At 45.1% G+C, this 57,671-nt stretch carries 49 protein-coding genes (2 of these 49 only partly in view); 31 read left to right on the forward strand and 18 right to left on the reverse strand.

The genetic code is table 11. From position 1 onward, the window contains the following. From JFC06_RS02665 to JFC06_RS02680, 4 genes are all read left to right on the forward strand, one after another. Positions 1-1,095, forward strand: partial view of a lytic transglycosylase domain-containing protein gene (locus JFC06_RS02665; protein ID WP_198333877.1) — the 3' portion only. It extends 1,026 nt beyond the left edge of the window; the window shows 1,095 of its 2,121 coding nt (coding positions 1,027-2,121); its start codon lies beyond the left edge, outside the window; its stop codon occupies positions 1,093-1,095. 487 nt (positions 1,096-1,582) lie between these two features. After that, entirely contained in the window at positions 1,583-2,215 is a 633-nt protein-coding gene (locus JFC06_RS02670) for a T2 family ribonuclease (RefSeq protein ID WP_198333878.1), read from the forward strand. A 424-nt stretch (positions 2,216-2,639) separates the two neighbouring features. Continuing rightward, positions 2,640-3,629: a malate dehydrogenase gene (locus JFC06_RS02675; protein WP_193005317.1), complete on the forward strand. Its 990-nt coding sequence runs from the start codon at positions 2,640-2,642 to the stop codon at positions 3,627-3,629. 228 nt (positions 3,630-3,857) lie between these two features. Beyond that, positions 3,858-4,103 (forward strand): DUF2789 domain-containing protein, encoded by a 246-nt coding sequence (locus JFC06_RS02680; RefSeq protein WP_193005318.1) that lies wholly within the window; start codon positions 3,858-3,860, stop codon positions 4,101-4,103. A 76-nt stretch (positions 4,104-4,179) separates the two neighbouring features. Here the strand turns inward: JFC06_RS02680 and ribF are convergent, their stop codons facing one another. Further along, positions 4,180-5,223, reverse strand: a complete 1,044-nt coding sequence (gene ribF / locus JFC06_RS02685) for a riboflavin biosynthesis protein RibF (RefSeq protein ID WP_198333879.1) — start codon at positions 5,221-5,223, stop codon at positions 4,180-4,182. A 259-nt stretch (positions 5,224-5,482) separates the two neighbouring features. Between ribF and JFC06_RS02690 the strand changes: the two genes are divergently transcribed. Beyond that, entirely contained in the window at positions 5,483-6,100 is a 618-nt protein-coding gene (locus JFC06_RS02690) for a GNAT family N-acetyltransferase (protein ID WP_198333880.1), read from the forward strand. On the opposite strand, the gene JFC06_RS02695 is transcribed toward JFC06_RS02690, so the two are convergent. From JFC06_RS02695 to ampD, 3 genes are all read right to left on the reverse strand, one after another. Further along, entirely contained in the window at positions 6,097-6,708 is a 612-nt protein-coding gene (locus JFC06_RS02695; RefSeq protein WP_198333881.1) for a hypothetical protein, read from the reverse strand. The genes JFC06_RS02690 and JFC06_RS02695 overlap by 4 nt on opposite strands. A 121-nt stretch (positions 6,709-6,829) precedes the next feature. Beyond that, a complete protein-coding gene (gene murJ / locus JFC06_RS02700; protein WP_198333882.1) occupies positions 6,830-8,380 on the reverse strand; it encodes a murein biosynthesis integral membrane protein MurJ in 1,551 nt (516 codons plus the stop codon). Between the two features lie 136 nt (positions 8,381-8,516). Continuing rightward, positions 8,517-9,107 carry a 1,6-anhydro-N-acetylmuramyl-L-alanine amidase AmpD gene (ampD, locus tag JFC06_RS02705; RefSeq protein WP_198333883.1) on the reverse strand — a complete coding sequence of 197 codons (591 nt, stop codon included), beginning with the start codon at positions 9,105-9,107 and terminating at the stop codon, positions 8,517-8,519. Between the two features lie 215 nt (positions 9,108-9,322). Here ampD and JFC06_RS02710 point away from each other — a divergent pair, with 215 nt between their 5' ends. From JFC06_RS02710 to lpxC, 13 genes are all read left to right on the forward strand, one after another. Beyond that, positions 9,323-11,491 carry an Lnb N-terminal periplasmic domain-containing protein gene (locus JFC06_RS02710; RefSeq protein ID WP_198333884.1) on the forward strand — a complete coding sequence of 723 codons (2,169 nt, stop codon included), beginning with the start codon at positions 9,323-9,325 and terminating at the stop codon, positions 11,489-11,491. Between the two features lie 41 nt (positions 11,492-11,532). Further along, positions 11,533-12,390, forward strand: a complete 858-nt coding sequence (locus JFC06_RS02715) for an SDR family oxidoreductase (protein WP_198333885.1) — start codon at positions 11,533-11,535, stop codon at positions 12,388-12,390. Positions 12,391-12,423: 33 nt separating this feature from the next. Further along, positions 12,424-13,425, forward strand: a complete 1,002-nt coding sequence (locus JFC06_RS02720) for a hypothetical protein (protein WP_198333886.1) — start codon at positions 12,424-12,426, stop codon at positions 13,423-13,425. A gap of 61 nt (positions 13,426-13,486) precedes the next feature. Then, entirely contained in the window at positions 13,487-14,191 is a 705-nt protein-coding gene (gene pyrE / locus JFC06_RS02725) for an orotate phosphoribosyltransferase (protein WP_198333887.1), read from the forward strand. A 111-nt stretch (positions 14,192-14,302) separates the two neighbouring features. Continuing rightward, positions 14,303-15,274 carry a glutathione synthase gene (gene gshB / locus JFC06_RS02730; protein WP_198333888.1) on the forward strand — a complete coding sequence of 324 codons (972 nt, stop codon included), beginning with the start codon at positions 14,303-14,305 and terminating at the stop codon, positions 15,272-15,274. Positions 15,275-15,604: 330 nt separating this feature from the next. Next, on the forward strand, positions 15,605-16,690 hold the full coding sequence (murG, locus tag JFC06_RS02735; RefSeq protein ID WP_198333889.1) for an undecaprenyldiphospho-muramoylpentapeptide beta-N-acetylglucosaminyltransferase: 1,086 nt from the start codon (positions 15,605-15,607) through the stop codon (positions 16,688-16,690). A 106-nt stretch (positions 16,691-16,796) separates the two neighbouring features. Next, complete coding sequence (murC, locus tag JFC06_RS02740) at positions 16,797-18,236, forward strand: UDP-N-acetylmuramate--L-alanine ligase (RefSeq protein ID WP_193005330.1); 1,440 nt, start codon at positions 16,797-16,799, stop codon at positions 18,234-18,236. Between the two features lie 27 nt (positions 18,237-18,263). Beyond that, the gene (locus JFC06_RS02745) at positions 18,264-19,232 is read left to right on the forward strand and encodes a D-alanine--D-alanine ligase (RefSeq protein WP_198333890.1); all 969 of its coding nucleotides are present in this window, start codon (positions 18,264-18,266) and stop codon (positions 19,230-19,232) included. Positions 19,233-19,858: 626 nt separating this feature from the next. Then, entirely contained in the window at positions 19,859-20,650 is a 792-nt protein-coding gene (locus JFC06_RS02750; protein ID WP_193005332.1) for a cell division protein FtsQ/DivIB, read from the forward strand. Positions 20,651-20,820: 170 nt separating this feature from the next. Beyond that, positions 20,821-22,113 (forward strand): cell division protein FtsA, encoded by a 1,293-nt coding sequence (ftsA, locus tag JFC06_RS02755; RefSeq protein WP_198333891.1) that lies wholly within the window; start codon positions 20,821-20,823, stop codon positions 22,111-22,113. Between the two features lie 287 nt (positions 22,114-22,400). After that, complete coding sequence (gene ftsZ, locus JFC06_RS02760; protein WP_193005334.1) at positions 22,401-23,600, forward strand: cell division protein FtsZ; 1,200 nt, start codon at positions 22,401-22,403, stop codon at positions 23,598-23,600. A 19-nt stretch (positions 23,601-23,619) separates the two neighbouring features. Then, positions 23,620-23,748 (forward strand): hypothetical protein, encoded by a 129-nt coding sequence (locus JFC06_RS12325; RefSeq protein WP_265088170.1) that lies wholly within the window; start codon positions 23,620-23,622, stop codon positions 23,746-23,748. A 198-nt stretch (positions 23,749-23,946) separates the two neighbouring features. Beyond that, the gene (lpxC, locus tag JFC06_RS02765; RefSeq protein ID WP_193004779.1) at positions 23,947-24,864 is read left to right on the forward strand and encodes a UDP-3-O-acyl-N-acetylglucosamine deacetylase; all 918 of its coding nucleotides are present in this window, start codon (positions 23,947-23,949) and stop codon (positions 24,862-24,864) included. Positions 24,865-25,162: 298 nt separating this feature from the next. Here lpxC and JFC06_RS02770 read toward each other — a convergent pair whose 3' ends face one another. Continuing rightward, positions 25,163-25,678, reverse strand: a complete 516-nt coding sequence (locus tag JFC06_RS02770) for a hypothetical protein (RefSeq protein ID WP_198333892.1) — start codon at positions 25,676-25,678, stop codon at positions 25,163-25,165. 249 nt (positions 25,679-25,927) lie between these two features. Here JFC06_RS02770 and JFC06_RS02775 point away from each other — a divergent pair, with 249 nt between their 5' ends. Next, positions 25,928-26,656, forward strand: coding sequence for a CHAP domain-containing protein (locus JFC06_RS02775; protein ID WP_193004777.1), 729 nt, complete (start codon positions 25,928-25,930; stop codon positions 26,654-26,656). A 174-nt stretch (positions 26,657-26,830) separates the two neighbouring features. Here the strand turns inward: JFC06_RS02775 and JFC06_RS02780 are convergent, their stop codons facing one another. Beyond that, positions 26,831-27,538 carry a DOMON domain-containing protein gene (locus tag JFC06_RS02780; protein ID WP_198333893.1) on the reverse strand — a complete coding sequence of 236 codons (708 nt, stop codon included), beginning with the start codon at positions 27,536-27,538 and terminating at the stop codon, positions 26,831-26,833. Positions 27,539-27,741: 203 nt separating this feature from the next. Further along, entirely contained in the window at positions 27,742-28,053 is a 312-nt protein-coding gene (locus JFC06_RS02785) for a YhbY family RNA-binding protein (RefSeq protein ID WP_193004775.1), read from the reverse strand. A gap of 343 nt (positions 28,054-28,396) precedes the next feature. Here JFC06_RS02785 and JFC06_RS02790 point away from each other — a divergent pair, with 343 nt between their 5' ends. The 7 genes from JFC06_RS02790 to JFC06_RS02820 all read left to right on the forward strand — a co-directional run bounded on the left by JFC06_RS02790 (position 28,397) and on the right by JFC06_RS02820 (position 35,975). Next, positions 28,397-29,029, forward strand: a complete 633-nt coding sequence (locus JFC06_RS02790; RefSeq protein WP_198333894.1) for an RlmE family RNA methyltransferase — start codon at positions 28,397-28,399, stop codon at positions 29,027-29,029. Between the two features lie 366 nt (positions 29,030-29,395). After that, positions 29,396-31,291, forward strand: coding sequence for an ATP-dependent zinc metalloprotease FtsH (ftsH, locus tag JFC06_RS02795; RefSeq protein ID WP_286740686.1), 1,896 nt, complete (start codon positions 29,396-29,398; stop codon positions 31,289-31,291). Positions 31,292-31,448: 157 nt separating this feature from the next. Beyond that, positions 31,449-32,345, forward strand: a complete 897-nt coding sequence (gene folP, locus JFC06_RS02800; protein ID WP_198333895.1) for a dihydropteroate synthase — start codon at positions 31,449-31,451, stop codon at positions 32,343-32,345. Positions 32,346-32,485: 140 nt separating this feature from the next. Beyond that, positions 32,486-32,764 (forward strand): FAD assembly factor SdhE, encoded by a 279-nt coding sequence (locus JFC06_RS02805; protein ID WP_193004771.1) that lies wholly within the window; start codon positions 32,486-32,488, stop codon positions 32,762-32,764. 33 nt (positions 32,765-32,797) lie between these two features. Further along, the gene (locus JFC06_RS02810) at positions 32,798-33,256 is read left to right on the forward strand and encodes a hypothetical protein (protein WP_198333896.1); all 459 of its coding nucleotides are present in this window, start codon (positions 32,798-32,800) and stop codon (positions 33,254-33,256) included. A 230-nt stretch (positions 33,257-33,486) separates the two neighbouring features. Then, entirely contained in the window at positions 33,487-34,203 is a 717-nt protein-coding gene (locus JFC06_RS02815) for a YidB family protein (protein WP_193004769.1), read from the forward strand. Positions 34,204-34,517: 314 nt separating this feature from the next. After that, positions 34,518-35,975 carry an anion permease gene (locus tag JFC06_RS02820; RefSeq protein WP_193004768.1) on the forward strand — a complete coding sequence of 486 codons (1,458 nt, stop codon included), beginning with the start codon at positions 34,518-34,520 and terminating at the stop codon, positions 35,973-35,975. A gap of 52 nt (positions 35,976-36,027) precedes the next feature. Here the strand turns inward: JFC06_RS02820 and JFC06_RS02825 are convergent, their stop codons facing one another. The 3 genes from JFC06_RS02825 to trmB all read right to left on the reverse strand — a co-directional run bounded on the left by JFC06_RS02825 (position 36,028) and on the right by trmB (position 40,089). After that, complete coding sequence (locus JFC06_RS02825) at positions 36,028-37,125, reverse strand: regulatory protein RecX (protein ID WP_193004767.1); 1,098 nt, start codon at positions 37,123-37,125, stop codon at positions 36,028-36,030. A gap of 40 nt (positions 37,126-37,165) precedes the next feature. Then, entirely contained in the window at positions 37,166-38,233 is a 1,068-nt protein-coding gene (gene recA / locus JFC06_RS02830) for a recombinase RecA (protein ID WP_193004766.1), read from the reverse strand. Positions 38,234-39,279: 1,046 nt separating this feature from the next. Next, a complete protein-coding gene (gene trmB, locus JFC06_RS02835) occupies positions 39,280-40,089 on the reverse strand; it encodes a tRNA (guanosine(46)-N7)-methyltransferase TrmB (protein ID WP_404814985.1) in 810 nt (269 codons plus the stop codon). A gap of 225 nt (positions 40,090-40,314) precedes the next feature. Here trmB and JFC06_RS02840 point away from each other — a divergent pair, with 225 nt between their 5' ends. After that, positions 40,315-41,250: a DUF2628 domain-containing protein gene (locus JFC06_RS02840; RefSeq protein ID WP_193004782.1), complete on the forward strand. Its 936-nt coding sequence runs from the start codon at positions 40,315-40,317 to the stop codon at positions 41,248-41,250. 3 nt (positions 41,251-41,253) lie between these two features. On the opposite strand, the gene JFC06_RS02845 is transcribed toward JFC06_RS02840, so the two are convergent. The 8 genes from JFC06_RS02845 to gmk form a co-directional block, all read right to left on the reverse strand. Further along, on the reverse strand, positions 41,254-43,146 hold the full coding sequence (locus JFC06_RS02845; RefSeq protein ID WP_193004764.1) for a monovalent cation:proton antiporter-2 (CPA2) family protein: 1,893 nt from the start codon (positions 43,144-43,146) through the stop codon (positions 41,254-41,256). Between the two features lie 76 nt (positions 43,147-43,222). After that, positions 43,223-43,927: a hypothetical protein gene (locus JFC06_RS02850; RefSeq protein ID WP_193004763.1), complete on the reverse strand. Its 705-nt coding sequence runs from the start codon at positions 43,925-43,927 to the stop codon at positions 43,223-43,225. 144 nt (positions 43,928-44,071) lie between these two features. Further along, complete coding sequence (locus JFC06_RS02855; protein ID WP_198333897.1) at positions 44,072-45,235, reverse strand: cation diffusion facilitator family transporter; 1,164 nt, start codon at positions 45,233-45,235, stop codon at positions 44,072-44,074. A gap of 182 nt (positions 45,236-45,417) precedes the next feature. After that, positions 45,418-47,706: a primosomal protein N' gene (locus JFC06_RS02860; protein ID WP_198333898.1), complete on the reverse strand. Its 2,289-nt coding sequence runs from the start codon at positions 47,704-47,706 to the stop codon at positions 45,418-45,420. A gap of 145 nt (positions 47,707-47,851) precedes the next feature. Then, complete coding sequence (locus JFC06_RS02865) at positions 47,852-48,232, reverse strand: RidA family protein (RefSeq protein ID WP_193004760.1); 381 nt, start codon at positions 48,230-48,232, stop codon at positions 47,852-47,854. 200 nt (positions 48,233-48,432) lie between these two features. Then, positions 48,433-50,631, reverse strand: coding sequence for a RelA/SpoT family protein (locus JFC06_RS02870; RefSeq protein WP_198333899.1), 2,199 nt, complete (start codon positions 50,629-50,631; stop codon positions 48,433-48,435). A 394-nt stretch (positions 50,632-51,025) separates the two neighbouring features. Then, positions 51,026-51,286, reverse strand: a complete 261-nt coding sequence (gene rpoZ, locus JFC06_RS02875) for a DNA-directed RNA polymerase subunit omega (RefSeq protein ID WP_193004758.1) — start codon at positions 51,284-51,286, stop codon at positions 51,026-51,028. 173 nt (positions 51,287-51,459) lie between these two features. Next, entirely contained in the window at positions 51,460-52,086 is a 627-nt protein-coding gene (gmk, locus tag JFC06_RS02880; RefSeq protein ID WP_193004757.1) for a guanylate kinase, read from the reverse strand. Between the two features lie 332 nt (positions 52,087-52,418). Here gmk and ispH point away from each other — a divergent pair, with 332 nt between their 5' ends. From ispH to JFC06_RS02900, 4 genes are all read left to right on the forward strand, one after another. After that, positions 52,419-53,375, forward strand: coding sequence for a 4-hydroxy-3-methylbut-2-enyl diphosphate reductase (gene ispH, locus JFC06_RS02885; protein ID WP_193004756.1), 957 nt, complete (start codon positions 52,419-52,421; stop codon positions 53,373-53,375). A gap of 566 nt (positions 53,376-53,941) precedes the next feature. Beyond that, positions 53,942-54,757, forward strand: coding sequence for a thioesterase family protein (locus tag JFC06_RS02890; RefSeq protein WP_193004755.1), 816 nt, complete (start codon positions 53,942-53,944; stop codon positions 54,755-54,757). A gap of 313 nt (positions 54,758-55,070) precedes the next feature. Further along, the gene (gene htpG / locus JFC06_RS02895) at positions 55,071-57,032 is read left to right on the forward strand and encodes a molecular chaperone HtpG (RefSeq protein WP_198333900.1); all 1,962 of its coding nucleotides are present in this window, start codon (positions 55,071-55,073) and stop codon (positions 57,030-57,032) included. 319 nt (positions 57,033-57,351) lie between these two features. Further along, positions 57,352-57,671 carry the 5' end (the start) of a C13 family peptidase gene (locus JFC06_RS02900; protein WP_198333901.1) on the forward strand. The gene runs 1,162 nt beyond the window's last position, so 320 of the gene's 1,482 nt are visible here — the first part of the coding sequence; it begins with the start codon at positions 57,352-57,354; its stop codon lies off the right edge, out of view.

The raw sequence follows: 57,671 nt of genomic DNA on the forward strand, positions 1-57,671 counted from the left end.
TTCAGCGCTGAGGCGGTTGACTGGTTTCGTAACAGTTTAGACGATGACTTTAACTTTGAAGAAGCGGAAGACTATGCCATGGCGGCGATTCGCTTTGGGCGTTGGGACGATGTCGTTGAAGCTATCTCCAAGATGGATAATGAAACCCAAAAAGACAATCAGTGGCAGTATTGGCTGGCACGCGCTTATGAGCAGTCAAGCAATGCCAATAAGCGCAGTATCGCTAAAAAAATGTATCAGAACCTAGCAAAAAGTAACGATTACTATGGACTGATGGCAAAAGATAAAATCGGTCAGCGTTTTGATGCCAGTCGTTTGGGTGGTCATCATTTACCGAATGTCAGTAATGCCGACCGTGCGCGTGTCATGCAAGATGCAAACTTCGCTCGTGCTTTTGCCTTATATAATGCGGATGTCAGCCGTGCCTATGCCAATCGTGAGTGGAACTGGGCGGTGAAACAGGCGCGTGACAATCGTGATGATAATTTAATCGTAGCTGCGGCTCGTCAAGCCTATGATCTCGGCTGGCTCGACCGTGCGATTTATGCCATTGATAATACTGATAGAGTCGATAGTTTGGCCCTGTCGCATCCAATGCCGCATCAAGATGCTGTGGTACGTTATAGTCAATCGGCAGGTATTGATCCTGCATGGGCATATGGCATTATGCGTCAAGAAAGCCGTTTTGTGACCTCGGCGCGCTCAAATGTTGGCGCTAGTGGTCTGATGCAAATCATGCCGGATACTGCAAAATACGTTGCCCGTCATTTGGGCGAGACCTATAGTGCCAGCCGCGCCAACAGTGGCGATACCAATATTCGTTATGGTACTTGGTACATGGGTGATATTTTTAAAAGGTTGAACCAGCAACCTGCGGTAGCAACGGCTGGCTATAACGCTGGACCGAACAATGCCAAGCGCTGGCAGCCCGCTTACGGATCACTAGCAGCTGACCAATATGTTGAGTCGATAGCGTTCCCTGAAACGCGCAACTATGTCAAACATGTGATGGAAAACGCCACTATTTATAGTAGCTTATTAGGCCGTAATCAACCCATTAGTCAGCGTATGGGCACGGTTCCTGCCACGTTCTGATAGCCACAGCTTTGTGCGCCATAGACCACTAACGATTTATCTTTAGTGGTCTATTTGTATGTTCATATTAGACTGTTTCCTGATGATAATGATAATGATAATGTTTACGTTTCTGCTATAGATTAAAAAAAACGTTTTGCTACCATTGCGTTAATTAGTGCCTTTAATTCGTGCTGATCAATCGATACCCATATTTTTTGTTAGCTCTATTCTTATGTTTGTGCGTGTTTAGTCTTGCGCGCTACGATCTAAGTTATAGTCCATGTTCTATCATTGCTAGATGCCTTCAGCCCTTATGATCAAAAAATATTTACGTCTGTTCCTATTATCAAAAGTGAGCCATCTCTCATCTGTTCAGGTGCAAGGACGCTCGCCCGTCAACCTGACCCCACCCCTTAATCAATCGACAATACTTTTCAAAAATAAACCTATCCAGCTCTTAGCGCCAGCACGCGCGGGTTTGATAGGCAAAAAGCCTACTGGCTATATGAATATTACCATGAGTATTGGCACGTTATTAATATTGCAAGGTGTCATGCTGCTGCCAGCACACGCTGCTAGCACTGTCAAAACAGGACAGCGTGTATTAATGGTTGAGATGACGCCGGCATTATGTAGCCTACAGCCAACGCGGGCTCGTATGCGTCAGTGTCTAGAAGGCTATTCATTAACGGTGTCAGGTTTAGACATGGGGTATGGTGAGCGCTGTGGGCGTGGAAGTGAACCGAGGCTGACGCCGTTACAACTAAAAGTCGTCAACCGTGTCATGCCAGACACAACAGTGCGTAGCCAAGCATGGCAGCATTATGGTATCTGTAGCCCGCTTAGTGCCAGTAGTTACTTTCGACAAATTACCAACTATGCTGGTGCGTTAAAACTACCGGCGGAGTTGAACACTGGGAATAGCTATACGGTCTCTAAATCACGCTTTATCAATCAAATGACCCACCTAAATAGGGGCATGTCTTCGGCTAGTATTGACTTGGTTTGTCAGGCAGGCAATCGCCGTCAGCAAACCTTGACTGAAATCCATGTTTGTTATGAGGGCAGCGGATTTGGTACTTGTCATGATGTTGTGGACAACTGTGGCAGTAAATTTGTCATCTCAGGCGGTAAATAATCTTTTTGACGGCTTTTTTTAACGGCTCTTTCATACTTATAGTTGCTTTTAAGGTTGTTTTGGTAGTTGCTTTTACTGTTTATCCTGAGGCTGCTTGGGGTAATTTTAAGTAAAAACGGATCATATCTTCTGCCGACGCTAAGCGTGTTGCCGATCTCCATACGGTTTATACAAGCTGACATTACCCAACTTTTAAGTGTCTCCAGCGCTTTATCTGTATAAACCCTCAATTGTTTTAAAACCCCTCCCGTATAAAATGTAACAATATAATGAGTAGTAGGCGTCTCATTGTCTCTAGACGATTTACCGAACGAAGTGCTACACTAGCTCTCGGTTTATACATGCTGCTATGCGGCAAACAAGTCGATGTCTAAAATGATAATCGTTCATTAGAATTATCTAATAATTAATTAGGGAGTATTCAATGTCAATGAAACAGCCTTTACGTGTTGCCGTCACTGGTGCCGCTGGTAATATCAGCTACGCGATGCTATTTCGTATTGCGTCTGGTGAGATGCTAGGTAAAGATCAGCCAGTTATTTTGCAATTGCTTGAAATCACGCCAGCTCTTGACGCCCTAAAGGGTGTGGTCATGGAATTAGAAGACTGTGCATTCCCATTATTGGCGGGTATCGTCCAAACTGATGATGCTAATGTTGCGTTTAAAGATATCGATTATGCTTTACTGGTTGGCGCACGTCCTCGTGGCCCAGGTATGGAACGTAAAGATTTGCTAGAAGCCAACGCTGCGATTTTCTCAGCGCAAGGTAAAGCATTGAATGACGTCGCAAGTCGTGATGTAAAAGTATTGGTTGTGGGTAACCCTGCCAACACGAATGCACTGATTGCTCAGCGTAACGCACCAGATCTTGATCCACGTAACTTCACGGCGATGACTCGCTTGGATCACAACCGTGCCATGGCACAGTTGGCTGAAAAGACTGACAGCACCGTCAATGACATCAAAAAAATGACGATCTGGGGCAACCACTCATCAACTCAGTATCCAGATTTAACCGCTTGCACTGTAAACGGCAAGCCTGCGCTAGATTTGGTTGATCGCGCGTGGTACGAAAACACTTATATCCCTGAAGTACAACAGCGCGGTGCGGCGATCATTAAAGCTCGCGGTGCTTCTTCTGCGGCTTCTGCGGCCAATGCTGCTATTGCACATATGCGCACGTGGGCACTAGGTACGGATGAGAACGATTGGGTATCAATGGGCGTTTACTCAAACGGCGAATACGGTATCGCGGAAGGCTTAATCTACTCATTCCCTTGCACTTGTAGCAATGGCGACTGGTCTATCGTAGACGGCGTTGATGTGTCATCAGATTTCTCTAAAGAGAAAATGGCTGCGACTGAGCAAGAGCTTAGCGAAGAGCGTGATGCGGTTGCACATTTGCTACCATAAGTCAGTAACCTGCTAAAGTTGTCATATAGAAAAAGCCCTCTTAAATAGGAGGGCTTTTTTGTGTCTAGGGCACTCTGTTTTCCAGCCACCATTTATTTTAGCTGTTAACATAATTGATAACGTTAGATTAACGTTGGCTAACAGCTTTTAGCATAAATACTGCTACAATAAATGTGTTAGTTTAAATAATAAGCACAATTAAACCTACACCATCTAAGGAGAAAGCGTATGTTGGGTGAACCTGAATATAGTATGAATGAGTTATTTGCACAGTTAGGACTGGAGAGTTCTGACGAAGCGATTAATAGCTTTATTGAAAAGAACCAAATGGCAAAAGAAGAGAAGCTCACCGAGTCTCCTATTTGGAATGATAACCAACGTGCTTTTTTGCAAGAAGAGTGGTACAAAGACGCGGCATGGGTCGAAACCATTGATGAGCTCAACGTGCGTATGCATCCCCATGATGACGTTTAAAAGTCAGTAAATCGTTAGCTAAAAACCCACAATCGTGTCTGATGTGGGTTTTTTAGTGATAAGTGAGCGCTAGTGGCTAAATAAATGACTGCTTGGCTCGCCATTCGATTAAATCTAACACATCTTGGTGGATTCCAGCTTTGAGGGCTTCTAAGCCGTCATAGTGTCTTTCACCATGCAAATAGTGTAAAAAGCGTACGTGTAAAGTCAAGCCGTATAAGTCCGCTTGTAACTCTGGAAAGTGTACTTCTAGGCGCCAGTTATGGGTTTTGTCCACAGAGGGTCTCGTACCAATATTAGCGGTACCAAATAAGCTGTCTGGACGTAGTCCTGTTATGCCTGTTTTCCCATCTGCTGCAAGGGGCACTAAGCCGTTAGGGATTATCTTCCCATCTTTATCAAGGCTTACGACATCAACGGCAAAGATACCGTGTAACGCTGGTTTGAGGCGATTTAAGTCAATATTGGCCGTAGGAAAGTCCAGCGTACGCCCAATTTTATCTCCCCCAACGACCACGCCTGTTATGGCATAACCGCGCCCAAGTAGCGCGTTAGCAGCGTCAATGTCCCCTGCCAATAACAGATCACGAATGCGCGTAGAGCTAATACGGGCAGCTTTATTACTGTCATCTGTGACGGTATGGAGGTTGGTCACGTGTAAGCCATAATCCCGCAGGAACTGACTGTCGCCTGTTCGGTCATGGCCGAAGCGAAAGTCATCGCCCAATACTAATGCTTTGACATTTAAGCGCTTGGCTAAAATGTCTGCAAATGCCTGTGCTGATAGCGAGCGAAAATCAGTATCAAACCCTGCGACAATTAAGGTCTCTATCCCGTGTTCTGCTAACAACGCTTGCTTTTCTGCCAGATTGGTTAGGCGGGCAGGGGCAGTGGCGGACGCAAAAAACTCACGGGGTTGTGGCTCAAATATCATGACGGCTGAGCCAAGATTTTGCGTATGGGCAATGTCAAGAACTTGGTCTAACATCGCTTGATGACCGAGATGGACACCATCGAAATTGCCAATAGTAAGCACACAGGGCGCTAACTCTACTTGGCTAGTGCTTGTCGGCAAAGCGCTTGGTGACGCCATCAGTTGCTCAAGAAAATAGGTGTTCATAAATTTTCAGCTATGATAAGACCAGATAAAAAAGAAAAAACACAACCATATTAAAAATCGATGTGTCTAAAACCAGCCATTATAAAGTAAAATGACCATACTAACATCCCATAGTCTGCTCATCGTACAAGTATGACACCATCCGTCTTGCGATCTTCAAATAACGTTGGACTACCTCGTTTGGATGTAATGACTGGGGTTATACAGTGCGGATGGTCAACAAATGATGATAAAGAATGACATTAATTTTGGAGGTTCTATGTCCGAGGTCGCTTTGAACGCCGTACCGTCTGTGTTATCAACAGACAAGCTCAACGATCAGTTTATTGTACAGCGTGCCAATAAAGAGGATTTACCCGAAATCTTGGCTATTTACAACCAAAGTATCGCGGGCAAACAAGCAACCGCCAATCTCGTCCCAGTCACTTGCGAGGAACGGGGTGAGTGGTTTACTGAGCATTTAAACAGTCCAACGCGTCCTATTTACACGGTTCGAGCCAGGGTCACAGGCGCTGAAACTATGGCACCAGTAGCGACATTGCCTATCGTAGCGTGGGGGAGCTTTAGTGATTTATATGCGCGTACGGCTTATCATATCAGTACTGAGATCAGTATTTATCTACATAAAGAATATCATGGCCAAGGGTTAGGTAGCTTATTGACACGCTGGATGCTCGCGCAAGCGCCAAGCCTCGGCATACACAATATCGTCGCACTGGTCTTTGCTCACAACCAGCCAAGCTTAGGTCTATTCCGTAAGCTTGGGTTTGTGCAGTGGGGGTACATGCCAAAAGTTTGTGACATGCAAGGTTTTATCGCTGATGTGGTGATGCTTGGCAAAGCTGTGGAGTCAGATACGGATAGCGAGGCACTTTAGCCTAAAATTTTCCATTGTCCCGCTATCTTTTGTAGCTCGTAAGTCAGCGGTGCAGGCTCACTTTGGCCTTTTAGCATTAGCTCACCTACAATGGTAGCATGGGTCTTATCGTCGTTATATTTGGTATCAGTGATGGTGACGCCATCAACTGTTTGCCTAAAAGCAGATTGAGTTTTGGCAAGCTCTTCTTCGAAGTTTGCCATATCGACTTTGTAGTATTCTGCGGCTTTTTTTGCATCGCCGTAGTATAAGCTGTCTAGGGCTTGCTTAACAGTGTCTTCAGGAGTACCAGACTGGGTCGGATTGGTGACTAGGCTTTTTTGCTCGGTTGAGGAAGCGACTGGGCTTAAGTCATCATTATCAATGATGGCTTCATCTGTCACAGGATCAGCTATTGTCTCATTTTCAACGGTGTTATCCGCACTCACTGTCGGCGCTTGATTGTCGGTGTCGGTATTGTTTGCAGTGACGGCTGCCGTATTTTCAGTATCGACCTCTGGTTCTACCGTATCATTATTGCTACAACCACTTAAAAGTAGACTCGTGCTTAAGACCCCAGTAGCAAGTATGATTGGTAAGCGTGGCAATGAGAGCGGTTTGGTTGTCATATAGAACCTCAATGTTCAGTTATTCATTAGGAGTCAATTATGGCAACTATTGGCCGCGTTAACTATCAATTCTCATACTAAGCTTGTTTTGGTTTCGTAAGCCAATCTCTTATTTGACCTTTTACCCGTGTTTTAAGTGGCGGGGACGGAAACCTGTTGCCAATAACACCGCGCCGTAAACCAGTGCCCCTACCGCACACATGATAAGTAAGGCCACGATGCGTCGCCATTGGGCATCATCGGTTGGGAAGTAGGGCAATATGAGATAAAGAACCCCCACCATCGCACCCGTAGAGACCGCGAACTGGGCAAATAGCTTTTTCCAGTGGCTGCCAAAGCGGAAGATGTCACGCTTGTGTAAGAAATAATATAACAAGCCTGCGTTTACAAATGCGGCCCCAGTAGTTGCCAATGCTAGACCGCCATGCAGGGGTATCTCTAATAAATAAAATATGCCAATAAAAATGACACTAAAAACCATGTTGGCAAAAACGGAAATAATACCGATTTTTACGGGCGTTCTGGTATCTTGACGCGCAAAAAATGCCGGCGCAAATATTTTTATGAGCATAAACCCTAAGATGCCACCAGCCATACTACGCAGCGCCAGCGAGCTCATTTGCGCATCGCGCAAGGTAAACTCACCCCGCAAAAACAATGCTTGCATCAGTACGTCTGCCAGTATAAAAAGGGCGGCCGAGGCAGGAACGCCCACCAAAATAATCAAGCGTGCGGCCCAATCGATGGTCTTTTTGAAGCTGACGTCGTCTTTTTGGGCTTCGCTTTTCGATAGGCTTGGCAAAATAACGGTACCGATTGCGACACCAATCAGTCCTAACGGTAGCTCACTCATACGCTCTGCCGCATACAGCCAAGATACCGAGCCGCCAATCATCAATGAGGCAAAAACAGTATTGAGCAGCAAGTTAATCTGGGTGACAGAGACACCAAAAATAGCAGGTAGCATGAGCTTTAAAATACGGCGAACGCCTTCATGTTGAAAATCCACTTTTGGAGCGACCAGCAGTTTTTGTTGCCATAGCTGAGGCAGTTGTATCAAAAATTGCAGCAGTCCAGCGAACGCGACGGCATAGCCAAGGGCCATGATGGGGGTATCGAACATCGGAGCAAAGATCAGCGCGCCGCCAATCATACATAAATTTAATAGAACCGGAGCAAAGGCGGGAGCGGCAAAACGGCCATAACTTTGCAGGATGCCACTAGCAAAAGCCGTCATGGAAATAAACAGTAAATAAGGGAAGGTTAAGCGCAGCAACTCAGCGGTGATGGCGAACTTATCGGGTTGGTCGGCAAAGCCTGGTGCAAACAAAGTCACGACCCAAGGCGCGATCAAGATGACCACCACGGTGAGCATGGAGAGAACCAGTAACAGCGCCCCTGAGGTGCGACTGACTAAAATCTGTACCTGCTGTAAGCTGTATTTTTCTTTATACTCAGATAATACCGGTACAAAAGCTTGGCTAAATGCGCCTTCTGCAAACAGACGCCGCAAAAAATTGGGTATCTTAAAGGCGACCAAAAAGGCATCCATCAGACCACCAGCGCCAAAGACACCTAACAATACGACATCGCGTACCAGACCTAAGATACGAGACAGCATGGTCATGCTACTGACCACCATGGTTGAACGAAATAACCGACTTTTTGCCATGAGAACCTATTGTGCCAAGTTGTTTACTAATGGTTGTGTACTGATTTACGGGGGTCGAAAAACTGACGAATTATAGCACTTTCATAACAGAGATAAATAAATTGAATGGGGAAACGGTCGGTGCTATTAGTAGGCATTACTTCTCAAGGTTCTTAGCGATCAGCTCACGCAACTTGACCCATTCAAAATAGTCTCCAGGGTCGGTTTTACGACCCGGCGCAATATCACTGTGCCCTGTCAGATGACGACGTGTTTTCGGATAAGCATCGTATATGGCAGTGATAACTTGAGCAAGCGTGTCATACTGTGCGGTGCTAAAGGACACAAAATCTGACCCTTCAAGCTCAATGCCAATGCTATAATCGTTACATTCAGGTCGGCCAAGATAGCTGGATCTACCGGCATGCCACGCCCGTTCGTCAAAGTTGACAAACTGAGTGATGCTCCCATCACGCTCGATAAATAAGTGCGCCGACACTTCTGAGCCTTGAATGGTCTCAAAATAAGGATGGGCATGCCAATCTAACTGATTGGTAAACAAGGCCTTAACATAGTGGACGCCGTCAGTACCGCACACGCCAAACTCATTGGGTGGTAAGCTGATATTATGAATGACGATGGTATCAACGCTTGAGTCTGCTGGTCGCCCATTGCAGTTAGGTGACGCAAGCCATGTCGCTGCTGATAACCGACCAGCATTAATGGTCATTGGTGATGATATGGACATAATCTTCTCTTTTAAAAAGGTGTTAACAAGTACGCAGCTTAAACCTTTATCTAATGATTGCTTATAAAACAGTTGTAAACACGAGCTAAACGCTGAACCAATCTCAGTCGTAGATATTTTGTAGATGGTTTAAATGATGGTACCAGCAGACACTACTCATCAGCCAATAATGACGCTATCGGCGTGTGAACAATAACGTGCGAGGTTTTGCCCCCATGTCTATAAAGCCTATTTCTCTACCTGTCGATTGTACCTTAACGACAATTCGCCAGCGAGCACGTTTACCATTTGCTGTTGCAGGACTACTCCTCTCTGCCCAAACGCAGGCCTTTTTGCCGACGCCGCTATCGCTAGTGACAACAGGGGAATTAGCACCTATGTCAAATAGTGCCGTGGTAGATGAGACTGCTAATACCGCAGCATACCCTCGTGTTCAAACAGAGATTTCAGAGGGGCAAAATGCTCAAGCCAGACAAAAAAGTCAGGCTGAAGAGTTATTGGCCAACTGGCGTGAACAGGTAAAAACAGAAAATCTGGCACAGCATACAACGTGGCGGCGTTTATTGTATTTCTTTGATGACCAAAAAGGCTTCTTGGGTAAAAATAAAGGTGTCAGTGTCGTTGATGACGCCAACTTTTTTTTAAGTAAAAATGGTCAGCAAGATTCAGGCGCAGAGCTTGATGCGATGCTTGTTGCCCTCGCGGACGAGCTGACAATCACGGCGCACAATACGGCTCAAACAGGTGATAGTAGCTCTCTAAACAGTCGCTCTCAAAACAGCAATTCGGTACTGTGCCGTTTTCCAGCGCGCGTACATTGGCTGAGCGAAACGTTGAACATTTCTGAGAGCGATCTGATGGCTGACTGTCCTGAGTTTGATGAATGGATTAAGAAGCTCGCCCCTGAGCAGCTGTCTATTATGTTTGCGCAAGAGTATTTGGACAATCCTACCTCTGCTTTCGCTCATACGTTATTACGTATCGACTCAAAAGCAAGCGCGGCTGATCCGAGTCAAATTCATCATGCTTATGCCCTCAATTACACAGTGGGCGGTGATCCCGCTGATAGCTTTGTAGTGTATGCCATCAAATCTATGATTGGTAGCTATGATAACGCCATCGAAATTGACCCTTATCCAGAAAAACTCGCCAAATACCTACAAGATGACGAGCGTGATGCGTGGACGTATCAATTGGATTTGTCCCCAAGTGAGGGGCAACAAATCATGCGTCATGTTTGGGAAACCAAAGGTCTAGAGATGCCTTATTATTTTGCCACTGATAACTGTGCCTCTGAGATTTTACGCTTAATTGACGTGGTACGCCCGCAGCAACATCTGTTGAGCCAACTGCCTTATGTCGTCATTCCATCAGATGTCGTGCAGTTACTCGATAACGAAGGTCTGCTCGCCCGCACCAACTATACGCCTGCTGATAGCACGTTACGCCAAGCCCAGCTTAATGCAGTTAAACAACAGCGTGAGCAGTTAGGCTATCACAATAGTGCAAAGCAGACTTTTCATGAAATCAAATCGGCGCGGCTTAATCCTATTTCAAGTATGTCAAGCGACAAGCAAACCTTACTGCAGCGCCGTATTGCGGTATCGGACAACAATCCAATCGACAGGCATCCGCTGCAACTTGGTCATGTCGGTATCGGCCAACGTGGCGATAATAATTATATCGATGTTGGGGTGCGGGCAGGCTACCATGATTTTCTCGACCGTCCCGCAGGATTTCCCCAGTTTTTCGATTTAGAAGGCGCCGCTGTCACTGTGCGTCTGTATGACAAAGATGACAATAGCGTCCACAATAGGGATTATCAACCAGACAGTGTGGTCTTGCAGAATCTTACTTTGGTGCGTGGTCGCTCTTTTAACCCCGTTAATTCTGCCAAAAAAGGTAAAACGTGGGGGGCGACTATCGAGGCCACGCGCGTTGATGACGGCTCGCAGCAAGATGGCACCGATCATTTAGTGGGCAGTTTGGGTTATGAGACGGGTTGGTCGTGGGCTTTTGGTACGCCTAGAAAAAACACGGGTGAGATGCCGCCACAACTATGCTATACCTTGTTATCAGGGACGACGCAAGCTGGACGTGGTCTCAATAAAGGCTATCGTGTAGGAGCAGGGGTAAACCTAGGTTGTCGTTATCAGATTAACAATCAGTTACGCGTGCAGGCTGAATTGCAACTGCCATATTGGTATCATGGCAGCAGTGATGCACCCGATGTCCGTGGTCATTATTGGCAGCCGATATCGACTTTAGGACTACAATACGATTTTGATAAAAAACAAGCCTTGCGTATTAATACCAACTACGATTGGCAAGAGCGCCTCGCCGTTAATGATGATATACAGTTGTCCTATAGACGATATTTTTAGATGTTTGGCTTTTACACGTTTGGCAAAGGGTAGGATGGATTATGAGCACTCAAAAATTCCTGATTATTGGACAAGGTGATATCGGCTTACCGGTGACCAATAAGCTTGCGCAGAACGGCTTAAACGTCACGGGACTGGCACGGGGTGAGCGTCATCAGTACGCGTTGAGTGACAAAGCCGCTTTTATGCAGGCCGATGCTGTGACACTCAAGGCTGAGCAATTGCAAGATTTTACGCATATTGCGATCATTGTGACCCCTGATGAGTATTCAACCAGTGGGTATCACAATAGCTATTTGGCCGTCACTCAACATGTTGCCAAATATGCCGATAAACTAACCCAGCTTGAGCGTGTTATTTTTATTTCCTCAACGGGGGTTTATGGTCAAAATAACGGTGAATGGATTGATGCATATACCGCGCCGATGACACCAGAACGTGAGTCATCAAAAGTCATACTACAAGCAGAGCAAGCCCTGCAACAAGGGTTCGGTGATAAAGCGATTGTCATTCGTCCGAGCGGGATTTATGGGCCAGATCGCCTCATGCGTTTGCGTAAAGTCAAAGAACCAAAAAAAGAGCCAGTGGCAGCCGCGCATTGGAGCAATCGTATTATGGATTGTGATTTGGTCAACATCATTATCAATGTATTGACCTGCGATGCACCAAAATCTATTTATCTGGCCACGGACTACATGCCAGTCACGACTTTTGAGCTGACGGCTTGGCTCAGTAAGCAAGTTGGCGAGCTGCCTCCTGAGATTGATCATAAAAAAACAGCAGTGACAGGAAAGCGTTTACACAGCAACATTCCATTAGCTTGGCTGGATTATCCTGATTGGCAAGTCGGTTACGCTGATATTTTGCGTCACCAGCAGTCAGACGACAGTTCGATTTAATCGGTTTTATATTTGATAGCCTATGGAGATTTCATGACCCAGCCTTCTACTTCTGATAACCGCTTACCCAGTGCTGACTTTACCTCAGTAGAGAGTAAGCCTATAGAAGGCAGTGTTAAGCAGTCGTCTATTTTGTCTGATAATAAGCAGCCTGCAATTGTACATCCTAATTTTGACCCCAATCAGTCTCCTGTAGACCCAGCGAGGTCTTTGTCTGATATTCCAGAGCCAACGCGGCGGCTAAATGGCCAATTGCGTAGGCTCTATGGCCATTCAGTGCGGTTTTATCAGCCTTGTGATGATAGCTTGTCTAAATGGGGATTGATTGCGTCAGAAGCTTTGGCTGAGCATTTGTCACTGTTAAGGGCAGCAAAGCTTGTCGAACTGCCAGCCAGCTTTTATCACAATAATAGCGAGCAGTCGCTATTATCGGCATTAAATCACATGAACTTGTTGGACATGTCAGACATCCAACCAGCGATTCGCGCTTATCCAACATTGCATCGTTATGGCTTCACCGAGATCGATAGTCCAGCAAAAACCATCAACAGTGCGGGTATCAATACTAAAAACATGGCGACTTCTTCTCTGCGCGCATTGACCAAACGTTATAATCCTGACGAGCTACTCAGTAGTCTGTATGCAGATGACTGGCAAGTAATATTGCAGCCGCAGCAGTTTGAGACAGGGGAGGGCAGCTTGGCTACCGATATTATGGCGTGTAGCGTCGCCGTCCATGCGCTAAAGCAGTGTAGTACGCGTAAAAGTATCAATGAGCGCTATAGCGCGGCGCAGCTCTGTCAGCACGTGCGCAGCTATCTGCTCAGTCAAATCGGTCTTGAGCCATCACAGCGCCATGCGTACCGTCAGATACGGGTTTTTGCAGGGCATATTATTGTGGCTGCTTATCATCTAGGCTGGGACATACAAGTGCGGGCTGATGGAGAGTGTTATTTTAATGTGTCATCACGCAGTGGTTTGTTGACTCGTTATCCTAATATGCAAGATTATGACATCAATGGTTGGTCAAGCTGACCTGTAATGCGTACAATAATGCAAATTTTTTGCCCTTCTTTTTGCTAATAGGAAAGTCACAATGCCTAACGTTCAACATGCTCAAAACCCATCTTTTTCCTCTCATGCTTTTATTCAGCTGGCTTTGGACAATCAAGTGCTGAAGTTTGGCGAGTTTGTACTCAAGTCTGGCCGTATCAGCCCATACTTTTTTAATGCAGGCCTGCTTGCCACAGGTGAGATGTTATCGCTATTGGCGCGCGGTTATGCGGATGCCCTAGCTGAGCAAATAAGGGCGACAAATGGCGACAGTAATGAGCAAGAGCTGGTTGTCTTTGGCGCAGCTTACAAGGGCATACCATTTGTGGCAGCAACGGCGCAGGCACTATGGCTTCACCATGGTATCAATGCCAAATGGGGTTACAATCGCAAAGAAGCCAAAACCCATGGTGAAGGCGGTAATTTAGTGGGGGCGGATGTCAGTGGCAAAGCGGTTTGGGTGCTTGATGATGTTATTACAGCAGGCACGGCCATGCGTGAAGTGGTCGAGATTTTAGAACAAGCGGGGGCAAGCGTTGCTGGTATCATCGTTGCCCTTGACCGTAAAGAAAAAGGTCAGGCGGAGCATTCTGCTATTCAAGAGCTTGCTGCAACACTACAAGTTCCTGTACGCGCCTTAGTCGATATCGATGATTTAATCAGCTATTTGGCAGATAAAAACAGTCAATATAAAGATGCTACCCAGCTGGCAAAAATGCAGCACTATCGTGAGCAGTATGGCGTATAGTTTGTTATAGAACGTTTTATAGGCGATACTTTTATTGGCTAAGAGAACGAGACGCTGCGATAGCGTCGCTTGTATTTATCTATTTATAGGACAACGTAAGTGAGCCTTACCATGAGCGCAGAAAATCAAAAAAAATCCTTAAACATCCTCATTATTATGGACCCAATTGAGCGGGTTAATTATAAAAAAGATACTAGCCTTGCAATGATGTGGGCCGCTCAAGATCGCGGACACCAGCTAGGTTATTGTCAGGTTCATGATTTATGGTTGGATCGTGGCCAATTGATGGTTGATACGCAACCTGTTACGGTAAGGCGTGATCCTCAATATTTTTATACGTTAGGCGACGTATCAACAGGTCCGGTCAGCGACTATGACGTGATTTTAATGCGTAAAGATCCGCCCTTTGACATGCGTTTTATTTATGCAACCTACCTGCTTGACCACGCCAAAGCGGCAGGTGTGCTTGTGGTTAATGATCCACAAGCGATACGAGATTGCAACGAGAAGCTATTTGCTACTTGGTTTAGCGATTATATGAGCCCGACGATTGTCACCAGTAAACAGGCGCACATTCGCCAGTTTATCGAGGAGCAGCAGGACGTTATTGTCAAGCCACTAGATGGTATGGGCGGTACAGGTATCTTCCGTTTAACGGCTGATAGCCCCAATATCGGCGTGACACTTGAGATTTTGACGGAGCTTGAGACGCTACCAATTATGGCACAGCGTTATTTGCCTGAGATCAAAGAAGGCGATAAGCGCGTGTTAATTGTCGATGGCGTCGTGATTGATTATAGCTTGGCGCGTATTCCCAGCAAAGGCGAGACGCGTGGCAATCTTGCCGCTGGTGGTAGCGGCGTGGCCATGCCATTGACCGACATCGAACGTCAAGTGGCAGAAGTGGTCGCACCCATTGTAAAAGAGAAAGGTCTGATGTTTGTTGGTCTGGATCTAATCGGCGGCCGGATTACTGAGATTAATGTCACCAGTCCGACTTGTGTACGTGAAATTGACGATCAATGCGGTACAAACATTGCGACAGATTTTATCATGGCCATTGAGAATAAATTGGCGATTTGAGCCAAGCTGCAATACTAGAGTAATTTATCCCTAAGGTATGAACACAATGCGCAAAAAACAGTTGTGCTAAGATACATCGTTAAAACGCGCCTCTTAAAACGTTGTTAGAAAATGACGTGGGGATGGTTGTTTTGCAGTATTCACTAAAGCCAAGCCGCGATTGCTCACGGCTTGGATTTTTGTTATTGACGATGCATAAAGTGCTATATATCGCCCCTCGATTTACACTATACTATGCGGGCTTTTACAGGGTCCTTATCCGACGATAACTGAGCGGGTTATAGGATAATAAGTCCTTCATATACATAAAGAAAAGATAGGCAGACGTTCATGAAAACACCGCATATACTAATGATGGCTGCTGGTACAGGCGGGCATGTATTTCCAGCCCTAGCAGTTGCTGAAGAATTGACTCAGCGCGGTGCGGTTATCCATTGGTTAGGGACGCCAAGTGGCATGGAAAACGGGCTGGTTAAACCGACTGGCTATGAGTTTCATGCTATTGATATGCAAGGGCTGCGTGGTAAGGGCGTAGGGCGCTTGCTAAAATTGCCGGTGACTTTGTTGTCAGCTGCGATGGCGACCATCAAAATTATTCGCAGCAATCAGATCGATGTGGTCGTTGGCTTTGGTGGTTATGTGACGGCACCTGGCGGCATTGCGGCACGTTTGACAAAAACCCCGCTTGTTATTCATGAGCAAAATGCCATCGCTGGGATGAGTAATCGCTATCTATCCAAAATTGCAACCAAGGTGTTGCAAGCTTTTGAGCATACCTTTGACAGCAGTGAGCAAGGCGCAAAGCTGGAAACAGTAGGAAACCCCGTGCGCAATGCCATTACTGGTGTGGTCGAGCCTGTGGCACGCTATGATATGAATGATGACTCACCACTTAAGCTACTAGTCGTGGGTGGATCACTTGGTGCGCGAGTATTAAATGATACTGTCCCAAAAGCGCTGGCGCTGTTAGAACGACCTTTTGACGTGCGCCATCAGTGTGGACGCAATAATGAGACAGCGACGCAAGCGGCTTATGCTGCTGAAGATTTAAGTGCTCATCAGTTCATTGTACAGCCATTTATTGATGATATGGCTGCGGCTTATAATTGGGCTGATGTTATTGTTTGCCGAGCTGGCGCGTTGACGGTCACCGAAATCCAAAATGTGGGGATTGCCGCTATTTTTGTACCACTGCCGCATGCGGTTGATGACCATCAAACCGCCAACGCTCGCACTTTAACGTCGCACGAGGCGGCGACTTTATTACCGCAATCAGAGTTGACAGCTCAGCGCTTAAGTCAGGAGCTTGCTGCACTTGATCGCCGTACTTGCTTAGAGATGGCAAAAAAAGGTCATGCCCTTGCTAATCGGCGTGCCAGTATGCAAGTTGCTGATATTATTTGGCAAACTCTTTAGCTTATATTTTAGAGCTGGTGATTCCTATAGCTCACATAACACATTATTTTGATGCACTAAATTTTATTTGCCTTTAACTTATTCGTCTTTAATAACGAGAAATTCTATGTCTACCTCTGCGAAAGCTCTACCCAAGCGTTTAATTGAAATACCAGAGATGCGCCGTATTCAGCATCTGCATTTTATCGGTATTGGTGGATCGGGGATGTGCGGTATCGCGGAAGTCATGAACAACCAAGGCTATCAAGTAAGTGGTTCTGACATCGCTGACAGCTTGGTTACTCAGCGTCTACAGCAGATTGGCATTAAAATATCGATTGGTCACGACTCTAAAAACATCGCCCATGCGGATGTCATTGTTGTATCGTCAGCGATTGATCGTAGCAACCCAGAAGTAAAAGCCGCACTTGAGGCACGCCTGCCAGTGGTACGCCGCGCGGATATGCTGGGTGAGTTGATGCGCTATCGTCATGGTATTGCAATTGCTGGTGCGCATGGTAAGACCACAACGACCAGTTTGCTGACCACGATGATGGCAGAAGGGCAGCTTGATCCGACGTATGTGATTGGCGGTAAGTTGAACGCCTCTGGCAAAAATGCCGCGCTGGGTAGTAGTCGTTTTTTGGTGGCAGAAGCGGATGAATCTGACGCATCTTTTTTATCGCTGCGTCCGATGGCAGCGATTGTGACCAACATCGATCAAGACCATATGGAAACTTATGGCAACAGCTTTGAGAAATTAAAAGCGGCTTACATTCAGTTTTTACACAATATGCCGTTTTATGGCTTGGCAGTCGTGTGCGGTGATGATCCAGAATTATATGCGATGATTGATGATATTGGCCGCCCAGTCCTCACTTTTGGACTTGAGCCGTTCAATGATGTCCAAGCCGTCGATTTGGTCACGGAAGGTACTAAGACGCACTTTACGGTATTGCGCCGTGACCGTGATCCCTTACGTTTGACGCTAAACATACCAGGGACTCACAATGTCTATAATGCCCTTGCTGCTATCACCATGGCGACCGATGAAGGGGTAGATGATGAGGCGATTAAACGCGCTCTGCAAAAATTTGAAGGGGTTGGCCGCCGCTTTGAGCAGCATGCGTCTGTAGATATTGATGATGGCAACGTTTTGTTAATCGATGATTATGGTCATCATCCAAAAGAAGTCGCTGCCACCATCAAGGCGGCGCGCCAGAGCTTCCCTGATCGTCGTTTAGTCATGCTGTTTCAGCCCCATCGTTACAGCCGTACGCGTGATTGCTATGATGATTTTGTTGAGGTGCTTTCTAGCGTTGATGAGCTATTACTATTAGAAGTATATTCAGCAGGAGAAAGCCCGATTACAGGCGCTGATACCAAATCATTAGCCCGTAGTATTCGTTTGCGCGGTGAAGTTGAACCAACGATTATTGATAAAAACAATCTGGCACCTGTTATGCAGCGCTTGTTAAAAGCCAATGACATGCTTATCACGCAAGGTGCGGGGAATGTGGGGCAAATCGCTGTCGATTTGGCTGCTAACAACCTTTATATCCAGTAAGTTAAAAAACTTTTAGGAACGATCCTCATGACGACGAATAACACGCAAGAAAATACAAAGTTAGATAACACGAGCAGTCACGTAAAGGATGCTAGCTGCTTTGGTAAAGTAGCTGTCGTCTATGGCGGTAGTAGTAATGAGCGTAGCGTGTCTTTAGACAGTGGGGCGGCAGTATTGCAAGCACTACAAAACCAAGGCGTCGATGCCACGCATTTCGATCCTAAGCACCAAGATATTACTGAGCTACGGGCGTATGATCGCGTGTTTAATGTCTTACATGGTCGTGGCGGCGAAGACGGTTTGTTACAAGGGGTCCTGCAATGGTTTGAGATTCCGCAGACCGGTTCAGGTATTTTGGCATCAGCACTTGGCATGGACAAAGTCCGCACCAAGCAGCTATGGCAAGGTTGCGGCTTAGCAACGGCACCATTTTCGTTGCTAACGGCTGATACTGACTGGCAGCAAGTGGTCAATATGCTAGGGCTGCCGCTGATCATTAAGCCTGTACATGAAGGGTCTAGCATTGGCATGACGAAGGTTAACAATCTCGACGAGCTTCCTGCTGCCTATGCCACTGCAGTGCAGTGCGGTGATGAAGTGATGGCGGAGCGCTGGATAACTGGCCGTGAGTTTACGATTGTGATTATCGATGATGAGGCGTACCCTATCATCCGTCTTGAGCCTGCTGACATCACAAATTTTTATGATTTTGAAGCCAAATACAATCGTAACGATACCAGCTACTATATCCCGTGCGGGTTGAGTGATGCTGAGGAAAAACATTTGCAGGCGTTAAGCCTTGCTGCCTTTCGAGCCGTTGATGCAAAAGGATGGGGGCGTATTGACGCCATGCAAGATGAAGCAGGCAATTTTTGGTTACTCGAAATCAACACGGTACCCGGTATGACCAGTCATAGCCTAGTACCGATGGCGGCTAAGGCTCGAGGTATGGACTTTGATGCGTTGTGCTGGCACATTTTAGCGCAGACACTATAGTGGCTTTCTAATGTACCCATTAATAAGCAGCCCATTAGTAAATAGTCAAATAATCACCGCCAAGCTGTGTTGATAGTGAGTGAATCACAATGAGTAAGAGCAGGGCAATGTGTCACTAGGGCTGCTATACCACAGCGTCGTGTAAACTTGTGTAAATTCATTGTCACTAGGCAGGGTTAGGCTATTGTTTGACCATAAAATACGTTAATATTGTAATTATTGGTCTATTCTCGTGATATGTATAGTTTCTATCGCTACAGCTTATGTGTGTTGTGTTAATTAAGAAAAATGTTACGTTTAAATGAGAGTAATGACACGAAATAAATCGTTTTATCTAACGATTTTGCTAATATATAGCCATATTATAGTAAAGGCGATACGTTGGTCGTCCGTCGTGTTCTGTTGGCGTTTCCTATTTGTGTTTTCTATTCGACAGGTACGATGAATATCAATGTTTAGACACGGTTTGCAGCTATGACCAAGCCACAAACAGGCCAAACCAGCAGCACCGCCTTGTTTTTAAAACGTTTTAACGCGCGATATTTAATAGGCCTCTGCAAGATATGCAGACTTACATCAATAAATAGCATGATTATTTCTATGCAAATACAGGGACAAAGGTCGTTATGGCTCAAACTGTCAACGAGGTAACTGACTTGATGAGTGATAAAACCCGTCGCCCAAACTCTAAGCTGCAAGTACCGACTTCGGTCAAATATTTTTTTATGGTACTGGTGTTAGGGTTGTTAGTGCTAATATTGATAATGGGTGGTAAAGCGTTACGTGATGCGCCTCCAGCCGCCATTCATGTCAGCAATCAAGGCTTGACAGTTACTCAATATCGCTCATTACAACAGGTTATGGATCAGCAGAAGGTAAGCAGTTTTTTTACCTCTGATTTGCAAGCATTAAGAGATATTACGACTGGACTGGCTTGGGTTGATCAAGTGAGCGTCTCTCGTGACTGGCAACGCGGTATCGTGGTGACTGCACTACCCAAGCAAGCAGTTGCTAATTTTGGGACGGAGCGTTTGGTTGATGCAAAAGGTAACGTTTTTGTTCCAGCTGACAGTGAAGATCTAACGCAAGAACGCTTTGCTACCTTGCAAGGGGAGATCACGCAAGCACCCGTTATTATGCAGCAAATGCAGCAAGTCAATGATTGGTACGCGCCACTTGGTGTACAAGTTGAAGACATTATTTTGTCGCCAAGAATGACGTGGCTGATTCGTTTCGATAATGGCTTACGGGTCATTGTCGATAATGAAAACACGGCGCAAAAGCTCTTGAGTTTAAGTCAGTTGCTCGGTAACCAATTGAAAGAGCGTCGGGACGAGATACAATCTGTCGATTTGCGTTATAAGAACGGCTTTACGATCGCTTGGGATATGACTCAGCCACAGAGTGATGAATCATGATGGCGATGGATAGTAGCTTGCAAAACTGATGAGCGTTTGCTTTAGATGGCGCCGTTTTGATAGCACACAATAGTAAATGTACAACATCATAGCGTATTGATAGCGCTTTTTTTAATGATCTAATGGGGAGCTCTTCGGACTTCCTGTTTAGCAATAATTTGTCTGGTACCATGAAAAATACTGAAAATCTGGTTGTTGTCCATCTAAGTGCCACGGCAGTTTATGTCGTCATTGGCAACGTTGTCTCTGCAAAAGACATTCGTATTTTGGGCGTAGGGCAAGTCAAAAACAGCGATTTTTACCAAGGTCAAATCAAACATCGTGAACGTCTGCAAGGTGCTATCAAACAAGCCATCCAAGAAGCAGAAGATACGGCTAATTGTCGCGTCCACAGTGTGTGGTTGACCTTAGCAACACCTGAATTATCGAGCAAAAACAGTGCAGGCGATGTGCGAGTAGAAGATGACGTTGTACGTGCCAAAGACATGGTGCAGGCGTTGTCCAATGCCAAGTCACGTGACCTGTCATCGGATTACTATTTGATGCACTGTTGTCAGCAAGGTATCTATGTCGATGAGCAAGACTTTATGGTGGATGATGCGATTGAAATGATGGCGCATAACATCACTGTGATGTATCACATGATGATGATGCCTGTCTCCAGCCGCCAAAACATCCAAAAACTATTGCAAAGCTGTGATGTTGGCATTGATCATATCGTGTTTGATGCGGTGACTAGTGCCGAGTACAGTTTAATGAGCGACGAGCGCCAGCAAGGGGTCTGTTTGGTAGACATTGGTGCCAGTACCACCAGTATTTGCGTTTATAAAGAAAATAAGCTGATTTTTACCCATTGTATTGCGACGGGTAGCCATGAAGTGACGATGGATATCTCAGCCGACTTTGGTATCTCAATGATCGAAGCTGAAAAACTTAAAAAGACGCATGGCACTGTCGATGTCAACAGTGTTGATCCCAGCTCATTTTTTATATTTAAGCCCCAAGGCACAAATGATGAGATCAATATTGGCGTCTATAACCTAGCACGTATTATTGAAGCCCGTTATATCCAGATATTTACGGAAGTTGCCCGTCAATTGCATGACGCTGATCTGATAGGATACATTGATAAAGGTATCGTGCTTACTGGCGGCGGTAGCGTCATCAAAGGCATGATACCTTTTGCTAAAAAATTGCTCAAAATGCCCGTGGTATTAACCAATACTCACCCTGCAATCAGTGCTTATAACCACTTCGACAATGACGAGTCATTTAAGCAACTGAATATTCAGGTCAATGATCGCGCTTATCAGACAGCATTTGGTACACTATTATACAGCCAAAGTGAGCAGTTCCGCCGTAGTGAGAAAAGTGAACCTGAAGCGATTCAAAAAAATCGAGTAACGGGTGTTTTTCAAAGTGCAGGACAGCGGTTTGCAAGCGTGCTAAAAAAGATACTGTAGTTTTGCGGCATTAGATACCTAAGTCTTTAGGAAGTAAATCTTGAGAAAGGTAAATCTTGAGAAAAACAGTATCTTGCAATGTACGCTCAAATGGTTTGAGCAAAAAATTAAGTAACATTCGAAGTAATACCCTGATTGGTGACGACAGATTTTGTCTACACTGAATCATTTAAGCCATAGTCCTGTTTTATTTAAATACATTTATATATAGTGTGTCGATAGCGCGCCGTATGTGTGCGTTACCACGTATCGACCATTACGCTATCTGCAACTGGAGAATCTTTTTTATGTCAAAATACACCATGCCAGATGATAACCAGCTTCAAAATAACGGCCAAGCGAGCTTCACTGTATTCGGTGTGGGTGGTGGCGGCGGTAATGCGGTTGAACATATGGTACAACAAGGAATTAGAGGTGTAACGTTCGTCTGTGCTAACACGGATAAACAAGCGCTTGATCGTTTAACCGCTCCGCATAAACTACAACTTGGCGCAAAAACAAATCGTGGTCTAGGTGCAGGTGCTAATCCAGAAGTTGGACGTGAAGCAGCAGAAAGCGAAGAAGAAGCCATTCGCGCCCTGCTTGAACACTCTGACATGGTGTTCATTACTGCTGGCATGGGCGGTGGCACGGGTACGGGTGCAGCGCCAGTGGTTGCTCGTATTGCCAAAGAAATGGAAGTACTGACAGTCGCGGTCGTCACCACTCCATTTAAGTTTGAAGGTGGTAAACGTATCAAGGCGGCTAAAGCTGGTATCGAGCAGTTGACCAACTTCGTGGACTCTATCATTACTATTCCAAATGATAAATTAATGAGTGTCTACGGCAACATCTCTATGCAAGATGCTTTTAAAAAGGCAGATGATGTGTTGCTACATGCCGTTCAGGGCATTGCTGAGACGATCGCCAGTGAAGGTATGATCAATATCGATTTTAACGACATTCGTACCGCGATGACAGCCAAAGGTCATGCAATGATGGGTATTGGTCGTGCTAGCGGTGATGATCGTGCGCGTCAAGCAACTGAAAAAGCCATTAGATCACCACTACTGGACGATTTACGTTTAGAAAATGCTAAAGGCTTATTGGTCAACGTGATTTCTTCTGAATCTTTATCATTGGATGAGATGAGTAAAATCAGTGCAATAGTGGAAGAAATCACTGATATCGATGAAGCTCATATTTTCTATGGTTCTGTGATCGATGAAAAAATGGGTGACGACTTGCATGTAACCGTGATCGCAACTGGTTTGACGTTAGATGAAAATGCGGGTCAAGAGCCTGAAGTAGTGGAGCAGCCAGTTCCTTCTGTAAACAGTACTCAGCCTGTCGATCCGAATGTGCATACCAGTGCGCTAAACAGTCAAAAGCAGTCGCAAGCGCAGATGTATCAAGACAGTACGGTACGCCCAAGTGCGCCTCAAGAGCAGCCTAAAACGAAAACCAACAGTATTCAAGACTATCTCAAGCGCCAACAGAATAAATAATGGTTTGAGGTGTTTTTGCATGCAAAAAGCCAGCGCTGAGTCGCTGGCTTTTTTGTGCCCGATCGATCCGTTTTATACTGACAAGGCGTTTGGTTATGTAGGCGGCGCTACTGCCACTTGTAACAAGTCATGGGGTAAGGCAACTTAGAATTGTAAATATTTGCGTAAATTTAGCCGTTTACATAGCGATTATTAGGTTAATAAAAGGTAAAAAATATCAAGGGTTATAGGCGATAAGTGTTATCAATCAAGGAGATAAGAAAATTATTGAGTTTTAACTATGGCGAACTAAGGGTAGGTAATGGTACACTATGGCAATTGTAACAAAATATGTGAGAAAACAGCCATGAACCAAAGAACCATAAAAACTGCGATAGCTGTTACAGGTATTGGTCTTCATAGTGGTCAGCCTGTTGACTTAGAGTTTCATCCGCAGCCCGTTGATACGGGTATTGTCTTCGAGCGCTCCGATATCGAAGGCAGTAAGCCTATTCCAGCCAGTGCCTTTTTAGTACAAGACACTATGATGTCATCAAACCTAGTGTTTGGCGGCACACGTGTTGGTACGGTTGAGCATCTACTCAGTGCAATTGCCGGACTTGGAGTAGACAACCTCTTGATTCGAGTATCGGCGTCAGAGATCCCTATTATGGATGGTAGTGCTGCACCGTTTGTTGCGCTGTTACTTGACGCAGGGTTCTGTGAACAGGATGCCTTAAAAAAGTTTATAAAAATTGTACGACCAGTACGTGTAAAAGTAGAGGATAAATGGGCAGAACTGCGCCCTTACGAAGGGTTTGAGTTGAATTTCGAAATTGATTTTAATCATCCGGCCATCGATAAAAACTTTCAACACGCCCAATTACAGTTCTCGACGCAAAATTTTATTGAACAGTTGAGTTCCGCTCGTACTTTCGGTTTTTTACGCGATATTGAAGCCTTACGTCAGAATAATTTAGCGTTAGGTGGCAGTATGGACAATGCTATCGTCATCGATGAAGCCAATATTCTTAACGAAGAGGGCTTGCGTTTCAACGATGAGTTCGTTCGTCATAAAATTTTAGATGCGCTAGGAGATTTATATCTGATTGGTTATCCAATTTTAGGCCGTTTTAACGCTTACAAATCTGGACATGCCTTAAATAATTTATTGGTGCGTGAGATATTATCTGACCCTGATAATTTTGAAATTGTAACTTTTGATGACAATGTAACCTGTCCGATTCAGTATTTGCCTATGGAAGGTTTGGCTGTTGAGGGATAAATACAGGAATATACAGGAAGTATCGAAACATTTACGCAATATTACATAATCAGGCGATAATTACATTCTCATAATATTCAATATTATGAATATATTGTTTAGTTAATCTTAACCATCATGCGTTAGGGTAGAGAGTATAAAAGCTGTAGGCGATTTATAAATCATCTGTGGGTGCTGTTCATGATATGAATGGCACCCACAGATGATTTTTTTTGTTTGCGCTATTACAAAAACCCAGCGTTGGTAGCGCCATTTTGGGTTTTTAATTACATAACTTTACATAGTAATACGAAGTTTTCTAATGATTGACCAAGCGCAAAAGGGCTTTTTTGAGGTTTTCGTCAGTGGTGACATGCTCTGCGGCCTGTGATATAGTCCGCTTTGTGTTTTGGCTAAGGGCCTGATTTTCATTGGCTTTACAAGGCTTCGATAAGCTTGCTGATAACGCTGTTGATTGTTTAGATGAATAATTATCAGCCGATGTTCTCGCTACTACGACGCGAATTTGCTTGAGTTGTTTAAATGTAATTGACTGCTCTGTTAACACTTGCAAATAAGCGCTTTGTAAATAGCGGATGTGATTCGCAGCAGTCATCGAACCGACACTGAGTGTTAACTGCTCAGAGGTTAAGCCTACGACCCAACAGGTATTGAGGATTTCCTCAGGTAGACAATCTACCAATAGCTCTTTTACTTCATTGGTCGCTTCTATATATAGCCGCATGTTATCAGCAAGTGTTTGAGGTAGTGCGCTACCAGCAAAAGCTTGATGATCTATAAGCTGGGCAAGCCGATTAGGCTGTTTTTTTGACATCGTAATGACTCATCTAATAGGTGACAAACTCGATACTTAGAACAGGCATGCGAAAAGCGACATATAGCAGACGATTTATGGGGCAGTTGACTAGACGCACGATAATACTGGCACTAGTCACTCTGTAGAGAGAGCGAACTGTTGTAACAAGGATTTTATCATGTTTGTTTGATGATTATATCCTCTAAATTAATTGATGCTTTGTCATGGATGACGAGCGCTCTTGTATTAACAATAGGTAGTAAATTTATGAAACAAGCTTTATTAATTTTGTCAGTATTGGGAATGGGTATCGCACAGACGAGTGGTGCTGCCGAAACGACTTTACAACCAAATAATACCTTGAGTCATACCATCACAAATATTTCTACTTCTGCGAACTACGGTTCTAGTCGCAACATCTATAGCACCAACAGTGGCGCTCATGTGTATAGTAACGATGAGATCAGTCAAGCCATTGACAATTTAAGCGCCCACGCCAAGCAAAAAGAATATCAGCTTGCGTCACTAACCAGTCGCTTATCTTATGAGCAGCGTCAGCAGCAAGCCAGCCGTGTGCCTGATAGTAACTCTGCGCCTGCTATTGCAGCAGCACGTGCATCACGAGTGGCGCTCTCTAGAAGCTCTGGCTACTGTGCCCGCTACGTCCGTAAAGCGCTCCAATCAGCCGGTTACGAGTTTACTCCTAATCCTTCAGCTTATCAGTACGCCTCGCGCGGCACTCTTGCCCAAGCAGGCTTTACTAAAATTAGTAATGATATGGCCCCTCAAGTGGGTGACGTTGTGGTCTATGATCGTAGCTCAAACCGTCCACATGGTCACATTCAAATCTTTGACGGTAATGGCTGGGTATCTGACTTCCGTCAAAACAGCATTAGCCCGTACAGTGGGGTACATAGTTACACCACGTGGCGTGACTCGCAGTACGTAGATGATGCCTCAGACCGTGGTATCTACCTTGCAATGGCGGATAAATAAACATCCGTTAGAAAAACTAAGCGAACAGTTTTCTCCAAACCCAGTAATGCTCTTTATGACGTTACTGGTTTTTTTTGTGTGCTAGATGTTGAGATTTCATCAAAAAAAGGGCTTTGATTGGTTCATGTGCTTGGCTTTGGTCGTTATTTAGCACAGATATGTCACACCATGGGGCTATAGCTCAAATTTTGACCAATGCTGGCGATTATGAAAGTCAGGCGGCGAGGCATGGCTTGGGGCAAAAAACAAAGTCGTCTTACCAAATCTCAAGATTACGCAAGGATGTATGTGCTCAATCACAGTATTTGCGATAGCGTACTGTTGATTGGGTAGTTGGGTCAAAGGCAGACCAATACGTCGCTTGTAGCTTACAAGTTTAGAGACGGTTGATGGTTCGCTATATAAAGGCAACTCAACGTTGTCAATCCAATCAATACGTGCAAGCGTGTGGCCATCTGCTTGATACAAAGGTGTTGGCGGTAAGGCCGCAGGGTGACGATAGCGCTCAAACTGATAAAGGGCATAACGTCCATCTGGGCTGGTATTCATTTCAATGTAAGACTCTGAACTGGCAGCACAAGCAACGCCCTCGTTGCCCAGTAAGCTACCCGCGATAAAGCACTCAAGGCAGGTGTCTTCCCATAGGTAATCAAAAAAGCCGACTTGTGCAGCTTGCCATATCGGCCAGTTGAGTTGATTGGCCAAAGACTGGCTTGGTAGGGTGATGTGATAGGTTAGCTGTAAATGTAACGCGGGCTGTCGCACAACATGAGCACTGACCCGAACACAGATACGTTTTAAGTCCTCTATGGATGACCCAAGCTGTTGGGCATCGCTGCCTATCGTCTCAGTGGCGATGCAGAGGGGAAAGATTTGACTCATAAGCGGATAAGACTCAAAGATAACAATAACGAGAGAAAAGGTTACTTGTCATGTGACTCACTGCCACAAAACAAGGCAGTCCATGACCAGTAGGCAATATAAAAGCCGCGAGCAAGTTGCATCGCGGCTTTTAGGTTTTATCATCACTATTTGCTTGTGATATAAGCAGCTACCGTGATTAACAATACGCTTGCCACTACGAACTACTGCGCGTGACGTGCTAAGTTAGACAGCTTTGGATTGGCGTTTGGGTTTTGACGCAGCAAGAGTGCCATGCGGCCAATAGAATGAACCAAAGACGCATTTGCAGCAGCAGCAAGCTCAGCACCGATGACATCACGCTCTTCTTTTGTGCCAGCAGGCAGCTTCACTTTGATGAGTTCATGATCTGATAAAGCACGATCAATCTCCTCAATGATGGTTGGGGTCACGCCTTTGTTGCCAATCATGACAATCGGTTTTAGCTCGTGACCAATGCCTCTTAGGCGTTTAATTGTAGCGTTATCGAGTTCCATAGAATTCCTAAGTGTTGATAAAAATAAAAGACAGTGCTATTGAGAGCAGTTAATGACCATTATAGATAATCTGTGGTCATCTTGCATGAGATCAGCAGGATTTTGCACGATTTTACGTGATGAAAATGTTAAACTGAATGTTTAGTCACATTATAAACGCTACTGTCTTATAAAACAGTGTTTTAACCAATAGATTTGGTCAGTTTAAGACCATAAAACAAATTAATAGCCTGATTGAACACCTATCTACAAGAATCGCCCTCATACGGAAAATATTTCTAAAGTGTAGTAGTGATTTAACAGGTGTGTATTCGTGTTTTGCAAAGTGAGAGGAGCAGGTATTTTGGCCACGCGTATTGAAAACAAAAAATTGTCAAAAAGCAGTAGTGCTTGGATGAAAGAGCACATTGACGATCATTATGTGCAAAAGGCCCAAAAAGACGGCTACCGTGCTCGTGCGGCTTATAAGCTATTAGAAATTAATGAAAAAATCAATCTTATCAAAAAAGGCATGACGGTCGTAGATTTAGGCAGCGCTCCCGGTAGTTGGTCGCAAGTAGCCAGCCAATTGGTGGGTGAAAAAGGGATTTTGATTGCTTCTGATATCTTACCTATGGATGCGCTTGCCGATGTCACCTTTATTCAAGGCGATTTTCGCGAAACAGAAGTGTTTGAGTTGATTATGGCTGAGGTTGGCGACAGACAAGTCGATGTGGTGCTCTCCGACATGGCACCCAATACGGCGGGCAATAGCGCTATCGATCAGCCACGCATGATGTACTTGTGCGAGCTGGCAGTGGACTTTGCTTTGGCAACCTTACCAGAAGGTGGCGCGCTTATTATGAAAGTGTTTCAAGGGGAAGGTACGCAAGAATTACGCAAGCAGATGCAGCATGATTTTAGTAAAATTCGTAGTATTAAACCTGGCGCATCACGGCCACGTTCGAAAGAGATGTTTTGGATTGCTATTAAATAGTTTTAACATCAATGAGTTACTGGTCTTGTAAGTGCAATATTGAACCACCATACAGTACCCTAATTAGAAAATGAAAAGCGCTACAATCGTTAACTGAATAAAAGCGAAACTTGCTTGAATTATGCAGGTCAGCACCACATATCATGGTATATTAACTTTGTTTTAAGCATACGTTTTAGGCAAAGTCGTCTGATAATAAACGCTTAATGTGCTCGTTTTTTATTAAGTTAGATCTATTGCAACATTTTTGTTGTACAAGCCTGCGTCAGAAGTTTTGATATCAGGATATTTAGTAAGATGAGCAATGCGTTTATAGACGTCACGTGTTTAGTAAACACACCAATAAGTAAGGGATGGGAATAACTAGTGAGCGACATGGTAAAAAATACCTTATTGTGGCTGGTGGTAATCGGCGTTTTAGTGCTGGTGTTTAGCGGCTTTGATCAGTCATCTGAGCCGGATAGCCTTAACTACTCTGAGTTTGTGACCGCTGTGTCAGAAAACCAAGTAGCCAGTGTTGAAATCGATGGCGAGCAGATCACCGGCGAGAAGAAAAATGGCTCCTCTTTTGAGACCATTAGACCAGCTGTGTCAGATGATGAGCTGATGCCAATGCTGCGTGAGAACCAAGTCGAAGTCCAAGGGACTGCACCAAAGCGTCAAAGCGTATTGATGCAATTACTGATAGCCAGTTTCCCAATACTCTTGATTATTGGTTTGTTTTTATTCTTTATGCGTAATATGCAAGGTGGTGCTGGCGGTAAAGGCGGCGGCCCTATGAGCTTTGGTAAATCAAAAGCCAAAATGCTGACTGAAGATCAAATCAACGTCAATTTTGAAGATGTGGCAGGCTGTGAAGAAGCCAAAGAAGAAGTGGTCGAAGTGGTCGATTTCTTGCGCGACCCAGATAAGTTTACCAAACTTGGGGCAACGATTCCTCGTGGTATCTTGATGGTCGGTCCGCCTGGTACAGGTAAAACGCTATTGGCAAGAGCCATTGCGGGTGAAGCTAAGGTGCCTTTCTTCTCGATCTCAGGTTCTGACTTTGTTGAGATGTTCGTTGGTGTCGGTGCTTCACGTGTCCGTGACATGTTTGAACAAGCGAAGAAAAGCGCGCCTTGTATTATCTTTATTGATGAGATTGATGCGGTTGGACGTCATCGTGGTTCTGGTATGGGCGGCGGTAATGATGAGCGCGAACAGACCTTAAACCAGTTGTTGGTGGAAATGGATGGTTTTGAAGGCAATGAAGGGGTGATCGTTATTGCTGCCACCAACCGTGCTGATGTGCTTGATAAGGCGTTGTTACGTCCAGGTCGTTTTGACCGTCAGGTACAAGTGGGTTTACCAGATATCAAAGGTCGCGAGCAGATCTTAAAAGTGCATTTGAAAAAACTGCCAAATACCATTGCTGTCGATGCAGGCTCTCTTGCCCGTGGTACGCCTGGCTTTAGTGGTGCCCAGCTTGCTAACTTGGTCAACGAAGCGGCGCTGTTTGCTGCCCGTCGTAACAAGACTAGCGTTGATATGAATGACTTTGAAGATGCGAAAGATAAGCTGTATATGGGTCCTGAGCGTAAATCTATGGTGATACGCGAAGAAGAGCGCCGTGCAACCGCTTATCATGAAGCTGGTCATGCCTTAGTTGCTGAGCTGCTACCGGGTACAGATCCTGTGCATAAAGTTACGATTATGCCTCGTGGTTTTGCCCTTGGTGTCACCTGGCAGCTGCCAGAACACGACCAAACAAGCATGTATAAGACAAAAATGCTGAGCGATATCGCTATTTTGTTCGGCGGTCGTATTGCTGAAGAGGTCTTTATCAACCAAATGTCAACGGGTGCCTCTAATGACTTTGAACGTGCGACTAAAATGGCACGCGCAATGGTCACTAAATATGGGATGTCAGATGCGCTTGGTATCATGGTGTATGAGGATGACGACAGCTCACAAGGTTACTTTGGTTCTAGTAGCCGTACGATTTCAGAAGCCACTCAACAAAAGGTCGATGAAGAAGTACGCCGTATGCTAGAAGAGCAGTATGATATTGCACGTGAATTGATCGAAGGCAATCAAGAAAAAATGCATGCGATGGTTGATGCTTTGATGAAGTGGGAAACCATTGATCGAGATCAACTGCAAGATATCCTAGCAGGTGAAGATCCTCGGCCACCAAGAGTTTATCAGCATAACGAAGTAAATTTATCAAAAAATGATATCAAGACGTCTGGTTCAACACCGCCCCCGTTACCAGCGATGTAATGAATCGATAGTTGATAGAAAAAGCCCTTTTTAATAAAGGGCTTTTTTTATGGGTCTCATTTATGAAGGGTTTAGGACAGAGTAGGATTTACTGGTATCATAGGTAAAATAGTAACAAACCGAAATTTCTTAAAAATTTACTTGTGATGAATGGATTATGTCCTTGTTTCAACCTTTACCCCCTTACAAGATAGTAAGTCGTGACAAAACCTTAGATTTATCGTCGCCGCATGTTATGGGTATTTTGAATGTAACGCCAGATTCTTTCTCGGATGGCGGACAGTTTAATGCCGTAGATAAGGCGGTGACGCACTGTCAAAAAATGATAGAAGAAGGCGCTAGTATTATTGATATTGGCGGCGAATCTACTCGTCCAAATGCGGATACTGTGGCCACTAATGATGAGATACAGCGTGTCGTACCCGTGGTTCAAGCAATCAGGCAGCAGTGCGGGAATGATATCTGGTTGTCTATTGATACCAGTAATCCAGCCGTGATGCAGGCAGCTTTTGAGGCGGGAGCTGACATTTGGAACGATGTACGTGCCCTAAAACGTGAGGGCGCGACAGCAGTAGCGGCTGAGCTTGATATACCTGTGATGCTCATGCATATGCGCGGTGAGCCAACGACGATGAACGATCTTGCGCAGTATGATGAGGTGGTTAGTGACGTGACGACAGAGCTTTTGGCGCGTATTCAGGAGGTAACGAGTCTTGGGGTCAAGCAGGAGAAAATCATCATTGACCCAGGCTTTGGTTTTGCCAAAAACTATGACCACCATTGTGCCTTGTTAAGTCAACTTGAACAGTTAAAAGTACTTGGTTTACCAATGATGTTTGGTATTTCACGTAAGCGTTTTTTAGCGGAAGTGCTTAGTAAAAGTGACGTAAAAGCAGTCGCTAACACTCAAGCAGTAGAGCGCGATGCAGTCGGGACTGCTGCTGGCATATTTGCGCTACAGCAGGGGGCCAGTATCATTCGTACCCATAACGTGGCGATGATGCAGCAAGCAGTGGCGTTGTGGCATCAGTTATCTACCTATCACGGTCGTTAGTAGCGCTTTGCGGTGCTTGGCACTTGAGGTTGCTGTCTCATGCTATCACTATGTATCAGCCCGATCCAAAACTAAGATCAGTTTTCACAACCGCAGTAAATACACTAACAGAATCCCTCTAAATGAACGAGAATCTCTCTATGAATACCACTCAGCCTGAACCTACCAATGAGCAGCGCCGCATTATTTATCAGGCGCGTCGCGGACTAAAGGAGTTGGATTTTTATATCGACCCTTATGTCAAAGAGCTGTATCTAACAGCAGACCCTGCCGAGCAAGAAACGTTTGCGCAAATGCTGACTCATGAAGATCCTGATTTATTGGATTATTTTACCAATCAAAATCGTCCAGAAGATGAGGCAATATGGACGTTGGTCAATAAAATTAAAACGTGGCGTCATACCAAAGATTTGACGTAATGTAATGGTTAACGTTTTCTTTGGTGCTCATATATGACTTCAACAGCCCCGTTGCGTATTGATACGGCTATCCAGCCGGCCAGCTACTTACGTTTAGTGCTGTATATTGGGTTAACCAGCGTTATGGTTGTACTTGCATGGCTTGCTGCTTTAGTTCTGTGGCAGTATGTGGTCATCTTAATAGTCGCTGCCGCTGTGACTATCTATCTGACACTCTCACAACCGATACTGTTGCACTTTAGTCAGCCACCGCTTAGTCAGCGTGTCGACAGACAGTGGCAACTGCTGATGCGTACTGGACGTGGTGATGAGCTATGGCAGGCACAATTAATCAATGTGCATCGCTATCAGTGGGCGATGAACTTTGAATTTACTATAGTAGAACCTTATAGGCGGCCTTTATCAGTGACAGTGTTTCGCGATCAAGTGGGTGCTGATCAGTGGAGAGAACTGAATGTTTTAGCCAGTGTGAGCGCTGATAAAACAGGGTAAACACCGACTGTTTTCCGATAGTCGATTGCCTTTATAAGCTTACGCATGCCTACATGTCATAACAAAACACCTATCTCGGTGGTTATAGAGATTTGTTATATTGCAAGATAACGATAAAGCGTATCAGCCAACCGTCTTTTTCATCATGTGCTGATTAGTGATCAGTGTGGTTAGAAAGAAACAGTGGCTGATGACAATAAACAACAATATGACAAAAAAAGGAGTGAGTTATGAGTTTATTAGGAAGTTTGGTGAGCCAAGTTGCGCGTAGTGCCATGGATCCAGAAGACGCACAGCGTAACCCGGTGAACCAACGTACCACCCCACGTCGGACTGGTGGTCTTGGAGATGTATTGGGTAGTGTGTTAGGCGGCGGCAGTCAAGCAGGGGGCTACAATCCAAGACAGTATGATCGCCAACCCGATAGTGGTTTTGGTCTAGACGATATTATAGGTGGTCTCGCTGGCGGCAATCAACGCGGCGGTGTAAGCTCAGGCGCTGGTGGCTTAGGAGATATCTTAGGCGGTGTACTGGGTGGTCAACGCACGAGAGGCGGATTTGGTGGTGGTAAAGGCATGCTAATCGCGGCCCTTATGCCCATGGTATTAAGCTGGATCAAACGTAACGGCGGCCTCAGCGGAGCGTTATCCAAGATTACTGGCATGGGTTATGAAAAACAAGCCCGCTCTTGGATGAGTAACCAAGAAGATAATGATAACCTTGATCCAAATGAGGTCAGTCGTTTGTTTGATGACAGTGAGATTCAGCAAGTTGCTGCTCACACGGGTGCGAATGAGGCAGAGGTGCGTCAGGGGCTGGCTGAACTGCTGCCTGAAGTCATGAATCAGCTCACACCGAATGGCAACTTAGATAATGAGAGAGAGGCCAATGCAGAGATTGACCAGATCATGGGTCAGTTGTCTAGTCGACTAAATACGTTAAAATAACTTTTTATTTTAAAAAGCGCCTGTATGCCCGAAAATTCGTTAAAAAGAGTGCGTCTGATGACGTGCTCTTTTTTTATTGCCAATACAGCAGAGCCATTTCCACAGCATTATTGCTGCCTATCTACCTTATTATCTAAAAAGATATGTTAAAAATGGTGAACAATAGTAAAACGGTTATATAAATCTTATAAGATGGTTGTACTATTCACTCAGTATGATTGATCCAACGCCGTTTTATAACGTTTGTACCTTTAAGGGTAGTTTGTAAAATATAACTGTCTGAGGGTAAAAACACATTTTAAGGATATTTCCTCATGCCATTTAAACCTATTCAAGCAGCTATTGCCATCTTAGTTGGTTTGATTATATGGTTTGTTATTCCCGTTCCTACTGGCGTTACACCTGACGCGTGGCATATGTTGGCATTGTTCATTGGTACCATTGTCGCCATCATCGGTAAAGTGCTACCCATTGGTGCGATCGCTATCATTGCAGTCACACTCGTGGCGCTCACAGGCGTGACAAGTGATAGCCCAAAACAAGCCATTAGCGACGCATTATCAAGCTACTCAAGTCCACTGATTTGGCTAATTGGTATCGCGGTTATGATATCGCGTGGCTTGATAAAGACTGGCTTAGGTCGACGTATTGCTTATTATTTTATCTCTATTTTTGGCAAAAAAACCATTGGCGTGGCTTACTCTTTGACAGCAGCTGAGTTGATGATAGCACCCATTACGCCTTCTAATACGGCTCGTGGGGGTGGGATTATTCATCCCATTATGAATTCCATTGCGCACAGCTTTCATTCAACGCCAGAGGAGGGCACTCAAAACAAAATGGGTCGCTATTTGGCGATGGTTAACTACCACGCCAATCCCATTACCTCTGGCATGTTTATTACTGCTACTGCCCCCAACCCTTTAGTCGTGGACTTAGTTAATAAAATCACAGGTGGTGACATTCAGTTGTCATGGACGACGTGGGCGGTGGCGATGTTTGTGCCAGGTATGCTGTGTCTGGTTGTTATGCCATTAGTCATTTATATGATCTATCCACCTGATGTCAAAGTAACACCTGATGCCAAAGGTTTTGCAAAAGACAATTTAGCAGAAATGGGTCAAATAAATACTCAAGAAAAAATCATGCTTGGTGTATTTGGTCTAATGCTGCTGTTATGGGCGAACATACCTGCATTGATTTTAGGTGAGCCGTATAGCGTTGACGCGACTACAACGGCTTTTATCGGCTTGACGACCTTGATACTGACTGGCGTCCTGACTTGGGAAGATATTCTAAAAGAGAAATCGGCATGGGATACCATTGTCTGGTTTGGTGCGCTCATTATGATGGCGGCTTATCTTAACGAGCTCGGCTTGATCAGCTGGTTCTCAGGTAATATTGAATCTTTGATTGGCACAACTGGCGTAGGTTGGATAGGGGCGGTGACGATCTTGACCTTAGTATACTTATACATACATTACTTTTTCGCGAGTACCACTGCCCATATCACAGCACTGTTCGCCGCCTTTTATGCAGTAGGGCTAACTTTAGGGGCACCGCCGATGTTGTATGCGCTCATTTTGGCCGCAGCAGGTAATATTATGATGACGCTGACTCATTATGCGACTGGTACTGCGCCGGTTATCTTTAACTCTGGCTATGTGACGTTAAAAGAATGGTGGAGTATTGGTGCGATTATGAGTGTGGTCAACCTAGTTATTTGGATCGGTGCCGGTTTGATTTGGTGGAAAGTACTCGGCTATTATTAATAAAGAACCACGCCCTAAATAACTGAAAATAAAAAAGTTTAAAGACAATCCGCTAAAAGCGCTCATCTAACGTCTCTAAGGTATAGTTGAGCGCAGCAAAGCAGATATCGGTCTTAAACCCTCTATATTGCAAAAACCGTAGCTGGCGTGCTTTGTCTTTTTGCTCAGTAGGAATGTCAGCACCGTACTTTTTGGTACGCGCTATGACAGCCAGTTTTAGCCAATCGACCCCGTCAACCGGCGTATCCGCGCTATCCTCTACAAATTCGCTAAACTCATCAGACTCTGCATTTGCCAGATCAATGAGCTCATCGATATTGCCTGGCATAGCGATTTTCTTACGATAAAATTCTTGCTTGATACGTCCGCGTCCACGACCTTTACGAATATTTTCACGTATTAGCATCAGTGTGGTACGGTAATCACTTTGATAGCCTTTTTCTGCAAACTCATCGAGCAGAGCATCTACCTTTTCTGGATCTTGTTCTTTATCGATCAGTTTTTGTTTAAGCTCAGCCTTACCATACTCACGGCGCGACAAATAATAAAAAGCCAACCAACGCAAACGGCTTTCAGCTTTGATGGCATCAATATCGGCCTGTCGTTGTTCGGGTGTGCGCAAGTAGGCTTTTAGTGCAGCTGGTAGATTGTCGGTTTGGTTGTCCGCTGCACGATCATCAGTCGCTGTTAGCGCAGGTAGGTGTTGCGAGCTGTCTACATATGGCTGGTCGTCAGTAGTGGCGGCACTATCGTCGTTATTGCCATGAACATTATGCTTAACTTCTGCCAGCATCTCTTTGATGCTCTGTGCTTTAGGTGGCTGATAAGTAGGCGCATCGCTAGGCTCAGGGGTAAAGTTAGCCGCTGGATGAAAGTGTTTTTTACGTCTTTTGGATTTGGAGGGTTTTTGATCCGTCGAGGAGGGTGTCTCGATAGTGTCTACATCAAAACTAGAATCGCTGGGCAAAGATGGCTTTTTGTCCGAATGGATTGAGCGCTTACTCGCTTTAGCTGTCTGTATGGGTTGGTCTTTATCGGTACGTTTAACAGATCTAGAGGAGTGAGAAGGCTTTTTTTGCGGGGTACGAGGAGTACTCGCTGAGTCGGTGTCCGATTCAGCGAGTATGTCAGCTAAGGTTTTAATGTTCATTATAAACCATGGGAACTGTTAACAATTAATGATGAAACCATTATTGTACAGGGTCAGAGACCAATTCTTCGTTGGCTTCATTAGCTTTGTCACTGTCTGCGGCTTTACTGTCGTTTTTCACCCCAAGCTTTTCGGCACGAATTTTGTCTTCGATCTCTTTAGCAATGGCAGGGTTCTCTTTTAAGAACAACACAGAATTGGCTTTACCTTGACCGATTTTTTCGTCACCATAGCTGTACCAAGAGCCCGCTTTTCCGACCGCACCAATCTCGACACCCAAATCAATGACTTCGGCTAAGTGATTGGTTCCTTCACCGTAAGTAATCTCAAACTCAGCTTGACGGAATGGCGGGGCCATTTTGTTTTTAATGACTTTGACACGGGTTTGGTTACCGATGATTTCATCACCGTTTTTGACCGCACCGATACGGCGGATGTCCATACGTACTGAGGCATAGAATTTGAGTGCATTACCACCTGTCGTCGTCTCAGGGCTACCGAACATCACACCAATTTTCATACGGATTTGGTTAATAAAGACCACCATACAGTTAGAGCGCTTGGCGTTACCAGTGATTTTACGGAGTGCTTGGCTCATAAGACGTGCTTGTAGGCCCATATGCGAGTCGCCCATCTCGCCTTCAATCTCGGCACGCGGTGTCAAGGCGGCAACCGAGTCAATAACGATCATATCGATCGCTCCTGAGCGTACTAGCATGTCAGTGATTTCAAGCGCTTGTTCACCATTATCAGGCTGGGAGAGCAACAAATCGTCAGTATTCACGCCAAGCTTGCGTGCATAAACAGGATCGAGGGCATGCTCAGCATCAATAAAGGCACAAGTGCCCCCTTGTTTTTGACATTCGGCAATGGCTTGCAATGTCATGGTGGTTTTACCTGAGCTTTCAGGACCATAGATTTCAACGATACGCCCTTTAGGCAGACCGCCGATACCAAGCGCAATATCGAGACCAAGAGAGCCTGTTGAGACCACATCAGCATCAAGAATGGCTGAGTCGTCACCTAGTTGCATAATGGTATTTTTACCAAACTGTTTTTCAATTTGACCTAATGCCGCTTTGAGGGCTTTGGCTTTATTGTCGTCCATACTGGATTCCTTGTTTGCAATAATGAATGTGAAACTATCAATTTTGATGCTATCAATAAAATATACGTACTATTCAAAATGATGGTTCAATAGGGCTGATTGCTACTTAGACAATAAGAGGCGACCAGCGTCTAGCTAGAATAAATAGGAGGTAATAGTGGTGATGTCGTCAGTCGTATCTGATGTATCACTCTACTATACAGTAAAATTAAATCATGAGAAAAGTAAAAATAAGTTCATAAAAAGTAGCGGCCATAGTATGGGTTGCGTCACATTATGCGCATTAACTTTTAACGCAGATCGGTAGCGCTACTGGTTAGATAAGGCAATTATAACAAAATCCAAGGATTACATAGAGGGTCAGACTACGCTAAACGACAATAACTGTCGCATGATTTAAGGGTAATTTTTGGTCTGTAATTTTTGAGAGGACTGACAAGAAAATAGAATTTTTGGACAGGAAAATGGGGTAGTTTGTCAATAGTTTTATGAGTTGTCCACAGCAAGTAAAACGCTCAGATTTCCCTGTTGTGAAACATTATTGACTATAAAATTTTTTTTAAAAATATTTAAAATAATTTTTTATGAGTAAACGCTGGGTTTAAGTTTTTGATTTTTAATGATTTTTTAATTGTATAAAAAATGAACGATTTTACCTTGTCCTTTATGTTATCTAGGGATGTCTCTGTCAAGGGGTGACTTATACACAGGGTTATCCACAGCTTATGGGGAGAACTCATGAATCCCTTATAGTACCAATGTTTGCGCAGATAATTAACATAGGGCAATAAGTCTATAATATTTTTTTATACGAATGCAAATGTATTTTTATCGATATATGGACTGCTAGTCGTGATGTTTCACATATGACATTTTTATGAATTTTTCTCCCTAAATATTCTTATGCTCGGTGGTTTAAGGGATATGGCCAAGAAATGAGGCAATAATCTTATGTAATTTAGTAGAGAGCGGGCGAACAAGTACAAAAAAGCGGCTAGATAATTTAGCCGCTAGAGTGAAAATCTATTGAGAATAAGCCGTTCGCGTTAATCTTTAATATAGATTAAATCCCAAACCCCATGTCCACGCTCTAAACCACGACGCTCGAACTTGGTCATTGGACGAAAGTCAGGACGGTCAGTGAAATTGCCCGCGCCCGCTTGATTGGTTAATCCGGCAAAGTTATCTAAAACGTCAACCATCCAAAAAGCGTAGTGCTCCCAGTCAGTGGCGGTATGGAACCAGCCGCCTTGTTTTAAGCTACGAGTGACAATGGTCATGCGTTCAGGACTGACGAAACGGCGTTTGTAATGACGTTTCTTTTGCCATGGATCAGGGAAGTACAGTTGAATACGATCGATATGATTTTCTGGCAATTGTTTGAGCAACTGAATGGCATCACCGTTGATGATTTTGACATTGGTCAAACCTTGAGTACCTGCCATATACGCGCATTTACCAATGCCAGGCTCATGTACTTCGACGCCAACGAAATTACGGGTCGGTTCGGCTGCTGCCATCTCGATGAATGAATCACCCAGTCCAAAACCAATCTCTAGCGTGAGCGGCGCTTCACTGCCGTTGGGGCTGTCGGTAAATAGTGAACGCAAGTTATCAATACCATCGAGGTTGCCGTCACCGAAACTGTTATTGACCAGATAATCGGCAAACTCTGGCGCAGTCAGTGCCAGTTCAGCGTTTTTATTCATGTGCGTACGCCGCTTCATAAACGTGTTGACAATACGTAGGTGTTTGTCAGTGGCTGGCTCTGTTTCACTATCGGCACTGCTGTCGATATCGCTATGTTGCTCAGTGCTATTAAGGGCTTGCTCATCAGTTGTATTACTACTAGTGATGTTATCGTTGATATCAGGATGTTGACTCATAGGATTAATAAGGCTTCGTTAGGTGGGTGAGGTTGGTTCATTATAAGTCAAATCAGTACAACTGTGAACGTACAATCTTGTTTTAGCAGGCTTTCGGCTGACTTCCATGGTTGCTCTATGCTATACACAGGTTTTGACATTATCATATAATAGTCGTTGATAGAGTCATTTTTGAGTCCAACAGAGTGTACTGCCATGCTATTTATCGAGACGGATTCGCCGCCACCGTTTTATCAAGAACAGCTAACGCCTACGAAGCGCCAACAGCTAGACAAGTGGTTTATTGGCCATCGTAGCCAGCGTTACTATCTTAAACGCTTTGAGCAATTCGATCAGCAAGGTTATCTGTCGCCAAAATGGCACTGGGCCGCATTTTTTATTACCTTTCCTTGGCTGCTATATCGTAAACGTTACATGGATGCCATTGTCTATAGTGTGGCAGGATGGTCTTTTATCCAGCTTAACGTGGCTATTGTATTGGTGGCGTTTGAGTTTGTGGCGATGTCTTACATTCCTGATGCGTACCAGATGGCGACACGTATAGGCATTGCTGCCATTATTTGGCTATTTTGGTCATTTATGGTGGCTCGCTGGACGGACGCTTATTATTATCGAATGGCAAGGCGTGAGATTGCTGACGCTATCAATGACTATCCGCGAGATGAGGCCGCGCAACAAGCGCATTTACGCCGAGAGGGTGGGGTGAGTTTATTTGGGTTGGCGTTAGGATTTGGTTTTTTTGCCTTTGCTTTAATGGTCATCAAGGTGCAGTTTTTACCTATTATCGCTAAGCCAAAAGCCAATGAGGTATTGTTTGACACCTATGATGTCGCCAAAACGACACAAAACCGTGTGGCACTGATGTATCAGAAAACAGGACGGTGTCCAGTGAATCTGCCGCTTAATACCGAGACTCAGCAGATACGCATTGAGATCGATAACAAAGCGGCTGGCGTATCAGAAACCGACTGTGCGGTGATTGCCACGATACGAAACGTCAAATTTCCTATACGCTACCTCAATGATCAGACACTCGTCTTTTATCATCTACCAGAGGGTGATAGCTGGGACTGCATGAGTTCACTGAATAAAAAGCTAGCACCGGAAAGCTGCAATGAGGACACGCCCTAGCCATTACAGTGAGTTTTTAGAATCAGTGGCGATGTCCTCTTTATCATCAACGGGTGTCGCTTGGCTTTTTAGGGCATCATAAAAATCGCTCAAATCCATCTTTCGAGCTTTATCGATATCTTCATCAAACAAACTCTCAAGCTCTGCCATTGCTGACTGTGCTGATTCGATCATGCTGGCTTCATCGTCATAAATAGCTTGCTGACGTTCTATCAAGTCATCATCGTAGTCGCGGAATGTTTGTACCGTTTCGCGCGCTTTTTCGGGTGAGATACCCAGCAGCTGTAGGGACTCTCGCGACATGTCTAAAGAAGACAAATATGTCTCACGCCAGATGTGACGTACCCCAACCTCACGTAAACGGTAATAGTGCTGGCGGTCACGCGCGCGCGCTAACACAATCATCTCAGGATAGTTTTTACGCAAGTACTGCGCCGTTGTGATAGAACGCTCTAAATCATCAATAGCGAGAATGAACACACGGGCTTTTTTAATACCCGCGGCGCGTAATATTTCTGGGTTTTTGGGATCACCATAATAGACTTGATTACCAAACTTACGGACAAAATCGACGCGATTTGCTGAGCGCTCAATGGCGGTAAACTCGATATTATGCATACGCAGCACACGCCCGATGATTTGTCCGACGCGGCCAAAACCGGCAATAATGACCTGATGTTCATGATCTGGAATGGTATCGTATTCGCGGCTTGGTTTGCTTTTGGCAAATAAAGGCTCACCCACTTTTTCTAACAATAAAAATGCCAGTGGTGTGAGTGCCATCGAGATGGTTACGATAAGGTTAAGCGTGTTTGCCAGCTCGGGTCGTAAGACATTTTGGGCGGTCGCGACACTGAATAAGACAAAGGCAAATTCACCGCCTTGGGCTAGCGTGACGCCTAGTCTGATACTGGTCGGCCAGCGATTGCCAGATATTTTTGCAATCGCCGCGATGACACCAAATTTGATAAACATCAATGCCATTGCACAGCCAATAATAAAGAGAGGTTGTGCCAAAATGAGTTTGACATCGGTCAGCATACCGACCGACATAAAGAACAACCCTAGTAGCAACCCTTTAAAAGGCTCGATACTGGCTTCTAACTCATGGCGATACTCAGAATCGGCCAGCAACACGCCTGTCAAAAATGCCCCTAGCGCCATCGACAGACCAATTTGGCCCATCAAAATAGACACACCCATGACGATAAACAGTGCCACGGCAGTCAATAATTCAGATGCCCCACTTGACGCGACAAATTTAAAAAACGGCCGGATAATATAACGACTAGCAAAAATTAGGCCGGCAAAAACAGCAAAAACCTTACCAAAGTAAATTAAATCGTAGCTTTGTTCACGCACCCCCGATAGGAATGGAATGACCGCTAGAAGGGGGATAACTGCGATATCTTGGAACAATAAAATCGTAAATGCTTCTCGGCCGTGGGTGCTTGAAAGCTGCTGTTTTTCGGTCAGTATTTGGAGCACAAAAGCAGTAGAAGAGAGGGCAAGACCGAAGCCGACAATAAAAGCGGTATCTAGTGGTAAAGTAAAAAACTGTATTAACAGCCACATCAATAAGGCGCCGGTAAGACCAACTTGGAGGCCACCAAGGACGAATATCGAGCGCCGTAATGCCCAAAGCCGTGAAGGCTGTAGCTCAAGCCCGATGATAAACAACAGCATGACCACGCCAAATTCAGAAAAGTGCAGTAAGCTCTCTGCATCGCCCGCTACATCTAAGCCACTTGGGCCCAATATAAGCCCTGTGATGAGATAGCCCAACACAGTTGCAATCCCAAAGCGTTTGCCCAAGGGTACAAAAAGTAATGCTGCCCCCAAGAAAATCGTAGCTTGTAACATTAAGTTTGGTGAGCCGGCGGCGGCAGCGAACATCTTGTATCCTTAATGGTGGCAATCAAGTGAGCAATATAAAGCGGTGGTAGCAAAAACGATATGGCGACGACGTAAACTATTTTTTGCGGTAAATTTTCCAAATGCCGTTGTCTGCGATTGGGTTGTTATACGCATCATTACGACGCTTACGCGGAGTCTGCCGACTGTCTACGATTTTAAAGTCAGGCAAGGCATGGACAATCAGGCCAGTACGATAAAAGCGCACCCGTTCAGGCTCTAGCATCTCGCCTTTACTATCACGGCAAAAAACATAAGCACGTAAATCAATAAATTCACGGTGCGCGACCAGACGCGCTTCATCATCACTATCAAACACGGCTGCCATACGGGCAACTTCATCAACCGTGTAATCACCACATTTATCAGTAAGTGCGCCTACCGAGCCAAAGCTTTTGGATTCTTTGGCACGAGTCTTGGTCAGATGCAAGCGTTGCACATGATAAATAAACTGCGGAATCTCAAGGCTGGCAGGTAGCGGCAGATAGTCAGGTGGTAGATTGGCAGCCGGATAAAAAGCCAGTGCACGCGCCAGCAAAGGCTGCCAGCGCTGTTGATAAGCTTGGACCTCGGCTAAGTTACCTTCATAAATCGGCATGTCACGAATTTGCCGCAAAATATCCGGCGGAAACTGTTCATTACGAAAGCTGGCAATGTCTTCTTGCAGCGTTGAGAGCAAAACTTTGGCGTGTTTTTTGCCATCCTTTGACGTAGGGTCTTCGATATGATCTGGGGCGACAAAGGGCGCTGAGCGTTTAGACATAGTGATACATCATCAATAGATAGGTAAAAATGCTAATAAATGTGGTGGCTTAAGTCAAACGACGTTCCGCTTGATTGCTTGTTATTACTAATCAGTCTTTATTATAACCACATAATCTCGCTTAATTTTCGTTTTTTTTATGGCTTAGTGATTGTGCCCTATGTGTTTGTTACTGTCAGCGGGCTGCTTTGAGATATCACAAACTAAGGCATCACTATGTGTTTCGGTTTGTGGGTGCGACAAGCTTTCGACCTGAATGGTGGCGTGATGGATACCAAGATCGAGTAAGCTTTGTTCTAGACTGGCAATCAACACGCTTGATTTATGAATACTCATGTCGCCATCGACCACGATGTGACAAGATAAGGCGTTTAAGCCGCTAGTAATGCTCCAAACATGAAGGTCGTGGACGGCATTTACCTGAGGGTGAGTAAGCAGTTTTTGTTCGACATCGACTAACGATATATGAGCAGGCGTGCCTTCCATTAAGATGTGCACTGAGTCACGGACCACACGGTAACCGCTCACTAATATCAGGATGGCAACCACTACCGAGGCTACCGCATCCGCCCATACCCAACCAAATCCCATCATCAGTAAGGCTGCGATGATAGCGGCGACTGACCCTAGTAAATCACTCAATACGTGCAAGTAAGCACTCTGCATGTTGAGATTAACCGGCTCTTTATTGTCAGCTGACTGGCTATCATTTGTCCCATGACTGTGCCCGTGAGCGTTACTACTGCGGCTACCTCGATGCATGAACCACGCCACCAAAATGTTGACCAACATACCGATAGTCGCAACGATCAGCATACCTTGCGTAGCAATTTCAGGGGGTGAATTGAAACGTTTGATCGCTTCATAAAAAATCATTAGAGCGATGATAACCAGCGTAGCACCATTTAAGGTAGCGACTAAAATCTCAAAGCGCTTATAACCAAAGGTCTTTTGGTGAGTGGCTGATTTTTCGCCAATCTTAAACGCCATTAGGGTGGCACCAAGGGCTATCGCATCGCTTAGCATGTGACCGGCATCTGATAATAGCGCCAAGCTGCCTGTGAGCCAGCCACCGATGGCTTCGATAAACATGTAGCCAGTAATGATAAGAAAGCTAATCAGTAACGTTCGTTGATAGCCTTTAGTGTCTCTCGGGGCTGTTGTCTGTTCTAAATGGGCATCGTGATCATGATTGTCTTGCCCTGCATGCGTATAGTTAGGGTACTCACTATCTTGATGTGTGTGCGTATCAGTAGCACCCTGATGAGCAGGATTATTTTGCCTCGGGTTTGAATTTTCTGATTTCATAACAACACTCAAGTTTCTGACGTTACATTAAATAATCCATACTTGTACGGCACACGGAAGCTATCTGCTAATCAAGCAGGCCAAACAGCTGTTATAAATTTAACACAGTCGAGTATGAGAAACTGTTACCCCGAAGTAAAAATAACACCGCGGCGCCCGATGATTACTTTACAGTGCTTTAACTACCAACCCACAGGGTCAATATCCAAAGTAAGCTTGAGGTATTTAGCGCTTGGCAGGGCAAGTACGGGTTGCCACCATTGGCTGAGTACATGATGTAAGTGGCGACGATCTTTGCCTAAGAGCAGTAGCTGTACATGGTAGCGGCTGTTCTTTTTACTCATAGGCGCATCGATAGGCCCCAGTACGGCCAGTTTATGGGCGTTTGGTAAAATGGCAATCGCATCTTTGAGCGCTTGCGTGGTGGCCGCAAGCGTTTTGCCTTCACAGCGTATCAGCGCGGCATGACTATGCGGGGGTAAGCCCATCATTTTGCGTTCTTGCAGCAACTCACGAGCAAAGGATAAATAGCCATCTTTGACCAGTTTTAGTAACAGCTCGTTGTCAGGTTGCAAGGTTTGAATCAGCACGCGTCCGGCCTTGTCACCGCGGCCCGCGCGGCCTGCCACCTGAATCATCAGCTGGGCGGTATGCTCGGGCGAGCGAAAGTCTGCGGATAAAAATCCACGATCGGCATTGGGTAGGCAGACGAGGGTGACATTGGGAAAGTGATGACCTTTGGCAACCATTTGCGTGCCGACCAATATCGCAGGCTTGCCTTCATTGATACGCTGATAAATGTTTTCCCAGCTGTCTTTACGCCTTGTCGTATCGCGATCGATTTGAATTATGGGGTAAAGCACCTTACTGGTTTGCGGGTTGGCAAAAATCGCGTGTAAGTTTTCACTCAGTCTTGTGGTGCCCATCCCTTTAGCGTCTAAATTTTGACTGCCGCAATCAGGGCAAACAGTCGGAATATAGGCTTGCCAGTCGCAATGGTGGCATTTTAAATAGGCGTTGTTTGCGTAGTGGCGACGCTGCGTTTGGCTGTTGTAGTGTACCGTTAGATGAGCATCACAGCGCGGACAATCTGCCTGCCAACCGCACGCTTCGCATAATAAAACAGGCGCATAGCCGCGACGGTTTAAGAAAATTAATACTTGGTCACCTGCCTCGAGCGTTTGCCGTATTGCTCCGATTAGCGCATCTGTCAGTCCTGTGTCATAGCGTGTGCCATCATTCGTGGTTTGTTGATGGGTGCTTTGTAGACGGGCGTCAATGAGCTGCATGGATGCAGGCTTAGCATTACCAGGACGAGTAAGTAGTTGGTACTCAACGAGTTTGCCGTCATCGACTAACTTTAAATGCTCAAGAGAGGGGGTGGCCGTACCCAGCACGACAGGAATACGGTACTGCGAGCCGCGATAAAGGGCGACATCAGCAGCATGATAGCGCAATGTGTCTTGTTGCTTATAAGAACCATCATGCGCTTCATCAACAATGATGAGGCCCAAATCTGCGAAGGGGTATAGCACGGCTGATCGTGTACCGATGATGATTTGAGCATGTCCAGTGCGGCAGTCTTGCCACCCTTGTAAGCGATGGGTATTGTTCATTCCCGAATGTAACAAGACGATATGGGCGGCAAATCGACTGGCAAAGCGCGCCCGCGTCTGCGGTGTAAGGCCAATCTCGGGCACTAAGATCAGCACTTGCTTGCCAGCTTCTAATACGGCTTGCATCGCTTGTAGATAGACCTCGGTCTTACCACTGCCGGTAATGCCATTTAATAAAAACCCCGTGTAGCGTGTAGCGTCATGAGCAGCAACAATAGCGTTAACTGCAAGCTGCTGCTCATCATTGAGATCTAGGGGCATTTTTGCTAACGTCACAGGCGAGGACGCTTGTTTTGGTTGAATATAACGCTCGATCAGGCCTTTGTCCTCAAGCGTTTTTAAAAAATTGCGCTCCATGCCTTCTAATAGCAGTACATCTTCACTAGCGCCATGTTCGCCATGTAGTTTTAGCATGTCAAATTGCTGTTTTTGCTTTTTTGCGTTGGCGTGAAAGTCATCATCAGTGACATGTGGCAAAATTCGCCAGTGCGTAATCAGCAAATCTAGCGGTTTGCCTTGACGAACCAAGCTTGGCAAGATGACCGCTAAGACGTCACCAAGTGGGTAGTGATAATAACGCGCAAGCCACAAAGCCAGTTTTAGCATACTGCCCTCTAAAATAGGCTCAGCATCTAAGCATTGATTAATAGGCTTTAGCTTGTTGAGGGGAACGCTACTATCCGCTTCAGAGATATGAGCAATAACGATACCGATCAGGGTTTGACGACCGAATGATACCTCGACGCGGCTACCAATTTGCGGTATCAGCACATGTGGCGAGACGCTTGTTTCTGCCGGTAGGCTATAGTCAAACACCCGATAAAGGGGCACAGGCAGAGCAACTTGTACCAACATAAAATACACCCATAGCCTTTTAGTGGGTTAAATAACGACATTGATCAGCATCATAACAGTAAGCCCAAATAGGGCTATTTGGGCTTATTTTAAAAGGGTTACTTTGACTTAAGAATTGAGAGTTAAGTAGGGTAATCTATACGAATTACTCAATATACAAAATAGACTCAATTTCTACCACGCCGCCTTTAGGCAAGGCTGCAACTTGAACCGCCGCACGGGCAGGATATGGCTCGCTTAAGTTGGCAACAAATACCTCATTTAAAGCCGCAAAGTCATTCAAATCCGTTAATGACACATTAAACTTAACCACGTCATTTATACTGCCGCCAGCAGCTTCGCAGATGGCCTTGATATTTTCAAAGACTTGCTTCGCTTGCGCCTCAAAGCCGTCTCTTAACTCCATGGTATCAGGATCAAAGCCAAGCTGTCCTGAGATGTAGACGGTATTACCAACTTTTACCGCTTGTGAATAGGTGCCAACAGCCGCAGGTGCTTTATCTGTTTGAATGGTTTGACGAGTCATATCATATCCTTTTTTATATTTTTCTGGTTGGGCTTACAAGGCCGTATCAACCAATCAGTGATTATACAGTCTAGGTTTATTTGCTAGACAATCAATAAAATACTTTACTATTTTATCATTGTTTTGGGTTTTTCTAACAATAGTAAATGACCTACTCAATACTGTATTGCGTAGCCGTTGCTGCTAACCCACTATCGTCACTACAGCTGATATAACCGTATGATATTGGGAAAACCGAGTAATGAGCGCAGCTCGCGAATGCCTTGGGCTAAGTGATTACGACTACGCACAATGATGTGGATGATGGTGTCACTGTTACGGACATCGACTGTCTCGACCCCGATGTTTAACTGGCGTAGATGATAGATAACTTCAGTAATTTGTTCATCGCTTAGCGCAATAGACAGCTTTAGATAAGCGGGGAAGCGAATCTTTCCGGTATTTTTTATATCGTACTCGTCTGACTCACCTTGTTGTACGGCTTTATCACTACGCCAGCGCAGCTGAATGACTTGATACGGGTTGTCTTTACGAATATCGTCCAGCGAGAAACACTTGTGCCGATGGACAACCAAACCATGGCGGGACAAATGACCAACGATAGGATCACCATAGATGGGATGACAGCAATTGGCAAAGTTAAGCTCCACGCCAGAAGCGTTAACTATCAGCTGCTGCGGTTGCGTCATATCATTACTGTGTTCTTGGGCTTGTAGGTCATTGACTTCATCGCTAAATAGGCGGGTTACCACGAGTTGTGGTAGGAGCGTGCCTGAGCTTATTTGCTCAAATAGGGCATCTTTTTCTGTTAATCCACGCCATTCAGTGAGGTTTTTCCAGTCACTGTCTGTCAAGTCATCGAGACTTTTTTGGTAGGTTTTTAGGGCGCGGTCTAACGCTTGCTGGCCATGATGCTGCTTATCCGCAGCAGACAAATCCTTAAACCAACGCAAAATCTCTTCACGTGCTTTATTGGTCACTACAAACCCAAGCCACTCAGCTTTTGGTTCTGAGTGGCTATTTACTTCAATTTCAACCAATTGACCATTTTTTACTACCGTACCAAGCTTGGCAGGCTTACCCTCGATATTGGCACCGACGGCCACGTTACCTACCATAGGTCCAACAGCATAAGCGAAGTCTAGCGCGGTGGCCCCTTGTGGCAGCTCATAGGCACGCCCCTTGGGACTGTAACAGATGATTTTACTGGAGTGCAGATAGTCCATCAGCTCATTAATGGTAGAGACGGCCGCTGAAAAGTCAGGGCTGTTTTCATCCAAGCTGTCTTCATCGACCAAGTCTTTCATGTTACGCAGTGAGGCTTGAATGACCGATTGACTGATATCAGAAGCGTGCTCTGCGCCAATGACGCCAAGCCTTGCTGCGCTCTGCATCTGCTTGGTCAAAATAGTTACTTTTACCACATCGTTATCACGCTCATAAATCAAAGTGAGCGACTGACTACCGCCCGGTAGAGGCCTACGAATATTATCAGCAATGTGATTGTCATCAATTTGATATTTTTTAATCAAATAATACGCCAGTTTGTCACAGGATTCGATATTGTCGAGGACAATCTCGAACGCGTAATGACGAAGTAACGCATTAATCTCACCGCGATTGCGGAAAAACTGACGGTATATCACCACACGATTGTCTAAGACTTTCACCAGACCATTCAGTCCCAAATTGGTGAGGACAATACTCAAATAACGATGAATGGCTTCTTTTTGGAAATTACGCCCAAGACCATGCTGCAGCAGTTTATCGGACAGTTTGTTATACATATCAGAGTTCAGATTGCGATAACAAAGCACTTCGATGTAATCCGCAATGTCATTAAGCCCCATGAGCCGGGCAAAAGGCACATAAAAGTCCAAGGTTTCTTGGGCGGTGGTACGCTGTTTTTCGGGGCGTACCGCATCAAGCGTGGACATATTGTGTAATCGATCAGCAAGCTTGATAATCAACACGCGTGGATCAGCAAGGGTGGCTGTCAGAATCTTATGAAACGTGGCGGCTTTATTTTGTTGCTTATTGTGCGAGGAGGATTTTAGTTTGGTCACACCATCGACCAGCCTTGCCACGACGCTGCCATAGCGCTGCTCGAGCTGCTCATCACTTACCTCTGTGTCTTCGACCGTATCGTGCAAAATCGCCGCAATAATCGTGTCTCGATCTAGGCGAAAGCCCGCCAGTATCTCAGCGACCGCAATCGGGTGCGTAATATAAGGCTCCCCTGATTTACGCTTGTCTTTAATGTGTGCAATATCACCGAACTCACACGCATCAATAATGTCACGGCGTTCAGCGGCAGTGAGATAACCTACTGAACGCAGTAAATTGTATTGAGCGTCATCGACTAGATGATGACTGAGTTTGGGTAAGGTTTGACTCATAAAGTAACGATCCTATTTTCCATTACCTACTTGCCTGACTATTCATCAAGGTAAATATTCTATCAAGGTAAATGGTGACTGAATGAATGCTGAATGATTAGAAAAAAGCTTAAGAAAGAAGAAAGCCAAAAAACGAGGAAGGCCACCCTCTAATTAATCGTAATTTGCATTCAATGTCAACTGCTAAGCGAGCAGGTGCTGTAAAAATTTAGAAAATTTAACTTAACGGTCTATTTTGAAGGAGAAGTAGCGACTAAAACAGTCAAATCCATATCATTACCATTAAAAAACCACAGTCTATGCTGTGGTTTTTATCGTCATTAGGTACGTTTATCTTATAAAGCCGCTGTCCGCTTTATCGCTTTTATACCCCAGACGTTATAAAAGCAGTTTATTAAAAACTGTGATCGCCTGACAAGGCTAAATCCAATGAGCTGGTTGCAAAATGATGCTCTGGCTGATTTAGAATATCACGTGTGATTTTACCAGCAGCAATTTCACGTAACGCCAAGACAGTAGGCTTGTCATTATCGACATCAACCATTGGCTCAGCGATACCTTTGGCCAATTGACGGGCGCGCTTGCTTGCGACTAAAATCAGCTCAAAGCGATTATCAACGTTATCTAAACAATCTTCAATCGTCACTCGTGCCATAAATAGCTACCTCGGTTGTTTCTATCAGTCACGGACATTGCCCGCCACTTAACAAAAATAGTATCAAAAATGTAAAAAGGAATAGTTAGACATTATAGCATTTTTTGTGCAGTCGCGTAGTTGCTTTTTATGTCTTCTTTTTAGTGAACTGCCAACGATGATGAACGCTCAGCTTATTCTTCCGCTTTATTACTGAGCAAGTTAGTGATGGTGCGATGATAGCGCTGTTGTTGACGCGTAAGGGTCTGTCTGTCCGCCACGATGATCGCTTTTAGCTCAGTCAAAGCGACTTCAAAGTTGTCATTGATGATGACATAGTCGAAATGGACGTACTGCGCCATCTCAGTGACGGCACCTGCCAGACGTTGCTCGATGACTTCTAGTGTGTCTTGCGCACGCGCCGATAGACGTTGGCGCAAGGTTGCGATACTGGGTGGCAAAATAAAAATCATGGTCGCTTCAGTGAATATCTTTTTGACTTGCAGTGCCCCTTGCCAGTCAATCTCCAAAATCACATCAACCCCTGCTTCTAACTGGGCTCGAACGCTCTGTTCTGAGGTACCATAATAGTTACCAAACACCTCGGCATGTTCTAAAAACTGATTGTCACCAATGGCGCTTACAAAGTTATCTACGTCGGTAAAGTGATAATGCTGGCCATCAATCTCACCAGGACGCGGGGCGCGAGTGGTGTGCGAGACACTGACAGTCAAGTCATTGGTGGTGGCAAGCAGTTGTTTTACCAATGAAGTTTTGCCTGTACCAGAGGCGGCGGTAATAATAAATAGTGAACCTGTCATACAGTGTTTCCTAGTAAAGTGTGTCCTAATAAATGACTAAAAGATGTCTTGGTGAACGGCTAAGGGCTGGTAAAAATAAAAATCGCCATCATGATGATGAGAGAAATCAGTGTTGCTGTGTCATTATAAACTGCTTTTATGGCTTTTATTTTAATTAAAGCCACCTTGACCAACACCTTGTTAGGGTATTGTGCCCTCACATAGAACAGTGGTATTTTCAAAGGCAATAAAAGCAAATTATGCTAAAGTAGGCAGTGATTTCCTTCCAACTTTTGAATGGAAGCTTTTAAAAATAAGCTTTAACCATAAATTATCCAATGATAGGCCTCCTTATGCAAATTTATCTTGCCAATCCCCGTGGATTTTGTGCTGGTGTGGACCGCGCGATTGCGATTGTTAATGAAGCATTGACACGTTTTGAGCCACCCATTTATGTTCGTCATGAGGTGGTACATAATAAATTCGTCGTCTCTGACTTGGCCAATCGCGGCGCCGTATTTGTCGAAGAGCTGCACGAAGTGCCAGATGGCTCTATCGTTATTTTTTCAGCTCATGGTGTCTCAAAAGCTGTCGAAGATGAGGCTGAGCGCCGTGATCTTACCGTCTTCGATGCCACTTGCCCGCTCGTCACTAAGGTGCATATCGAGGTCGCTAAGTTTGCTCAAGACGGTATGGACGCGGTGCTCATTGGTCACGCAGGACACCCCGAAGTAGAAGGCACCATGGGCCGCTTTAGTCGTCGCCATGGCGGCCAGATTCATCTGGTCGAAGATGTGAGTGATGTCGAAGCGTTGAGTGTACAAGATGCTAAGCGATTGGCGTTTGTCACTCAAACCACTTTGTCAATGGATGACACGGCTCGCGTCATTGATGCGCTACGGGATAAATTTCCGAGTATTCAAGGCCCACGTAAAGACGATATTTGTTATGCCACCCAAAACCGCCAAGATGCGGTAAAAGATTTAGCCAGTCGCTGTGAGGTGGTCTTGGTGGTTGGCTCACCAAATTCTTCCAACTCTAATCGTCTACGTGAGTTAGCAGAGCGTATGGACTGTCGTGCTTATCTGATTGATAATGCTAATGAGATGGATCGCAGCTGGTTGGAAGGTGTGCAGAGTGTTGGGGTTACCGCGGGTGCATCAGCGCCTGAAGTGCTGATTCAAGAGGTGTTACAGCGGTTGCAAGAGTGGGGTGGGGATTTGCCTAGCGAGCTGTCAGGCATCGAGGAAAATGTGACGTTTAGTCTACCTAAAGCCTTGCGTATCCCGGTCACCCAAGTTGGTCAATAGGTAAAAATCTGTCCACTCATCAAAGCGCTTCACGGATGCGCCTTTATAAAAATATCTTATAAGTGTCACCTATTAAAAGTCATCTATTAAAAGCCACCTACTATGGATAAGGTAGAATGAAAAAACAGAAAACCAGATTTGTACTGGCCAAAGCCACGCTTGATGAGGTCAACAGGCAATTGAAAATAAATATGTTGGTTATTGGCATGCTGGTAGTGATACTGGTCCTAAACACAGCGCACTTTATAAAAGACTACAGTCTTTTTTATGGGATACTCACTGCCATTATGGTTTTTTTATTGTTTATCATGATAAAGAGTCGCAAAATTCTTAACATGAGAAAACAAGCGCTGGCTAGATAGCCTGCAAGATGGTGCTAAAGTGTGAAGACTCTATGAGTAACCAACAAACTGACAAGTAAACTGAGTCTACAGTTATTGGGCAGAACGGGTGAAAAACCCTCTCTAATGATAAAAAATCATGGTGTTTTCTTATATAACGACTTCTGATAGCAGCCGTAAAGCACAGAATTGATGAGAGAGATTTGATAAAAATTAAGGACAGTCATGCCAGCTTATTATACTTTTATTAAACGCGAACAAAAAGAAGACGGCGTCAGCGTGACGCATTATCAACCAACCAAGCATGCCCAAGGCGCTTGGAACGAGCATGAGCAGCACATGGCGCCAGCGACAGGCTTGCTGACGGCTGAGCTAAACGACTATGCACCGCAAGCCAACATGCGTATTGCCCGTATTAGCCTTGATATTTTAGGGTTAATACCGCTCGATGACTTTACCATCACTACCCGCTGTATTCGCCCAGGCCGGACTATTGAGCTTATTGAAGCGGTAATGAGCAGTCGCGGCCGCGATGCGATCATCGCGCGTGCTTGGCGACTCATGACGCAAGACACCAGTGAGATCGCAGGGCTTGAAGACCAAAAGGCGATACATACACCAGATGATTTGCCAGTTTGGGATGGTATGAAAGGGTGGCCAGGTGGTTTTATTGAAAGTGTGCGTTTGGTGACGGATACTCAGCGTCGTCCGGGCCGCGGCATGGTATGGATAACCAACGACAATGAGATGGTGGAAGGTGAGCCCACCGAGGATTTGGTGCATTTATTGGGGATGGTTGATACGGCCAATGGTGTCGTGCCGCGACTGGGTCTTGGCCTGTCAAAGTTAGAGTGGATGTTTCCCAATACGGACTTACAAATCCATATGCATCGGGCGCCGCAAGGTCGCTGGCTGGGGATCGAGGCTGTGCAGCAATATGGAGATGATGGTATAGGATTGACCAGTGCCATACTGCATGATGTGCATGGGCCGTTTGGTCGCAGTGAGCAAATCCTGACCATTCGCCCGATACCTCGCTAAATGTGATGTGAGTATGATGGTTACTGAGACTGTGGAGGCGAGTGAGCTGACGCGTGCCTAACGCCTTAACATGCACTTCTGTGCTAGTAGATTGTTTATACAATGACACCGCCTTAAAAAATTGGGGCGGTGTTTTTTATTGGACCAACATTTTAAGCTTGAAATTTTCTTCTGTGCCCCTATTAGTATAAACAGCTTAGCGGTGTTCAAAACGGAGATTCTCTACAGTTTTTTGAGCAGGTTGTTTGAGAAAATCCAGAGTGATTGCCGCTATCTTATAATACGTTTTTCACATACATTAAAGGAGTTTTTTATGAGTGAGTCTGTTCAAGCTGATAGCCAAAACCCTGAACTAAAAAAGCATACTTTTGAAGCAGAAGTGGCACAGTTGCTGCATTTAGTGACGCATTCACTGTATTCAAATGCCGATATTTTTGTCCGTGAGTTGGTTTCTAACGCCTCTGATGCTTGCGATAAATTACGCTTTGAAGCCACCAATGACGACAGCCTTTATGAAGATGATGGTGAGCTGCGTATTCGTATCGCCGTTGATGAAGACGCTAAAACTATTACCTTTACCGATAATGGTATCGGGATGAATGAGACTGACGCCATCGAAAACTTAGGTACGATTGCTAAATCAGGCACCAAAGCATTTTTAGACAAGTTGTCTGAATCACAAAAGCAGGACGGTCAATTAATTGGACAGTTCGGTGTGGGCTTCTATTCTGGTTTTATCGTCGCTGATACCATTAGTGTTGAATCACGTAAAGCAGGCGAGCCTGCCGATAAAGGCGTGCGCTGGGTATCAGATGGTACAGGCAGCTTTACCGTTGAGCCTATTACAAAAGAGACGCGCGGCACCGCCATCACGTTGCATCTAAAAGAAGAATACTCTGATGGCGAAGATAGCTATCTTGACCGCGGCAAAATCAAGCGTTTGGTCAATAAGTACTCTGACCATATCAGCTTGCCGATTCAGATGCGTAAAGAAGTGTGGCAAGAAGACGTCGCCGATGACGCAGATGACGATACGCCAGCGGGCGGCGAGATGGTATTGACCGATGAGTGGGAAACCATCAATAAAGCCAGTGCGCTATGGACACGCTCAGCGTCTGAGATTGAAGATGATGAGTATGTCGATTTTTATAAAAACATCACTTATGATATGGATGCGCCGCTTACTTGGACGCATAACCGTGTCGAGGGCCGCGTGCAGTATACGCAGTTGCTATATATCCCCAAAAAAGCCCCTGTCGATCTATATACTCGTGAGCAGCAACACGGTCTCAAGCTGTACGTCAAACGTGTGTTTATCATGGACGAGGCTGAGCAGTTGCTACCGATGTATCTACGCTTTGTCAAAGGCGTCATTGATTCAGCAGACCTACCATTGAACGTCAGCCGTGAGCTATTACAAGAGTCACGTGATGTAAAATCTATCCGTGATGGTAATGCGCGTCGTGTTCTCACTTTGTTAGCCAGCTTGGCCAACAGCGAAGACAGTGACAAACAAGAAAAATTCGCTCAGTTTTATAGCGAATTTGGTGATGTCATCAAAGAAGGTCTTGGCGAAGACATGGGCAACCAAGAGCGTATTGCCAAACTCCTGCGTTATGCGACCAGCACGCAAGATGGCCTTGAGACCAGCTTTGAAGACTATAAAGGTCGTATGAAGGAGGGTCAAAAAGCCATCTATTACCTAACGGCTGATAACTTGGCCGCGGCAAAAAACAGCCCGCAACTTGAGCTGTTTAAGAAAAAAGGCATTGAGGTTATCTTGATGACCAGCCGTGTCGACGAATGGGCGATGAACTTCTTAACCCAGTTTGACGACACACCGTTACAGAACATCGCCAAAGGCGCCGTAGATTTGGGCGACTTGCAAGATGAAGCCGAAAAAGCGGAAGCAGAGAAAGCGCAAGAAACGTTAAAGCCGGTGGTTGATAAATTAAAAACAGCGCTAGGCGAGCGTGCCAAAGATGTTAAAGTGTCTACTCGTTTGGTCGACAGTCCAGCTTGCTTGGTCGTTGGTGAAGGTGAGCTGTCCCCACAAATGATCCAAATGCTCAAGCAGATGGGGCAGGATGTGCCAGAGAGTAAGCCCACGCTTGAGGTCAATCCTGAGCATCCGTTAATCAAAAAGCTTGAAAGTAGCGAGCAATTTGATGATCTTGCGCAAGTTATCTTTGACCAAGCATTGCTAGCAGATGGCGGTCAATTAGAAGATCCAGCCGCTTATTTAAAACGCGTCAATGAGTTATTGATGAGATAGTATCTAGCATCTGATAAAAAAGGAGGTCTTATATATAGGGCCTCCTTTTTTTATTTGTTTTTGTGCAAATTTAAGCAAATTTTACAAATCAGCCTTATCCTCTTGACCGACAATCCGTTACAATCGCGTTAGATTAGCGAGCTAAACTGTTAGATCATGCTAATCGTCATTTATAATCATTCCCTAGTGAATTAAAATATAAAATTGCTGTTTCCATGCTTCGCAAAAAATGTCATTGATGACATTCAGCGGCTGTTACATCAAGGCACTTATATAGTTGCTCACTTTATTTTTCTCGACTGGCTAGAGGTCTAAGTCTTTGTCACTTGCGTCGTTAAAAACCGTATCGCTTCAGCGCTTTTCGCTCAATTTCGCTGCCAATATTATCGCAACCTTGTGGATGTTAGTCGGTTCTACACGTGCGTTTTCTTGGGTAAAACCCACCTTTATTCAGTTTGCTGTATTTGCATTGCTGGCATTAGGCAGTAACGTACTTTTTTCGTGGCTAGCGGCTGAAAACGGTAGCGTCTTTAATGAACAAGGGTTGGTCAGCTACTTAATTTGGCCGATGATTATTCTGTTAGGCGGTATCATTTTGGCACGGCGTGCGGGCAATCAAACGCTGGTTTTTGTGCCCGT

The organism is Psychrobacter namhaensis (assembly GCF_016107545.1).
GTDB classification, from domain to species: domain Bacteria; phylum Pseudomonadota; class Gammaproteobacteria; order Pseudomonadales; family Moraxellaceae; genus Psychrobacter; species Psychrobacter namhaensis.

What these genes read in the sequence shown, in the direction of transcription:
- JFC06_RS02670 (WP_198333878.1), top strand. Translation starts at nt 1,583, where the DNA reads ATGAATATTACCATGAGTATTGGCACGTTATTAATATTGCAAGGTGTC.
- JFC06_RS02675 (WP_193005317.1), top strand. Translation starts at nt 2,640, where the DNA reads ATGTCAATGAAACAGCCTTTACGTGTTGCCGTCACTGGTGCCGCTGGT.
- JFC06_RS02680 (WP_193005318.1), top strand. Translation starts at nt 3,858, where the DNA reads ATGTTGGGTGAACCTGAATATAGTATGAATGAGTTATTTGCACAGTTA.
- ribF (WP_198333879.1), bottom strand. Translation starts at nt 5,223, where the DNA reads ATGAACACCTATTTTCTTGAGCAACTGATGGCGTCACCAAGCGCTTTG.
- JFC06_RS02690 (WP_198333880.1), top strand. Translation starts at nt 5,483, where the DNA reads ATGTCCGAGGTCGCTTTGAACGCCGTACCGTCTGTGTTATCAACAGAC.
- JFC06_RS02695 (WP_198333881.1), bottom strand. Translation starts at nt 6,708, where the DNA reads ATGACAACCAAACCGCTCTCATTGCCACGCTTACCAATCATACTTGCT.
- murJ (WP_198333882.1), bottom strand. Translation starts at nt 8,380, where the DNA reads ATGGCAAAAAGTCGGTTATTTCGTTCAACCATGGTGGTCAGTAGCATG.
- ampD (WP_198333883.1), bottom strand. Translation starts at nt 9,107, where the DNA reads ATGTCCATATCATCACCAATGACCATTAATGCTGGTCGGTTATCAGCA.
- JFC06_RS02710 (WP_198333884.1), top strand. Translation starts at nt 9,323, where the DNA reads ATGTCTATAAAGCCTATTTCTCTACCTGTCGATTGTACCTTAACGACA.
- JFC06_RS02715 (WP_198333885.1), top strand. Translation starts at nt 11,533, where the DNA reads ATGAGCACTCAAAAATTCCTGATTATTGGACAAGGTGATATCGGCTTA.
- JFC06_RS02720 (WP_198333886.1), top strand. Translation starts at nt 12,424, where the DNA reads ATGACCCAGCCTTCTACTTCTGATAACCGCTTACCCAGTGCTGACTTT.
- pyrE (WP_198333887.1), top strand. Translation starts at nt 13,487, where the DNA reads ATGCCTAACGTTCAACATGCTCAAAACCCATCTTTTTCCTCTCATGCT.
- gshB (WP_198333888.1), top strand. Translation starts at nt 14,303, where the DNA reads ATGAGCGCAGAAAATCAAAAAAAATCCTTAAACATCCTCATTATTATG.
- murG (WP_198333889.1), top strand. Translation starts at nt 15,605, where the DNA reads ATGAAAACACCGCATATACTAATGATGGCTGCTGGTACAGGCGGGCAT.
- murC (WP_193005330.1), top strand. Translation starts at nt 16,797, where the DNA reads ATGTCTACCTCTGCGAAAGCTCTACCCAAGCGTTTAATTGAAATACCA.
- JFC06_RS02745 (WP_198333890.1), top strand. Translation starts at nt 18,264, where the DNA reads ATGACGACGAATAACACGCAAGAAAATACAAAGTTAGATAACACGAGC.
- JFC06_RS02750 (WP_193005332.1), top strand. Translation starts at nt 19,859, where the DNA reads ATGGCTCAAACTGTCAACGAGGTAACTGACTTGATGAGTGATAAAACC.
- ftsA (WP_198333891.1), top strand. Translation starts at nt 20,821, where the DNA reads ATGAAAAATACTGAAAATCTGGTTGTTGTCCATCTAAGTGCCACGGCA.
- ftsZ (WP_193005334.1), top strand. Translation starts at nt 22,401, where the DNA reads ATGTCAAAATACACCATGCCAGATGATAACCAGCTTCAAAATAACGGC.
- JFC06_RS12325 (WP_265088170.1), top strand. Translation starts at nt 23,620, where the DNA reads ATGCAAAAAGCCAGCGCTGAGTCGCTGGCTTTTTTGTGCCCGATCGAT.
- lpxC (WP_193004779.1), top strand. Translation starts at nt 23,947, where the DNA reads ATGAACCAAAGAACCATAAAAACTGCGATAGCTGTTACAGGTATTGGT.
- JFC06_RS02770 (WP_198333892.1), bottom strand. Translation starts at nt 25,678, where the DNA reads ATGTCAAAAAAACAGCCTAATCGGCTTGCCCAGCTTATAGATCATCAA.
- JFC06_RS02775 (WP_193004777.1), top strand. Translation starts at nt 25,928, where the DNA reads ATGAAACAAGCTTTATTAATTTTGTCAGTATTGGGAATGGGTATCGCA.
- JFC06_RS02780 (WP_198333893.1), bottom strand. Translation starts at nt 27,538, where the DNA reads ATGAGTCAAATCTTTCCCCTCTGCATCGCCACTGAGACGATAGGCAGC.
- JFC06_RS02785 (WP_193004775.1), bottom strand. Translation starts at nt 28,053, where the DNA reads ATGGAACTCGATAACGCTACAATTAAACGCCTAAGAGGCATTGGTCAC.
- folP (WP_198333895.1), top strand. Translation starts at nt 31,449, where the DNA reads ATGTCCTTGTTTCAACCTTTACCCCCTTACAAGATAGTAAGTCGTGAC.
- JFC06_RS02805 (WP_193004771.1), top strand. Translation starts at nt 32,486, where the DNA reads ATGAATACCACTCAGCCTGAACCTACCAATGAGCAGCGCCGCATTATT.
- JFC06_RS02810 (WP_198333896.1), top strand. Translation starts at nt 32,798, where the DNA reads ATGACTTCAACAGCCCCGTTGCGTATTGATACGGCTATCCAGCCGGCC.
- JFC06_RS02815 (WP_193004769.1), top strand. Translation starts at nt 33,487, where the DNA reads ATGAGTTTATTAGGAAGTTTGGTGAGCCAAGTTGCGCGTAGTGCCATG.
- JFC06_RS02820 (WP_193004768.1), top strand. Translation starts at nt 34,518, where the DNA reads ATGCCATTTAAACCTATTCAAGCAGCTATTGCCATCTTAGTTGGTTTG.
- JFC06_RS02825 (WP_193004767.1), bottom strand. Translation starts at nt 37,125, where the DNA reads ATGAACATTAAAACCTTAGCTGACATACTCGCTGAATCGGACACCGAC.
- recA (WP_193004766.1), bottom strand. Translation starts at nt 38,233, where the DNA reads ATGGACGACAATAAAGCCAAAGCCCTCAAAGCGGCATTAGGTCAAATT.
- JFC06_RS02840 (WP_193004782.1), top strand. Translation starts at nt 40,315, where the DNA reads ATGCTATTTATCGAGACGGATTCGCCGCCACCGTTTTATCAAGAACAG.
- JFC06_RS02845 (WP_193004764.1), bottom strand. Translation starts at nt 43,146, where the DNA reads ATGTTCGCTGCCGCCGCCGGCTCACCAAACTTAATGTTACAAGCTACG.
- JFC06_RS02850 (WP_193004763.1), bottom strand. Translation starts at nt 43,927, where the DNA reads ATGTCTAAACGCTCAGCGCCCTTTGTCGCCCCAGATCATATCGAAGAC.
- JFC06_RS02855 (WP_198333897.1), bottom strand. Translation starts at nt 45,235, where the DNA reads ATGAAATCAGAAAATTCAAACCCGAGGCAAAATAATCCTGCTCATCAG.
- JFC06_RS02860 (WP_198333898.1), bottom strand. Translation starts at nt 47,706, where the DNA reads ATGTTGGTACAAGTTGCTCTGCCTGTGCCCCTTTATCGGGTGTTTGAC.
- JFC06_RS02865 (WP_193004760.1), bottom strand. Translation starts at nt 48,232, where the DNA reads ATGACTCGTCAAACCATTCAAACAGATAAAGCACCTGCGGCTGTTGGC.
- JFC06_RS02870 (WP_198333899.1), bottom strand. Translation starts at nt 50,631, where the DNA reads ATGAGTCAAACCTTACCCAAACTCAGTCATCATCTAGTCGATGACGCT.
- rpoZ (WP_193004758.1), bottom strand. Translation starts at nt 51,286, where the DNA reads ATGGCACGAGTGACGATTGAAGATTGTTTAGATAACGTTGATAATCGC.
- gmk (WP_193004757.1), bottom strand. Translation starts at nt 52,086, where the DNA reads ATGACAGGTTCACTATTTATTATTACCGCCGCCTCTGGTACAGGCAAA.
- ispH (WP_193004756.1), top strand. Translation starts at nt 52,419, where the DNA reads ATGCAAATTTATCTTGCCAATCCCCGTGGATTTTGTGCTGGTGTGGAC.
- JFC06_RS02890 (WP_193004755.1), top strand. Translation starts at nt 53,942, where the DNA reads ATGCCAGCTTATTATACTTTTATTAAACGCGAACAAAAAGAAGACGGC.
- htpG (WP_198333900.1), top strand. Translation starts at nt 55,071, where the DNA reads ATGAGTGAGTCTGTTCAAGCTGATAGCCAAAACCCTGAACTAAAAAAG.